The organism is Lyngbya confervoides BDU141951, assembly GCF_000817775.3.
Taxonomy (GTDB): Bacteria; Cyanobacteriota; Cyanobacteriia; order Thermosynechococcales; family Thermosynechococcaceae; genus Lyngbya; species Lyngbya confervoides.
Genome location: NZ_JTHE03000051.1, coordinates 1 through 43,552 on the forward strand (window position 1 = coordinate 1; position 43,552 = coordinate 43,552).

Sequence of the window (43,552 nt, forward strand, 5' to 3'; positions counted from 1 at the left end):
TGTTTTTTACGAGGCATAAGGGAATCTCCTTTGTTAACTGGATTCTACTTCCCTTACACAAAATTCTGATCAGTCTCGGCATCGATCTGCCAACGCATGCACAGTCGTCACTCTCTCCCTCCGAGCCTGAGATCGAGTTTATAGGACTTTGTCTGTAGCTCGTCTCCCCATACATCGCATGCCCCGGACGGGTTGGCAAGCCTGAACTTCGTTTGATGACATCAACCGCCGGTGAGGCTGGGCGGTAGTTCTTCAGTGTTCTTTACCCTCCCTAGATCGACTGTGAGGAGTTGCTTGACAAAGCAAGCAAACCTTATATCCAATCCGCAAGCGGCTGCTTGAGATCGTCCAGCACCTTGGCCCGGATTTGCCTGAGCGATCGCTGTTGCTTGCTGCCCACTGGGCATAGGCCGATCAGAGATTATCACTGCTGCTTGAAGAGGTTCGCAGGTCCTAGGCAGAGCACCGGGCACTCTTTGGCCGAAGCTTGGATTTTGAGAACGATGTGGCCTGGGATGCTTTTAATTTCCAGCGTTAAGGGCTAGGGCGATCGCGGGCCATCCCCTGCTGAGTCGGGCGGTGCGGTGGGCCACTGTGCGAGGTGCTGAAGACCCCATGGCCGAGGCGTTAAGGACTGACAAGGAGGGAAATCTGAGCAAACTGGAGTTTTACAAGGTGATTCCTGCGATCGCCCTTGCTAGATTTCTAGGAGGACTGTTACTCCAGGAACATTTGTTCAATATCGGCTTCGGTATAGATAACTCATGTCACCAATTGCTCGATCAGTTCTTCTGGCTTAGACATATAGCAAATCTCAGAAAACTCTGCGAGTTGGCTAATGTGGCCACTGCTCCATACATCCAAACTGTCGTCAAACAGGGAAATAAAGCGTAAAGGTTCGGTGTTTAGTCGGTATTGATACAAATCAAGCCAGGCAGCGACCGTATTGTTGACTTTACTATTGGCTGCGCTCCGATTGCCGGTGCTCAAAACTTCGACTAAGGTGCTGCGGCGAGGATGGCGGGTGCGAAAATCGATTTGCCAGGAACGGGCCGATCGCCCCACTAATTTGATGTCTCGCTCGTAGGGGATGTGATACTCATCCAGAAGTTCAGCAATTTCATCATTGAGAGTGGCCGCCAACCGCGTCCTATTGAGCAACCATAGGTTAGACACGGCGATCGCCGCTTGGGACAGCTGAGTAATGGCTTCTGCGAGGTTATCCTGGAATCTGATCAGAAGCATTCCATCATAGAGTTCGATGCCATAGGTGACTTGAATATCTTGGAGAAACCAGTCTTGTTTTTTGGATAGGGACTGCTTAAAGGACTGCATATCTAACCAGCGCAGGGTTTCCCCTAAATCGGTTAAGGTTTGGGTTTCTGGTTTAAGAAATAGGTCGATGACATCCCCATCAGGATAGAGGTAGGGGGTGCGAATCCGTACTAAGCCGTTCACCTCGGAGCAGGTGTAGAGTTGTCCGATGGTTTCCGCGATGATTTGGCAGGGTGCGGGGGTCATGGGAATAAACCTAGCTGCTGAGCGGGAGGTGGTTCCATAGTGCCATTATGAATGACTTTTGCCTCTTGGCAGAACTCGTCCCATACCCTTTCTGGCTGGGTGGCGGGGGCGGTGATATCTGGGGGGAGGTAGGCTTGCTTATCCCGCAGAGGTTCATACCAGCGGTGTTTGTGTTTTTCGCCGATGCGTTGGCCATCCGGGTTGCGGTGGTCTTTGCCCAGATCGAGTCCGTAAATGCGCCCAGCAGTGCCGTGGATGATGTGGTAAGACAGGGCAGTAATCATAGGGTTGTAGCTGCCTTTCAGAAAGAGAGGATAGCCTGCAGGGCTGGTGATTTCCACGCGAAACCCTAACCAGGGCGATCGCTCCCGTGCCCAGACAATATTACCTTCGATGTATTTTTCCGGGTCAGCGATCAGGTCTTCAAATTCGGATTGGCTGAGTACCACTAGCTAGCCTCCTCTAAAACAGTTTCTAAGGGTTCAGTTCCCATGAGTCCAGCATCTCGGCAGCTGTTGAGGGCGGTTTTACAGGTTTGCCGATCGACCCCAAATCATGGCCGGGAGGGTTCGTTCAATGATGAGGGGACTCTTCTCACCATTGGGTAACACAACCACTTTCGTTTTATCCTACGCGTTAGGGTGGGTCCCAGTGCCCGCTAGGACGCAATGCGCCCAGACAGGGGAGAACTCGCGCTGGCCATTGCCTGCACGGGAATTCGCCCGGCTTGATAGGCCAATCGCCCCGCCTGGGTGGCTAATCCCATCGCCTGGGCCATCTTGGCGGGCTGGTCCGCCTGGGCGATCGCTGTATTAATGAGCAGGGCATCGGCCCCCATTTCCATGGCCTGGGCAGCCTCGCTGGGGGTGCCAATGCCTGCATCCACTACCACGGGCACCTGGGCATTTTCAAGAATAATTGCGATGTTCGCGGCATTTTTAATCCCCTGTCCCGATCCAATGGGCGACCCCAGGGGCATCACCGTTGCACAGCCCATCTCCTCAAGGCGTTTTGCCAGGAGCGGATCTGCGTTAATGTAGGGCAGCACCGCAAACCCCTCCTTAACCAGCTGTTCGGCGGCCGCCAGCGTCCCCAGTGGATCCGGCAGCAGGTATTTGCCGTCGGGAATCACCTCCAGCTTGACAAAGTTATTGTCCTCCTGACCCAAAAGCTTGGCCATCTCCCGCCCCAGACGCGCCACGCGAACGGCCTCCTCCGCGGTTTGGCACCCCGCCGTGTTGGGCAGCATCCAAATTTTTTGCCAGTCGATGGCCTCGGCTAACCCTGCATGGCCCGGCGCCTGGGTTTGCACCCGGCGAACCGCGACGGTCACAATCTCACAGCCGCTCGCTGCAATACTTTGCCCCATTTGATCAAAGGTGCGGTATTTCCCGGTTCCGGTCATCAAGCGCGAGTGAAAGGTGCGCCCCGCAATGGTCAGCGGGTCAGGGTGATTGCAGAAAGCAGCGTTGATCGGATCAGCAGCAAGCATGGAATTTAGTTAGAACTTAGAACAGCGACAGCGTCTTTCATATTATCGTTTAACCCTGGGCCACAAAAAAGCAATACAGGCGCCATGGCGGGTTCCTCTGCGGAGGCGGCGGAACTTCCCTGCCTCACCTTGCGTCTGCAAGGAGTGAATGTATTATGGTCTAGTCCATCCATGACATCCAGTTATTCTGTATCTTGGTCAAGGGTCGAGGGTGTAGAACCACCAGTGCAAATGTCTGCCCACAAACTTGCCAACCGCGACTTGATCCTTCTGTGCCAATCAGGACTCCGTCCAGACAAGGCCGCCTTTTCGGAATTGCTGCGGCGCTATCAGTCCCACGTCGACCGGCTGCTGTATCATCTGGCCCCAGACTGGAGCGATCGCTCGGACTTGGCCCAAGAGGTGTGGATTCGTGTCTTTCGCAATATTAAACGGCTGCAAGAGCCTGCCAAGTTTAAAGGCTGGCTGAGCCGGATCACCACTAACTTGTTTTACGACGAGTTGCGCAAGCGCAAGCGTCACCAAACCCCCCTCTCCCTCGATGCGCCCCTCTCCTTTAGCGATGGTGAGATGAGCTGGGAACTTCCGTCGGAGGAGGCGGGTCCAGAAGATAAGCTGTCCACGCGAGAATTTTACCAGCAGCTTCACATTGCAATTGCTGATCTGCCGGAGGCATTCAGGACAACCATTGTACTGCGCGAAATTGAGGGTATGGCCTATGACGAAATTGCGGAAATTACGGGCGTGTCGCTGGGGACGGTGAAGTCCCGGATTGCCAGAGCGCGCCAACGCTTACAGGATCAACTCCAGCCCTATTTGAATGAGTCGGATCCCTAAACCGGTGCCTCAGGAAAAGCTGACGGCCTGCTCCTTCACGAGTCCAAGGGCAAGATCCCCAGGTCTGAATCTCCGTATTTTTGCTCCCCTATTTTTCAATCATTTCATCTAAAGTAAAGCTATTACAGTCACACTATGGGAATGCATTGAATCGGTAACGCCCTGAGCTCCCCGGCCCTGCACTCCCCGTCCCTGTCCAACTTTTCCCCTTCACGATTGCTTGTCCCAACTCACCCCTGGGCTATGTGAGAAATTACCATGACTGGTCTTAACAATCTCAACCCTGATGATCGCTTTGAGCTTCTGAGTGCCTATTTGGATAATGAAGTATCCGCCAGCGAACGCAAGCACGTGGAAGCCCTGATGGCCGCCGATCCAGACTTTGAGCGGCAGTACCGAACCCTGGCTCAAATTGGGCGATCGCTCCAGGCCATGCCTGTGAGTGCCTCCAATCCCGAGGAGACCCTCCACGCGGTGCTGAAGCGGGTGGAGCATCGTTCCCACCGCCTGAAGCTACTTGGGGTCGGTGCGGCAGTTGTTGCCGTGGTCGGAACCCTGGGTACCCTATTTAGCGGGTCTCACCTTTCCCCGCAAATGGCGGACAATGAGCCCGATGGCGATTCGCCCACCCTCTCCCAAAGCTCTCCGCCGATTCAACTCCCACCCGGCCCAATCGCCCAACCGCCCAACGTAGATGTGGATTCTCTGCTTCTGGCCTTGGAAGAGCCGCCCATTGATATCCCTGCACCGGGGGAGGAGTAGTCTCGGTTGAATGGCCCCGATCTCAACGCCGGGTCTTGAGGTCCACTGGGCGGGGCGACCTTAGATCCATTTTCCCCCCACCATGCCCAACAGCAGCACAAAGCCCAGGGTGACGTTTTGGCGAAAGAAGTCTGCATAGCGGTGAATCGGCAGTGGATCATGGCGCAGGGCGAGACTTTGGCGCCCCCAGTAGAAGCCACCTATGGCCAGAGTTATCCAGAACACCCAGTGGAGTTCCTCCCGCAGGCCCAGGCCGATCAGCAGCCCAAAGGTCCCCAGATAACACAGTCCCACCGCAAGGGACGCATGGGGGCCGAAAAATAGAGCGCTGGAGTTAACGCCCAACCGACGGTCATCGGACCGGTCGGGCATGGCATACACCGTATCGAATCCCAGGGTCCATAGCAGCGTTGCCCCCCAGAGCAGCCAGGTAGAAAGCGTGATCTCGTTGGCCGCGGCGCTCCAGCTAATGAGCACGGCGAATCCCCAGGCGATGGAAAGCACTAGCTGCGGGATAGGAAAAACCCGCTTGGCGAGGGGATAGAGGACAATCACCGGCACTGCGGCCACACAGAGGCCAAAACTCAAGGGAGTTAGGTAGAGAGCCAGACCCAAGGCACAAAGAAAGCACAACAGGGCCGCCCCAATGCCCACGCGAATTGTCAAGGTTTTTGCCGCCAGGGGGCGTCGCTTTGTCCGCTCCACCTGGGGATCAATGTTACGGTCCCACAGATCGTTCACCACGCATCCGGCGGCACTCGTGGCCAGGGATCCAGCCACGATGACTAGCAACAAGCCCAGGGGAGGGCGGGCTTGCGTGGCCAGACAGAGAGCCCACAGCGCCGGAATCATCAGAATCAACCGACCAGCGGGCTTGTCCCAGCGCAGGAGACGAAAAACCTCCCTGATCAGGGAGGACTGAGAATGGAGGGGAGCAGTCATGGATGGGCCTGCGGCAGAAGGATGAATGTTTGTATCCTAAGGGATTTTGCGCGCTGGGTTTGGGTTGCGATTCCATAACAAAGCTTTCGACGACTTCGGGAGAGGGCGTACAATATTGGGCAATCGATTCCGTAAAGAAATGGGTGGGGTTCTCCACCCTTTTATTTTCTTGACTTGCCCAAGGCTGCTGACGCGAACCGTCCACAGCCTCTTGGTCCACGGCCTACTTGTTGTTTATCCTCCAGGGGACTGCTGATTTCCTATGGCTCAGTTAACGCCGAACCCCAGCTTTAGTGTGACGCTGCATTTAGAAATTCCAAATCGAGCCGGAATGCTAGCCCAGGTGGTTTCCGCCATCGGCGATGTGGGCGGCAATATTGGCCTGATTGATGTCATTGAACGATCGCGGCAAACCATTGTGCGCCAAATGACGGTGGATGCCTCCAGTAAGGAACATGCCGAGCAGATTGTGGAGGCTCTGCGCCAGCATGATCAAATTAAAATCCTGCGGGTCAGTGATCGCACCATGGAGCTGCATCAGGCCGGAAAACTCAGCGTCCAGAGCAAAATGCCCCTGAGCAATCAGGACGAGTTGGCCATGGCCTATACCCCAGGGGTGGGTCGGGTGTGCATGGCCATTGCCCACCATCCGGAAAAGGTGTACGAGCTCACCATTAAGTGCAACACCGTGGCGGTGGTCACCGATGGCAGTGCGGTGCTGGGGCTGGGCAACATTGGACCCGAGGCGGCCTTGCCCGTCATGGAGGGGAAAGCCATGCTGTTTCGGGAATTTGGGGGCCTCAACGCCTTTCCCGTCTGTTTGGCCACCCAAAATGTGGATGAAATTGTGGAAACCGTGCGGCGCATTGCCCCGGTCTATGGAGGAATCAACCTGGAAGATATCAGCGCGCCGCGCTGCTTTGAGGTGGAGCGACGCCTGCGCGAGGCCCTGGATATTCCGGTGTTTCACGATGACCAGCATGGAACTGCCATTGTGGTCCTGGCAGCCCTCAGCAACGCCCTGAAGCTGGTTCGCAAAAAGATGTCCCAGGTGCGGGTGGTGATCAACGGAGCCGGGGCCGCTGGGGTGGCCATTGGTCGCCTCCTGCGAAAGGCTGGGGTAGAAACCATCCTGCTCTGCGATCGCCAGGGAATTGTCAGCCGCGATCGCCTTCAGGACCTGAGTCCCCAGAAGCTGGAGTTTGTCTTTGATGAGTCTGGAACCCTCGCCGATGCCCTGGTGGGTGCCGATGTATTTCTGGGGGTGAGTGCGCCTGGGGTCGTCACCCCAGCCATGGTGCGACAGATGGCCAGCGATCCGATTGTGTTTGCCATGGCCAATCCGATTCCAGAAATTCAGCCGGAACTGGTTCAGGACCTGGTGGCCGTGATGGCCACCGGCCGCAGCGACTATCCCAACCAAATTAATAACGTGTTGGCCTTTCCTGGGATTTTTAAAGGGGCACTGGCCTGTCGAGCCTCTGAAATTACCACCAAAATGTATTTGCAGGCGGCCTATGCCATTGCGGCCCTGGTGGGTCCCCAAGATCTCCGTCAGGACCATATCATTCCCTCGGTGTTTGACGACCGGGTGGCACCAGCGGTGGCCGCGGCGGTGGAACTGGCGGCGCGAGAAGATGGCGTTGCCCACAGCTAGTGCTCCGCAGTTCATCCAATTCAGTTCGTTGCTCCGCCAGGGAGGATCCGGTTCATGCACACCCCCACCCCCCCAACCCTGGAGACAATTTTTAAAGGTCCCGGATTTGGGTTTACATTTTTGTATTATTTTGCTCTGACGGCGCTGATTGTGGCGATCGCGGCGATGCAGATTCTCCATGAGTCCCCCACGGCCCCCATCATCTATCAAGTGGGGCTAGCCTTTGCCCTTCCCTTTGCCCTGATCAATGCTCTGCAAAAGCAAACTCAGCGCCTAGAGATTGCCATTAATGCGCCAGCGCCGTTTTTGCAGAGGCTCAATCAAGCCCTCCAGGAGTTAGGCTACGATCCAGTCCAACCGCTGCACCCTGAGGAGCCCCTCCAGCCGGAGGCGATGGGCGATGCCCCTCAGACCTGGGTGGCTCAAAGGTCAGGCTGGCAAACCCCTCTGGCGGGGAAGATCTATGTGGCCACCACCGATCACAGGGCCGTGCTGGTTAGCCGCAAATCGGTAATGCAGCAATTGAGCGCTAAACTTTGAACGCTAAACTTTGAGAGCTAAACCATAGACAACCCGTGGGGTTCTCAAGGCGTGATGATCTCAGACTCTCCATCCTTTCCCTTTCCCTGGACGATGAGCGGCGGCTGTCACTGCGGCGCGGTGCGCTTTCGGGTCACCTTCTTGAAGGCGGAGGCCATTGACTGCAACTGCTCCATTTGCCGCAAGAAAGGGTTTCTGCATGGCATTGTTCCCCCGGAACAGTTTGATCTACTGAGCGGTGCTGCGGATTTGGTGTCCTATCGGTTTAATACGGGTCAGGCGGAGCATCTGTTTTGCCGCCACTGTGGTATTCATGCCTTTTACCACCCCCGTTCTCACCCTGGATACCTGGATGTGAATTTGCACTGTTTGGACGCAGTCCAGGAAGACCCTGACTTTTTACAGCGCTTTGAGATTCAGCCCTTTGATGGCCAACATTGGGAAGCGAACCGGGCCAAACTGCGCTGACGGCCCTAGAGGCAGCGGGCCAGGGTTTCCACCACGGATTGCGCCAGGGAAGAGGCCTCGTAGCCGCCCTCTAAGCCCAGGAGCAATTTAGGGGTGAGGCTTAAGCATAGATCGGTAAAAACCCCAAAGTCAGCGGGGCTGAGGTTCATCTGGGCTAGGGGGTCTTCTCGATTGGCATCATAGCCTGCGCTCAGGATTAAAATATCCGGCTGGGCCTGCCGTAAAAACGGCAGAACGCGATGGCGCAGAAGGGGATCGTAGTCCTCCATGCCGGACTCGGCGGGCAGGGGCAGATTGAGAATATTGTTATACGGGCCGGTCTCGCAGGCCTGCCCCGTTCCCGGATAGTGGGGAAACTGATGGATGGAACAATAAAACATATCCGGGTGGGTTTCCACCACCGCCTGGGTGCCATTGCCGTGGTGCACATCCCAGTCAAAAATTGCCACCCGATTCACGTCGGGCCGCGATAGGGCATAGGTCGCGGCGATCGCCACATTGCTAAAAATGCAAAAGCCCATCCCCTGTCGGGGCAGCGCATGGTGTCCTGGCGGTCGGGCTAGAACAAAGGCAGGTCCCTGCCGATCGAGCACCTGATCCACCCCCTGGATCCAGGCATTTACCGCCAGCAGGGCTACATCATAGGTTTGGGGAGAGACCACCGTGTCCGGATCGATCGCCCCGCCGCCCCGCTGGGCAAGCTGTTCCACCGCCCGGATATAGGACTGGTCGTGCACCTGCTCCACCCAGGGCAGCGGATCTCGCTGTGCCAGGGCCGGGGGCACCTGCCAATCTAGCTGACTGGCCCAGGGAGCGGCCCGAAGGGCCTGGACAATGGCCGTTAAGCGATGGGCCTTTTCTGGATGACCATACCCGGTGTTGTGCTTTAGAAATTCATCGGAGTACAGAATGGGCAGCATGGTGGGGCCAGGAAACAATAGGGAAACTCGTAGCCTAGGATAGACGCTCCAGAGGGCTAATCTCACTTTCCCAGGGGATGTCTGCCCAGGGGTATCCCCCGCCTAGGCCGGCTTCACCAGCACCAGGTTATCCTCTGTTTTGACTTCAAAGGTTTTTAAGGGCGCCTCGGCCGGTCCGTTGGCCACGGTTCCGTCAGGATTAAACTTCGAGCCGTGACAGGGACAGGCCAGCACCTTTTCCGCGCTGTCCCATTCCGCGGTGCAGCCTTGATGGGTGCAGGTGGTGTCCAGGGCCTGAATCTGGTCATTGGCCTTCACCACCAGCACCGAAGCCAGGGCCGCATCCTGACTTTTGAGCAGGCCACTGCTTTCTAACTCCTCAACGCTACCCAGACTGATGAAGCCATCCTCGCGGGCCGGGGGCGGAGCGTCGCTGCTCGTACTCGGGGCATTGTCGGACTCTGCCGTGCAGGCGGCGATCGCAATGGGAAGGCTGCTGGCCAGAAATCCGACCCCCACCCAGGACAGAAAAGTACGACGATCCATGGAATTTCCTCTCTAGAATTAGTCCTTTAAACTCTGCCGTATTGTAGGAGAGGATTTCTGCAAGGGCTGAACAGTTCAGATCAGCTTAATTTTTCACCGCTTTGCCCCTTCAGCCATGTTCTTCCCCTCAGTCATGGCGGCCTTCCCTTATGCCAGGTGGATATAGCCCCCTTGAAAGCGATCGCGTCCTGACTCGTAGCGATCGATCAAGGTTTGAATCAGCTGGGCATCATCGGTCCAAATTCCCAATTCTCGCTCCTGACTCTGCCCCCCCGAGGTGAGAAAGTTGTGGCTACCCAACAGGGCAAAACGGCGATCGCACACCAGGTATTTTTCGTGGGTTCCCAACAGCTTCAGGGACATCAGCGGTTGAAACTCGCGCTCTAGCTGATATAGCTGCCCCAGACTGGCGTAAAATTTGCCCGTCAAGGCCTGACTGGGATGCTTTACGGCCCACCGTTGACCTGAATGGGGACAGGCGTTGCGTAGGTCCGATAGTTTTCTCCAGCCCACATCAATCCTGACCTGACGCTGCAGCGCTTGCCGCAGTAAATGCATCAGCTCATCATTAAAGCCCCATTTGGCAATCCAGGGACAGACTAAAATCAAGCGATCCTCTGCCCTTTGCAGCGCTTCAATCAGCGCAGCTCGGCTGGCCTGCCGATCGTAGATCAGTTCAGTTTTGGTGGTTGGCAAGGACTGACGCAACAGGACATTGATGGCCTGCAAATGATCCTCAAACTGCTTTTGGTTCTCTTGCCTCAGCTCAACTTGGTCGCGATTCAGCTGATGTAAAGACTCCGTCATGGATTTTTGGTGGCGACGCAACTCCTCTAGCTGCGCTGATTGTTCCCGATCCTCAAGGGCGGACTGCAGCCATTCCACCGCATCGTCCATCTGGAACAGCCGATCCCGTAACCCCTCAGTTTCCGCCTCTAGAAACGTCAGCCGATCTAAGGCCTGCACGAGGGAGTCTTGCTGTCCCGGCTGAGGTTGAGGAGCCTGGTCTAAGCGGGCAGCGAGGGAATTCGATGCCACTACCAGAGTATTTGTTTGAGCGAGTAGTCGCTGGATTTGTCGTTCTTGGCGGTGGCGTCGCCGGGAACCCAAGGCGATGGCCACGGCCATGGGCGCGACAGCGTAGAGAAACTGCTGAGTTGCGGCTGAGGCTCCAACCCCGACGACCGAGGCCCCAACGGCTGACCATTCCAAAGGTTTCATGATCCTCCCTATCGCGTTTCACAAGCTGAACCAACCCAGACTCAGGATACCCCTCACCTGGGCTTCGAGAAACGAGAAAGCTTGATATGATTGGGCTTGACCCTAGGATGAGCTTAGTTCGAACTATGAAGCCCGAAACCGACATTGTGGCCCTGAGCCGCCTGATGGCGGGAGACTTTAGTAATCAGCAGCAAGCCTTTGAAAATCCCCCCATGTTTGCCCACATTCGGGTCTGTATGCGGCCGCTTCCGGCGGATTTTTTTGACCAGGGTTTGGGGCTTTTTCTGGAGCAGGCCTACGACTTCATGCTCTCTCAGCCCTACCGAGTTCGCGTGCTGCAATTTTTGCCCCAGGCCGATCAAATCCTGCTGATTAATTGTTCGGTGTCGAACCAGGAGGACTTTTACGGCGCAGCCCGGAATCGGGATCTGCTGAGCACCTTGACCCGCGATCGCGTTGAGGCCATGCCGGGATGCGAGATGAACGTAGCCTGGACAGGCCAGAGCTATCGCGGCAAAATTGTCCCTGGCCGAGCCTGTCGCGTGTTTCGCAATAACCAGGAAACCTATCTTGAGAATGAGTTTGAAGTTTTTGATCAAAAGCTCTACAGCCTGGACCGCGGCCGCGATCTCACCACCGATGAACGCATCTGGGGATCCATTGCTGGCCCCTTTGAATTTGAGAAAACGGCAAGTTTTGCCCAGGAGGTTCAAGGGTAGCCAGAGTCTGGTAGTTTAGGGAGGACATCCTCATTACCCTGGTTGGCAGAACTAGATGCAGTCCATGCGAATTGCCCTATTTACTGAGACCTTTCTGCCCAAAGTGGACGGGATTGTGACCCGCCTGTGTCAGACCATCACGTTCCTGCAGCGGTTTGGCCATCAGGTGCTGGTCATTGCCCCGGAGGGCGGCATCACAGAATATAACGGCTCTCAGGTGTTTGGGGTATCGGGGATGCCCCTGCCCATGTATCCCGAGCTGAAGCTGGCCCTCCCCCGGCCTGCCATTGGGGAGGCCATTGAAAAATTTGCTCCTGACTTAATCCACATGGTTAACCCCGCGGTGTTGGGGATGGCGGGGTTGTTTTACGGCAAGATGTGGAAAATCCCGCTGGTGGCCTCCTACCACACCCACCTGCCCCACTACCTTAAATATTATGGGTTCAGTATGCTAGAGGGCCTGATGTGGGAGCTCATTAAGCTCACCCACAATCAGGCGCAGCTGAATCTTTGCACCTCCAGCGCCATGATTCAGGAATTGGGAGATCATGGCGTTGAGCGGCTAGATCTCTGGCAACGAGGTGTGGATATTGATCAGTTTCACCCGGATTTCTATTCCCCGGAAATGCGATCGCACCTGACCCAGGGCAACCCCGAAGATCCTCTCTTGCTCTACGTGGGACGGCTCTCTCCAGAAAAGGAAATAGAGGCCATCAAGCCCGTGCTGGAGCGAATTCCCGGCGCGCGTCTGGCCTTGGTGGGCGATGGCCCCCATCGATCCCAGCTAGAGGACTATTTTGCCGGAACGTCCACCTATTTTGCCGGCTATATGCGCGGTAGCACCCTGGCCTCTGCCTTTGCCTCTGCTGATGCTTTCATGTTTCCCTCCCGCACCGAAACCCTGGGTCTGGTTCTGTTAGAGGCCATGGCGGCGGGCTGTCCGGTGGTGGCGGCCGCGAAGGGCGGTATCACCGACATTGTGGAAGATGGGGTGAACGGCTTTCTGTTTGATCCCAGTCCCGAAGCTGGAACCGTGGCAATGCTGGCGGCTACCCAGCGCTTGCTGCACAATGCGGAGGATCGAGAGCGGGTGCGCCGGCAAGCGCGGGTGGAGGCCGAGCGCTGGGGTTGGAAAGCGGCCACTCAGCAGCTGGAGCGCTATTATCAGTCTGTTTTAACTCCAGCCAAAGTCCCGGCCCAGGTGTAGAAGTGCGTAGAAGCGCCGAGTTCTGGCAATGGCGCATCGTCCTCAAGGGCAAAGAGGCGAGAAGCCCTGATTTAAGGCAAGTCGCGAAAGGCGATCGCCCGAGAGAAAGGCTTATCGCTCTAGGGAATAGAGTTCGCTCTCCACGGGCCGCACTGGACGCACCGGCTGAGTGAGCAGATCCACCAAGATGCTGCGATAACTAGCGGTGGATTGATCCTTCGTAAAGTGATCCAATAGATAGTTCCGGGCGTTGATCCCCTCCTGTTCGACCCGCTGGGGATCTTGACTGAGACTGATTAAATAATGGGCCAGTCCCTGGGCATCTCCGTTTAAAAAGGCCTGTCCGCAGTGGGCCTGCCGGAGTAAACCCACTAGGTAGGATTGATCTTCACAAATTGCCGCCACGGGACGCCCTACCGCCATGGAGGAGTAGAGCTTACTGGGCACCACCAGACCCTCAAAGCCTTGGGCAATGCTGACCAGGGAAACATCGCATGCCGCCAGGGTGTGGGGGAGATCTTGCCAGTCCTGATAGGGCAGAAAAAGCGCATTGGTGAGCTGCGCGGCCTGAACCTTGCCCTCTAAAATCCGGCGATTGTCGCCGCTGCCAATAAAAACAAACTGAATGGGCTGATCCCGCAGCAGGCAAAGGGTGGAAAAGATTGTCTCCATATCGTGACATCGGCCCAGGTTCCCGGAATACAGCACCGTGAATTTATCAATGAGTTGATACTTCCAGGCAAACCAGTTCAGGGACTTGGGCAAGGGCTTGATCCGTTCATGATCTGCCCAATTGTGAACCACATGGGTTTTATGGGCCGCGAGGGGACAATGGTGAACCACGCGATCCCACATGGACTCATTCAGGACTATCAAGGCCTTGGCATTGCGCCAGGCATGATCGTTAATCCAGCTCCAGAGCTTGGAGATGGGCTGATCTGGGTGACTCACCCCAAGCTGGTTTGCCACATCGGGATACAGATCGTAAATCAGGCACACATAGCGGATGTTAAAGAGTTTATGGGCCAGCAGGGCCACCATGGAGAGAAAGGGCGGCGCGGTGGTGAAGACAAACATCCCCTGGCGATTGCGCGGCCTTAGGAAAAAGAGGGCGCAGCGCAGGGAAAAAAACAGGCCCTGCAGGGTTTTGCCACGGACCCGGTGGGTCCAGACCCGCACCAGGCGCGATCGCCAGATGAAGACATTATTGTAGCGTTCGTGGCGGGGGGCGGCGGCGCTGCGGTAGGCATAGGCTGGCTGACTGGTGAACACGCTCACCTGGATGCCCTCCTGGCTCAGGCTTTGGGCAATTTCGGAAATGAATTGTCCCGTGGCGGCAAAGTCTGGCGGAAAAAAATGAGTAATAAACTTAACAGAGTGGCTTGAACTCCACTCCTGCCGTAGCCTTCTGTCGAAACTCGCCAACTGCTTCGAGGATGGCCTGGAAAACGGCATCTTTAAAAATGGCATCGTTATCGGTGACCCTATTTTATAGGATAAGTCTGAATAGGATAAATTTGACCGCTTAGACCAGATGACTTAGCGCATGACCGCAAGAAATTTAACCCGTGGAAATTTATTTATACACAAAAAAATAACTATTCCTTAAAGTTATTAAAGCCTTTTCTATGTCCAAACTTTATACCACATCTTTTCAGGTTTGAGAGATAGAGGTTAAGACAGATTAAGACAGGATTCTTGTAAATATATTGGAACCTTGACCCTGCTGAGGGAAGGTTTCTATACTTAACTTTCAAGGCGAAAGTTGATCGACGAATATTATTTTAAAAAATAATATTCGTCTGATTCCAGATATCTCCAGGAGATGCTAGGATACTCATCAATCCAGTTCCAAAATTATTCTCTCTAAAAAATAAAATTTTCGAGTGACCAGGTTGCGGCTTGAGGTTATGGAATCAATTGCTCATCCGTCCGACTATTCAAAATATTGGATGTTGCTACGGCGCCGGTGGTTGCCAGCTCTGGTGGTTACGGCCTCTGTGTTTACCTTCAGCGCCCTAAGCGTCACCCGCAAGCCAGATGTGTTTCGCGCCTCTGGAACGCTCATTTATAAATCCCAAACCCAGCCTGAAGATTTGATTGGTCTAGCACCCTTGACTGGTTCTGGTGGGCAAAGTGATAAGGCTATCGCCACGGAGCTTGCTGTCCTGAAGTCCACACCCATACTCCAGCAGGTTCTCCAGGAGATTGCGACCTCTGCGCCTGTTCTACCTTCGGTAGACTCTATGAAATCCAGTTTGTCGGTGAACTCAGACAGCGGTACGGATTTAGTCAGAATTTCCTTTGACAGCGGTGATCCCCAACTGGCGAAGGAGGTGGTAAACCGATTGATGCAGCTGTTTTTGCAGCGAAATATTCGTGAAAATCGGGCCCGATCCATTGCAGCGGGAGAATTTATTGCGGGTCAGTTGCCGGAGGTGCGGCGCAATGTATTTATGGCGAGTGACGCCCTGCGTCGGTTTCAAGAAGCCAATGGCTTGCTCCTCCTCGACAACGAAATGGGGAGCGCTGCGCAATCCGATCTTGCAGCAAAGCAGTCCTTAGCTGCGGTACAGGCTGAGATTGCTGGGGTGGAGGAGCAGCTTAGCGATTTACGCCAGCAGCTAGACCTTGCCTCTGTCTCTGAGAGTTTAGCTGCTTCGGATTTAAACCAGTCTGCTGAAGCCCAGCAGGCCATTGCTGAATTTCGGCGCCTCCGCCAGGAACTGCTGTTGGCCAGAACTGATTTAACTTCCTCTCACCCTCGCCGGCTGGATTTGGAGCTGAAAAAGCAGGAATTGTCCCAAAAGTTAGCTCAGCTAGGTATTCGAGAGGTGGATTTGGAAAATCAGGAGAGTGGTCCTGAACTAGGGGAAACCCGTCAGGGTTTAGCCAATAAACTCATTGATCTAGAACTGCAGCAGAAAGGCTTGGTCGAGCAGCGCAGTAGCCTGCTTCGGCAGCAGCAGGGCTTTTCCAGTCGCGTCGCTGCTTTACCTGGGATTCAGCACCAGTTTCGGGAGCTCCAGCGCGAGCTGCAGGCTGCGGAACGCACCTACGACACCTTGCTGGGACGGTTGCAGGAGGTCCGGGTCACCGAAAATCAGGCCCTTCCCAACGTGGAAATTATTGAGCCGGCTCAGATCCCACAGGTGCCGGTGCTCCCGAACCGGACGATGGAGCTGATGCGGGGCGCCATTGCGGCTGTCTTGCTGGGCTACGTCACGGCCTATCTGTTGGAGCGTCTGGATCGACGCATTAAGACCGTGGAGGATGTGCGAGCTGTTTACCCGCTTCCGGTGCTCGGCACCATTCCAGAACTGCTCCGATCTAAGGAGGAGGGCGATCGCCACCTCTTACCGGTGCGCAACGCACCCGGATCTAGCGTGGCTGAAGCCTATCGGATGCTGCAAGCTAATCTCAAGTTTTTGCAATCGGACCATCCCTTGAAGGTAGTGGCCGTTTCCAGTGCCATTACCGGAGAAGGGAAATCCACCACAGTGGCCAATTTAGGGCTGGCCCTGGCGGAGTCTCATCGGGTGCTGCTCATTGATGCCCATTTACGGCGTCCCTCCCAGCATCAAATCTGGGAGCATCCCAATCACTATGGCCTCTCTAATCTGCTGGCGGACCTGGAACGACCCTTTTCAACCCTTCTTGGTTCCAACTTTCAGCTGAGCGAAAATATTTCCCTGCTGCCTGCGGGAGTGGTTCCCCCAAACCCGGTCACTTTGCTAGAATCCCACCGCATGCAGCATTTACTGGATTGGGCCAAGGAGAGCTTTGACTATGTGATCGTTGATTTGCCCCCGGTGAGCGTTGCTGCCGATGCCCTGTTCGTGGGTAAAATGGCCGACGGGATGTTGCTGGTGGGTCGCCCCGAAAAATTGGATCGACCGGCTGCCAAACTCAGCTTTGAGGCCATTCAGCAAGCTCAAGTTAACTTATTAGGAGTGATGGTCAATAGCGTTATTTTACGCAACGAGCCCAATAGCTATTATTACTACTATTCCTACTATAGAAATCATTATTATTCTGAATCCGAACAGAGTCCCCTTAGACCTAGAAAAGCAACCCTTTCCCACAGAATTTCGGATTGGGTCAGAAAATAGAATATTTTCAGTGAATTGACTTCAGGGTTTGAAAGATGAGTCCTTAGGAATCAGGACCCCGTGAAGATCTAGTCATCGCAGATCTGGGAGTCCGACATTGTTTGATCAGAAGTTTTTTAAAGAAAAAAGTTCTTCTGGATCTATTGCTTTAGGGCGATTTTGTGATATTTTCTTTCCAAACACAATTCAATAATTTCAATGTTGTGACGGGGCTTAGATGGTCCTTTTGGATCTCAGTCTCTCACCCCTACTCGACTCAGGAGAGGTTATGTCGGATAGATCTGTGCCAAGAAAGCTTCGAAACCGCAAGCGCTCTAAGCGCCGCGCTATTTTCTGTCCGACCCACGGAACCTATCTAGACAGCGTTAGTCAGAAGCATTCCCTTTACACCGATAAGGCCGCGCACCTTCGGGAACGGGGCGTGGGCAAACGCGCCGCCATGCTGTTGGTGGCCAATTCCCAAACGGTGCTGCTGCAGGGGGAATGGCTGGAGCAGTTCTGGTGCGATCGCTGCCAAGAAGCCTGCTGGTACCACGTGCGCAAGGTGGACAAGGAATATTTTCTGCGCCCGGCCCCCCGCTCCCTTTGGGAGCAGGCTACTGGCGTTATCCACCCCGAGGGCAATCCATCGGTGGGAGAATTTACCCGCCGCCAGTCCCGCGCCCAGGGCAAAACCCAGCGACGAGATTTTGCCGCTGTGCTTGGGCGCTAGGGAAGGAAGTCTTCTCGCTATAAGCCTTCTCGCTATAGGCCTCCTCGCTATCAGGGGAGGCCTATGAGGCGGTGCCCGGCGATGGAGCAATCTGAGGTGATTCCCCTTATTGCCTGTGAAATTAAGTCCTCGATTGACAAGGCTGGGATGTATCGCTTTGGTCGGAAGGTGGATTTTTATGCCAAGCGGAACGGGAAATGAGTCGAAAAATTGTGATCTGTTTGGGTGAGATAAATTGAAGAAGTAGTGACGCGAGTCGATCGATGGGGTCAGTGAGATGACTATTTCTGCGGATCGCCAAATTATTTATCCGGATAGTGATGGACAGCCGATGGCGGATAACACGAAGCAGTTTCGCTGGATTGTGCTGTTGAAGGAAAATTTGGAGTGTTTGTTTGCGGCTGACCCCCAGGTATTTGTGGCGGGGGATTTGCTGTGGTATCCGGTGGAAGGCCATCCCGAGATTCGGGTCGCGCCGGATGCGATGGTGGTGTTGGGTCGGCCAAAGGGAGATAGAGGTTCCTATCGGCAGTGGGAGGAAAGCGATATTGCGCCACAGGTGGTCTTTGAGGTGTTGTCGCCGGGTAATCGTTTGACGGAAATGGCGAAAAAGCTGCAATTTTATGACCGTTATGGGGTTGAGGAATACTATCTCTACGATCCCGATCGGAATGATCTGAGTGGATTTCAACGCTTGGAAGGAAAACTGACGGTTTTGGATGATATGACGGATTGGGTGAGTCCGCGATTAGGAATTCGGTTTGTGCTGATGCCAGATGATTTGCTGATTTACTATCCGGATGGCCAGCGATTTCTGACGACGGTTGAGCTGACGCAACAGATGCTACAAGAAAAGCAGCGGGCTGAGCAGGAAAAACAGCGGGCTGAGCAGGAAAAACAGCGGGCTGAGCAGGAAGCGGCGCGAGCTGATCGCTTGGCGGCGCAGTTGCGGGCGTTGGGGGTTGACCCAGATGGGGTTTAGGGGTGGGCTAGGATGAGGAAAGTCGATCAATTGAGGTGAGGGCCATGACGATTTCTACTGATCGCCCAATTGTATACCCCGACAGTGATGGTCAGCCGATGGCAGATAATACGCTGCAGTTTGAATGGATTGTCCTGCTGAAAGAAAATTTGGAGTGTTTGTTTGCGGCTGAGCCGGATGTTTTTGTGGCGGGGGATTTGTTGTGGTATCCGGTGGAAGGGCATCCAGAGATCCGGGTCGCGCCGGATGTGATGGTGGTGTTTGGTCGTCCGAAGGGGTATCGAGGCTCCTATCGGCAATGGCAGGAAAATCAGATTGTGCCGCAGGTGGTGTTTGAGGTGCTGTCGCCGGGGAATACGCTACGGGAGATGGCAAAGAAGCAACAGTTTTATGAATGCTATGGGGTGGAGGAATATTACCTTTATGACCCCGATCGCAATGATTGGCATGGGTTGCGCCGGGTGAAGGATCGGCTTGTGGGGATTGATGCGATTACGGATTGGGTGAGTCCGCGGTTGGGAGTGCGGTTTGTGCTGACGGATGAGACGTTGGCTGTGTACTACCCAGATGGGCGGCGGTTTTTAACCACGATTGAATTTTCGGCGCGGGCAGAGCAAGAGGCGGCGCGGGCAGAGCAAGAGGCGGCGCGGGCTGACCAGGTGGAATCGCAATTGGCGGCAGAAAGAGCGCGATCGTTGCGATTGTTAGAACAGCTACGATCGTTGGGGGTTGACCCGGATGCAGTTGAGGCAGAATGAGCGATGGTGTGGCTGAGGCTGAGGTTTTGTCGGATTGCGGCGATCGCATCACTCAATGCACCGGAGCGGTGGGTTGAGCCTTGGGCGATCGCGCTTCAGGGGGCGATCGTGGCGATGGATCGAGCAGCAGTTAGGGGTTGACCCAGATTTGAGTTCGGGGGCAGCGACAATTGATCAGAAAGTCCTCAGTGTTGCTTTTGCGTCGGGAGCAAACCGAGTTGGATTAAGTTGGGCTCTGGGAAGCTGAAGCGGATGGAGTGTTGTCGAGTGGGGCTAAGGTGGTAGACAGGGGCAGGCGATGGGGGTGAGTTAGAATGGGGGGAAGTCCAGTTTGAGGATAGGCTGATGACGGCGCCGATGGTTCCTAGTACTGTGGTTTCACCGGATCTGTTGGCAGTGCTGGAGCAATTGTCGCCGGAGTTGCAGCAGCTGGTGTTTGATTTTGCGGAGTTTTTGGTGCAGCGGCAGGATCAGGTCGTCGAAGTGCAATTGGTTAAGGCGGTAAAGCCGAAGCGGATTCGCGATTTGGATCGGGGTGCTGTTGTCTGGATGAGTGATGATTTTGATGACCCTTTGCCGGATGAGTTCTGGTTGGGTGAAAATGATCCTTTGATGATGACGCCTGAGCCGACTCAGTCGATTGTGCCGGTGTCGGACTAGGCATGCGGCTACTGCTTGATACACATGCGTTGATTTGGTGGATCAGTTCATCTGAGCAGTTGCCCCAGCAGGTGTTGGATTTGCTAGAGGATTCGGACAATCCCTTGTTCCTGAGTGTTGCGAGTATTTGGGAGATACAGATTAAGTGTCAGAATGGCAAGCTGGAATTGGGTAAGCCTTTAGCCCAGTTAATCAGTAACCAGCAGGCAAATAATGGTCTGGCAATTTTGTTGATTGAGCCAGCGCATGTCTATGCGCTGCAGGGTTTGCCGGATGTTCATCGTGACCCATTTGATCGGATCATGATTGCTCAGGCGATTATGGAAAATTTGGCGTTTGTGAGTGCTGATCGGGTTTTGAGTGGATATCCCGTTCGACAAGTGTGGTGACGATCGGGGATTAAAAGCATGATCGAATCAATGAGTGAAGCAGCCCAGCGAGAGCCGATGAAGCGCTGCTAAAAGCTGAACGATGGGCGGAATGGTTGCGATGTTGGAGATTGACCCAGATGCAATTGAGGCAGAATGAGCGATGGTGTGGCTGAGGCTGAGGTTTTGTCGGATTGCGGCGATCGCATCACTCAATGCACCGGAGCGGTGGGTTGAGCCTTGGGCGATCGCGCTTCAGGGGGCGATCGTGGCGATGGATCGAGCAGCAGTTAGGGGTTGACCCAGATTTGAGTTCGGGGGCAGCGACAATTGATCAGAAAGTCCTCAGTGTTGCTTTTGCGTCGGGAGCAAACCGAGTTGGATTAAGTTGGGCTCTGGGAAGCTGAAGCGGATGGAGTGTTGTCGTTGTTGGTCTGACAATACTTGAACCCTTTGGCGGTGTGGCGATGGCCGCAGGCTGGTCGAAGAGCATCGCGGGGGGCAGCCGCTGAAGCGCGATCGCCTGGGGGGAGAAGTATATCCCCTGTGGCATTCTGGACGAAGATACGGGCCAGTTACACATTAACTGCGGCATTTTAAGGAACACGGGTTATGAAAACAGCATTGATCTGCGGCATCTCTGGACAGGACGGCGCCTATTTGGCCAGACTGTTGCTGGAGAAGGGCTATCAGGTTTGGGGCACCTCTCGTGATGCCCAAATGGCCAGCTTTTCTCGGCTGGACCTGCTGGGGATTCGATCGCAGGTGAAGCTGGTGTCGATGGCGATGAATGATTTTCGGTCAGTGTTGCAGGTGCTGAGTGCGGCGAGTCCGGATGAGGTGTACAACCTGGCGGGGCAAAGTTCGGTGGGGCTGTCCTTTGATCAGCCGGTGGAGACCCTGGAGAGCATTGCCTCGGGGACGCTGAACCTTTTGGAGGCAATGCGCTTTTTGGGCCTGCCGATGAGATTTTACAATGCAGGGTCTGGTGAATGCTTTGGAAACAGTGGCGAAGAGGGCGCAGACGAGAATACGCCCTTTCGGCCCCGGAGCCCCTATGCTGTGGCCAAGGCGACTGCCTTTTGGGAGGTGGCCAACTATCGGGAGGCCTATGGGCTGTTTGCTTGCTCGGGCATTTTGTTTAACCATGAGTCGCCGCTGCGGCCGCAGCGGTTTGTGACCCAAAAGATTGTGGCGGCGGCTCAGCGAATTGCGGCGGGGAATCAAGAGATGCTGCGGCTGGGGAATATAGCGGTGAAGCGAGACTGGGGTTGGGCGCCGGAGTATGTGGAAGCGATGTATTTAATGCTGCAGCAGGACAAGCCGGAGGATTATGTGATCGCTACGGGGGAATCTCATTCCTTAGAAACCTTTGTGGACATGGTGTTTGCGGAGGTGGGGCTGGATTGGCAGGAGTATGTGGTGGTGGATGAGAGCCTGTATCGGCCTTCGGAGATTGCGGAGGGAAAGGGACGTCCCTATAAGGCGATGGCGAAGTTGGGATGGCGGGCTCAGTTGGGTCTCAACGAAGTGGTGCAGGGAATGTTAGCAGGCTGAGTTATCCGTAGGATAGACGGACTGAAGTTGAACCAGACTAAGGTCACTCAGAGGTTCTAGGAGATTTTGCGATGCATGCCACTGGTCAGACCATGATTCCGATCTTGGAAAGTGGCGATCGCCTGACTATCAGCCGCTCAAACGGGATGAAATGGGGGGCAGGGGGGCGTATGCAGGGGCTAAAGAGACTACTCAATTGGTGGTGCTGATTGGCACCGCATCTTGCTATTACGTCTCAGTCAACCCGTGCAAGGGTTGCGACCAGCACTCCTGTCTGAAAACACCTTTGATGTGATGAATTCGCCTCAGGATAGGGGTCAATACACAGGAGGCGCCCGAGGAGTTTTGGGCGCTGAAGGAGGTGTCCTTTGAGATTAAGCAGGGCGATCGCGTTGGGATTATTTTTAAGATGCTCTATTTCAAGGTTAATCGTTCTCTCAAACTCTGCCTAAGCTAATGAACCATTCTGATTCACCTCATGCAAATCGGAAGTTAGATTCTTATAAAAGAGTCGTCTATACCCCTGAAAGCCGTATTCGTCATCCACTGCAAATGATGCGGGAGATGGGGCGTGATTTGCTGGCCTCGCGGGAACTGGCCTGGCGGTTGCTGGTGCGCGACATCAGCGCCCAATATCGGCAATCTTTACTGGGGGTTTTCTGGGCCTTTGTGCCACCGGTTGTGACAGCCGTAGGGCTAGTGTTTGCCCGGAATACGGGGGTGGTGAATCTGGGTGAGACGGAGTTGCCCTATCCGGCCTATGTGATGTTTAGCATGGCGCTGTGGCAAACCTTTGTGGAGGCGCTGAATGGGCCGATCGCAGCGGTGAATGCGGCCAAGCCGATGCTGGCGAAGATTAATTTTCCCCGAGAGGCACTGCTACTGGCGAAGCTGGGGGAGGTGGCGTTTAACTTTGGTATTAAGTTGATTTTGATTGTGGGCTTGTTTATCTGGTTTCAGATGCCGGTCACCTGGGCGGTGCTGCTGGCGCCGGTGGCGCTGGTGCACCTGGTAATGTTCGGTACTGGCATCGGCTTGCTGTTGTCGCCACTGGGGGCATTGTATGGGGATGTGCAAAAGGTGCTGCCGATGATTGTGGCCCCTTGGCTACTGGTGACGCCGGTGATCTACGAGGCACCTAAGGGCGGTTTGTTTGGTAGGCTGGTGCGGCTAAATCCGGTGACGCCGTTGCTGGTAACGACACGAGAACTGGCGACAACGGGGGTGTTGACGGAAGCGAGCGGCTTTTGGTGGGCGAGCGGGCTGGCATTGGGGCTGTTACTGTTGGGCTGGATGCTGTATCGACTGGCAATGCCGTTTATCGTGGAGCGGATGAGCTCGTAAGGGGTTAGCGGGCTAAAAATAGGGAGCTGGGAGGACTTCTGGCAACCTATTCTGGGGCGAAGTCTTCTAGCTATAATGGCAGGACATGAAGCGGTGCCTAGCGATGGAGCAATCAGAGGTAATCACCCTTATTCAGCAAGAACTCCCCAGGCTAATCGCCCAAGAGCCCCTGGTGAGGGACTTTATCCTACGAACGGTTTCCGACTATTACGCCAGCAAGTCGGAAACGGAAAGCAAATTTGATCGGATTCTAGCGGAACTACAGCGGGATCGGGAGGAACAAGCCCGTAAGTGGGATGAGCAGAACCGTAAGTGGGATGAGCAGAACCGTAAGTGGGATGAGCAGAACCGTAAGTGGGATGAGCAGCTGGCTGAAATTCGTCGCCTTGATAAGCGTTTTGATAGCACCATTGGGGCCTTGGGCTCCCGTTGGGGTCTAGCTTCCGAAGCCAGCTTTCGTAATGCTTTGGCAGGGATTCTAACAGAGTCCTTTGGGGTGGAGGTACTGAATCTGACGCTCTATGACAATGATGGGGAAGTGTTTGGCCGTCCTGATCAGGTGGAGCTTGACCTGATCATCAAAAATGGCATAACCATTGCCTGTGAAATCAAGTCATCTATGGACAAGGCGGGGATGTATAGCTTTGGTCGTAAGGTAGATTTTTATGCTAAGCATGAACAACGGCAGATTAGTCGAAAAATCGTGATCTCTCCGATGGTCGATAGCCGTGCTTTACCCGTGGCAAAGGCTCTCGGCATTGAAGTCTATAGCTATGCTGATGCGGTGGAGGGACTTTGACCTAAGTGCATCCTGTCTTTTGAGATATGATTCAGCTGGCTTTCCTTGGGTTGGAGGGCGAAGAATCTTATAACGAGTCTGGGTTGCCTCGCTGATGCTGGGAGCGATTATCGTGGATACATCGGCAAGACGCGATGCTTTCGGAAATTGCACTCTAAGTTAAAACCCCTCATCGCAACCTTTTAACTTTATATCGTAACCTTCAAACCTTCTAACGTCTTATGACCCAAACTTCTCTAAACTCTACCCTGCATGCCTCATCGGACGATCGCGAAGTGTTGGTCAGGGTGGAGAATGTCTCGAAGAAGTTTTGTCGTAGCCTGAAGAAGTCGCTATGGTATGGGGTGCAAGATATTGCAGCGGAAGTCACCGGGCAGAAGACGGACCATGCGTTGCGGCCGGATGAGTTTTGGGCGGTGAAGGATGTCAGCTTTGAGTTGCGGCGGGGCGAGTGTTTGGGCCTGATTGGCCGCAATGGGGCGGGCAAGAGTACGCTGCTGCGGATGTTGAATGGGTTGATTAAGCCGGACCGGGGGCGAATTGAGCTGAATGGTCGGGTCGGTGGCTTGATTGCGTTGGGGGCGGGGTTTAACCCGACACTTACAGGCCGGGAAAATGTGTATGTGAATGGCTCTGTTTTGGGACTGAGTAAGGCAGAGATTGACGCCAAGTTTGAAGAAATTGTTGAATTTTCCGAACTAGAGGAATTTATTGATGCACCAGTTCAGTCTTACAGCTCTGGGATGAATGTAAGACTGGGATTTTCGGTAGCTGCAGTTTTACTGAAACCAGATATTTTGTTACTTGATGAAGTCCTTGCAGTAGGAGATATTAATTTTCAAATTAAGTGCGGTCGCCGTATTCGAGAGCTGGCTCCTCATTCTGCTGTAATTTTTGTTTCACACAGCATGTATAACGTTTCCTGGTTCTGTTCTCGTGTAATGGTATTAAGCAATGGAGAAATTCTTCAGGACGCGACTAATCCAGCCGATGGTATTACCAAGTATCTCTCAATAACAGAAATCAAACAGGAAACTTCGGGTACTGGCGAAGCTACTATTAGTAACTTTCAGCTAATGCAAGATTCTGGATTGCCAGTCCCGGAAAATGCGAGATTTAGTCATGGCGATAAACTATCCGTCGAGTTTGAGATTCATGTTAAAACGCCTCAAAGCGATGTAAAAATATTTCTGGTTATATTGGATGAATCGAATAATGGTGTTGTTTATTTGCCAGTTAAGGATGGGCTGGGAGATGATATTGTCTTTTCCAAGGGAGTGTTTAGGCTTAGTATTCCACTGGGTACTTTGGATTTGAATGCTGGGAGGTATAGTTTTTTGGCTGCTATTGTTGATGCAAACACTAGTGGGTCAACAAACTATGGTTCAACAATCTTGCGACAACAAGGAATTCATCCTTTTCAAGTTGCTGGAGAATGTTATAGTAGCGCAAAGATTGTCAGACCTGTGGTGGCGATAGTTAAGTGAAAGAATGAGAAAATTTGTCTTCGTTTCATCTTGCAGAGCAATAAACTGGACAGTGGTAAGTTCTCGACTCATCAATCAGTTTACTGGAGGGCACCTCGAATAATTCAAGCTTATTGAGAATGACCAACGGAAAGTTAGGTGTCCTATTAACTCTAATTTGTCAACAAGGCTATTTTTCGAGGTGCCCTGGAGTTTCAGCAACTGGGGTACACTAATGTGCTTAGTACTTAAATATTTTCACACCAAAGTTTTCAAGGATTTTGCCAGCTTGATCATGGAGAACTTCACCACTGTCCAGCAATGAGTTATGTCATTTACTTTGAGAAAAGCTGTTTTCTGAAAAATATTTTGATTAGCTTTATCCTTAGGCATAGACATGTAAAAACTTATGGAGTCTTTATCCTCAACCTAAGGCATCGCTATTGTAAAGATTGCTCTTGGGGCAAAGTATATAGAATGTCTAAAAGTGTTTCTCCCTATTTGGTTCACGCCTTTTTGAATTTGTCAAATTTGTTAAGATGCGATTACCCTGAATCTCTTGGGGTACATTCCCCGCCGCTCTGCGGCGAAATCTTAAAACCTTGTGCTGTGGGTTTCTATCCCACCAGCAAGTCCGTTTCGATACCCCGTCCGCTTGCGGCGGGGTTGTTCATTCGGGTATCAACTTAAGGCGGGACAGCTTAATCCACAAGGATTTTAGCTTCTGTCTGCCAGAGTTAGCGTTACAGCCATTTTTACTTGGCAAGACCCAGATCAAACTGTCCCGCTTTACGCTGCATCCCCTTGAATCAACAAGCAAACCTATTGGCGAACTCTTGGCTCGGAAGATAACCGGATTGAGTCTCTCTCGAAAGACTAAGTTGGCCAACCAATTTCCTGTGTCGACTCAATTAATGGCCTTCATTATCAATGCTTTATACTCTTGCATTGTCTTGACTTTAGAAATCCGTATGAAAAAACAATTTGATACCCTAGGCTTTAAAGGAAAAACGTTGCTAGTAACTGGCGGAACTGGTTCTTTCGGTAATGCGGTTGTGCGTCGGTTTATGCACTCAGATATCCGGGAGATACGTATATTTAGCCGTGATGAAAAGAAACAGGATGATATGCGGCACGAATTACGTAGTTCAAAGCTCAAGTTCTATATCGGTGATGTGCGAGACTTTAACAGCATCAATAGTGCTATGCGTGGCGTGGATTATGTGTTTAGTGCGGCAGCCCTAAAACAAGTACCTTCGTGCGAGTTTTATCCGCTAGAAGCCGTCTATACCAATGTTCTAGGCACAGAAAATACACTGAATGCCGCGATTAACAATGGGGTCAAAAAAGTCATTGTACTAAGTACTGACAAGGCTGTTCATCCTATTAATGCAATGGGAATGTCTAAGGCACTCATGGAAAAAGTCGCAGTGGCCAAGTCACGAAATCTTGCACCCGAAGAAACGACTATTTGCGTGACGCGCTATGGCAATGTAATGGCATCAAGGGGGTCGGTTATAACACTTTTTACCAATCAAATCAAAGGCGGTAAGCCAATCACAGTGACTGACCCCGACATGACACGCTTCATGATGTCTCTAGAAGATGCGGTGGAGCTAGTTCTATTCGCGTTTACTAAGGGGCAGGGCGGCGACACTTTTGTACAAAAGGCACCTGCTGCTACAATTGGTCAGCTTGCCCGAGTGTTGAGGTTTATCTTCGACTCGGATACCGAAATTAATGTCATTGGTACGCGCCACGGAGAGAAAAAACACGAAACTCTTTTGAATCTCGAAGAGATGGTCAATTCAGAAGACTTAGGTGATTATTACCGAATCCCTTCTGACACTAGAGATCTAAACTACGCTCTTTATTTTGAAAAAGGAGTTAAAAACTTATCCACTCTTGAGAGTTATACCTCTGAAAATACTGTGCGACTTACTGATGAAGACTTGAAGAAAATACTGCTTAATCTTGAATATATTCAGAAAGAGCTTGGTTTAGAAAAAGCGGTTTAACTTATGCCTGTTATTCTCATTACTGGTTCCAAAGGTTTTATTGGCCAAAATTTAAATATTGCACTCCGGCGTTGTTCCGATGTCAAGGTTTTGACTTTCGACTCCAACAATACACTTGATGAACTCGATGAGTTTACAGAAAGTGCCGATCTGGTTTTCCACTTGGCTGGCGTAAATCGCCCTAATGATGACGCTGACTTCATTGAAGGAAATGTTAAACTTACGCAGCGATTGTGTGAGAGCCTGTCCAATAAGGGAAAACCTACGCCACTTGTTCTTAGTTCCTCAACACAAGCTCAGCTAGACAATCCCTATGGTCGCAGTAAATACCAGGCTGAAAGGATAGTACAGAATTACAACCGCGATACAGGATCACCAGTCTATATTTACCGATTACCAAACGTCTTTGGCAAGTGGAGCCGCCCTAATTATAACAGTGTTGTGGCCACTTTTTGTCACAACATTACTCATGATTTGCCTGTTACAATTAGTAACCCTGCCAATATTATTCACTTTGTTTATGTTGGCGATATTATTAATTCTTTCCTCGAAATTGTAGAACGCGATCGACATGAAAGCAATCGAGCTTTTTGCGAAGTTGAGAAGATACACAGTATTAGTCTTGGTAATCTCCATGACTTAATCATGGGGTTTGAAAATAGCCGATTCCAAGGAATAGTGCCGGATTTCAGCGACTTATTGACAAAGTACCTGTACTCTGTGTATGTCTCTCACCGCAATGCTAATAATTGCGCATATCCAGTCGAGCTCAAAACTGATAATCGTGGCTGGCTGTTTGAGCTAATTAAATCTCCGCAATCTGGTCAGATTTTTGTCTCATCGACGCGACCTGGTGTTACCCGTGGTAATCATTATCACGACTCGAAGGTTGAAAAGTTTTGCGTGATTAAAGGTGACGCGATAGTGCGGTTGCGTTCTTTGCTTGGTGGCGATGTTGTTGAATACCCTGTTAATGGGACAGCAATTCAGATTATTGATATTCCGCCTGGCTATACGCACTCGATAGAAAACATTGGTAACACGGAGCTACTTACCTTGTTTTGGGCTAATGAGATTTTTGATCCCTTATGCCCTGATACATGGTCTGAAAACGTACTTCCTTAACTTTTCCGGTCAGGGTTCCTAAGTTCTAGATTCTATTTATGATTGATAAAATCAAAGTAATGACTGTTGTTGGTACACGACCGGAGATCATTCGATTATCAAGAGTCATCCCAGTGCTTGACGAAGTCACTAACCATACGCTTGTCCACACTGGGCAAAACTATGACTGGGAGTTAAACGGTATTTTTTTCGAAGATCTGGGTGTAAAACCGCCAAAGCATTATCTTGAAGCCGCTGGCAAGAATGCTGCTGAAACAATTGGAAATGTGATCATTCGAACTGATGCAGTACTCGAAGCCGAACAACCAGATGCGGTGTTAATTCTTGGGGATACCAACAGCTGTCTGGCTGCCATTCCTGCCAAACGGCGCAAAATACCCATCTTTCATATGGAGGCAGGCAACCGGTGTTTTGATATGCGGGTCCCCGAGGAAGTTAACCGCCGGATTGTTGATCATACTAGTGATATTAATCTGTGCTATAGCGAGCATGCTCGTCGCAATCTTTTGGCAGAGGGCCTGCCAACCGATCTGGTCATGAAAACCGGTTCGCCTATGAAAGAAATTATCGACTATCATAGTGCCACTATTGCTGCATCTGATGTACACCAACGGCTTGATCTGACACCGGCTGCTTATTTCACGGTTAGCATCCATCGTGAGGAAAACGTTGATAATCCTGCTCACCTGGATGCGATTGTAATTGCAATCAACGCACTCGCTGAACAATATAATTTTCCAGTAGTTTTCTCAGTGCATCCACGCACGCGTAAACGCCTCGCCCAGAGAGAAACATCTCTCCATAAACTTGTACGGGCACTACCACCTCTTGGTTTCTTTGACTATATGGCACTCCAAAAGAGCGCTTTTTGTACGATCTCCGATAGTGGGACGATTACTGAAGAGTCCTCTATTCTGGGTTTCCCTGCCATTACAGTGCGTGAGGCACACGAACGCCCAGAGGGTATGGATGAAGGTGCTATCGTCATGACTGGCCTTCGTCCAGGGCGAATTATCGAAGCGGTAGAACTGACCCGGGCGCAATTTGCGCATGTGGGTCCATGCAGGCTTCCTTTAGACTACGACGTTTCCCAAGTCTCTTGGAAGGTGGCAAAAATTATTCTTAGCTACACCGATTACGTGAATCGCAGAGTATGGAATCGACATGCTTTGCCCGCTTCATCACAATTATGATACGAATGATGAGGAGATTCAGGGACTTAATCAATCCTACGACTGAGCGAGATGCGAGTCAGGGGTGGCGGATTTATCATATGGTGCAGCCCTATTTCTTCGCGCACCATCATTTTCACTGCCGAAAAGTTAAGACACTCAGGGCTGAGGGTATGTCGGCTTGGGTGCTAGCGTTTGTCCCGGAAGCCCTTTATATAGAGCATCAGGAGCGTTACCAGGAGGTTGTGTCAGCTGGGTTAACAAAAATTGTGCGTGTGCCTAGTGAGTCTAAATTAAATAGAAGGGTACTCCTATTTTTCTTGAATGAAGCATTTTTCACTAAAGGAGTTCTGGTTCATGTCTTGAGAACTGACCCCAGTCCAGTTATAAGGTTGAAACAATGGCCTATTGTGGGTAAGAAGATACGTTATGTTCTTGAATACGAGGGGGATATGCCATCTGAGTGCGTGTATCAATCTGCCTATGTTGAAAGTCCAAGACCACCAGTTGAACCACCTTTGGAGTTAAGGCCAGTCTACGACAATCTTCTCCATTCTCAGCAGAATCATGTGCGACAAGCTGATGGTGTTGTTCTAATGTCGCAGGAACATGTAGAGCTATGGGAAAGTCGCCTAAAAAATCAACTAAAGGCTTGCTTACTGCCTACACTTGCTGATCCCAAACGCATTTATTTTGACGAGCATAAAAGAAGTGAAATACGCACCCAGTTGGGGCTCTCTGATCGCATTGTCCTTGTATACGCAGGAAATGTCATATGCAAATGGCAACGTTTGGATGCGATGTGCCGATTCATCGCTCGACTTGCTGAACAAATTCCTAATGTATGGTTTCTCGCGCTTGTTCGCCTGGATGATTTACAACTAGCGAAAGCAGCCATATCTCGGCATGGCTTAGAGCAACGCTCGACGATAAAACACGTTACGGCAGATGTTGTAGCAGATTATCTTTCATCTGCCGATTTGGCAATATTTCTACGTCACATTCACCCCATGAATCTAGTAGTGACTTCTGGTAAGTTGGGCGAGTATCTGGCTGCTGGATTGCCAGTTATAACCACCGGGGCAAATGCAGCAATCATCAACAAATTTATCCGAGAAAGTCAGGCAGGTCTTTTTATAGACGATTCGCTGCCGATTAACGAGTCGATTATTGCTGAGTTAGATGCATTACTGGACCGTAGTCAAAAACCTGGTTGGCGAGTCGAATTGAGCCTGAAAACAGCAGAGTGTTTTGGTGGTGAAAATGATCCTTTCCGTACTTATGCGCCTTTCATACGAAAGATTGCAGAACAAGGATGATTTTTGGAGAATGTGTTGCCAGTCTAAATTCACCTTTTTCACCCATGGGCACCTCGAAAAATAGCCTTGTTGACAAATTAGAGTTAATAGGACACCTAACTTTCCGTTGGTCATTCTCAATAAGCTTGAATTATTCGAGGTGCCCCCATGCTGATCGCCAAACTGAACGGTTCATGTAATGAATAATCTAAACTCTGTTGTTATTGCAGGAGATTTCTGCTTATCTGGCGAAGAAATTGAAAAGCGGCTCCTCAAAACTTCTTTAGATCCCTGGTCAGAGCTACGTCGTGCTTTTGGCGATAAAACGCCTATTATTGCCAACCTTGAATGTCCGTTTACTGATCAAGCCAATGGTCGTCCTTATAAGTGGGCAAATCTAAAAGCTTCTCCTCACCTACACTGGACGCTTGATGGTTTGGCAATGGCAGTCCTTGGCAATAACCATATTTCTGACTTTGGTGATCGAGGAGCAAGGGATACTCAAACCTTACTTGCAAGTAAGGATATTGAGTCTGTTGGCTATGGAGACTCTATCGCTGATGCGATGTGTCCGGCATTTCTGTCCCTTGGAGATAAGCGATTGGGAGTTGTCTCTCTCTGCTGCCCTACTACCAATGGCGAAAATTTAGCTACTCATCTAATGGCAGGGGTTGTCCCCCTTGGGATGCAGACTCTCAAACAGTCCATTAAAACTGCTAAACTTCAGTGCGATGCGGTCTTAGTTTATCTTCATTGGGGGCCTGAATGGGTGCATGACCCTGCACCTGACCAACTCCGTCTGGCACGGTATGCGATCGACTGTGGGGCAGATGCCGTATTAGGCTGTCACTCCCACACCATCCAAAGTTATGAACAGTATCGAGGACGGTGGATTTTCTATGGTCTGGGGAATTACTTGTTTCGGGCTGGATCGGCCCAACAGGTTCTTGATGATGGCCGCATTATTGCTGTTCCATTGAAACTTGATCCACCAAATCGTGAATCTTTGGTTGTGCAGTTTGCAATTACCGCCGATAGCGGACAGGGTTGCTTGAGCCTAAAACAGATCCAACCGATGCGATTTAATGACGATTGGATTCCACACCCAATTTCAGTCAAAGATCTGACCTTTGATCTTGCTGCCTGTAATGCTCGCTTGCGTCGTTACACAGAAACTAATATTGAGGCACTCCGCAATACTAGCGAGCCAGTATTTCGCACCCAGCTTCGCAACGGTGTTCTTGCTTACTGGTATAGCAATGAATCTATCATTTCACCACCAAAGCAGCTCCCGCGTAATCCGATTAAAAGAGTGGCGCGAAAGGTAAGCGGTTTCCCAAAAAGAGCAAAATCCAAGCTTAGTCGCACCTGGTTGACGACTAAAATTAAGACGAAGTGGCTAAATGATAAGCGCCACTTGCCACTAACGCAAGCGCACTACGAACTCTACGACATCATTCATCGTCTGTATTGGGACAAACTACATGATTTTCCAGATTTAATTAACTGCCGCGACTTCAACGATAAAATTCAATGGTTGAAATTGTTTGATCAAAGCCCCGAAATTGTTCGGTGCTCTGACAAAATTCTCGTGCGCGACTATATCCGTGAGCGCGTCGGAGAAGAACACCTAGTTAAACTTTATCAAGTTCATGATCGTTTTTCGCAGATTGATTTTGATGCATTACCGCAGTCGTTTGTCATTAAGACAAATCATGACAGTGGCTCAGTAATTTTAGTTCGCAACAAATCAAGCTTCGATTATCATTCAGCTAAATCAAGAATAGATTCAGCACTTCAGCGGCCCTATGGTTGGACAAATGGTGAATGGGCCTATAATTATGTAAAGCCAAAAGTTTTTGTCGAAGAATTTATTGAGCCAGAAAGTTTAACTCCACCGCCAGACTACAAGTTTTACTGCATTGACGGTATTGTTCGATTCGTCCACTACATCTATGATAGAGGCTTTGATACCAAGGAGCAGACCCTTGATCCAGAAGGCAATGACCTAGCAACAGAGCTATATCCCAGCTTCAAATTGGGAACGGGTTTTAGGAAGCCTGCTGTATGGAATCAAATGATTTCCGTTGCTGAGCGGTTAGGCACTGGTTTCAAATGCGTGCGAGTAGATTTATTTTGCTCTGGTGACCGTATCTACGCTGGAGAAATGACCTTCTGGCCCATGGCGGGTTGTTATAAAGGTGAAGGACAGAAAAAGTTGGGTAAATTTCTTGACTTCGATCGTACTACTTTCAAGCCTCTACTACTCCCTGAACTGGAGAAAACACAAAGTCGCTTTAATCTTTATCCTGCAGTTCAAATGATTTGAGATTATAATATGACGCTTCTGCAAGTCGTCATGTTTCTAAGGCCAGAAGTCAGAATGATCGCCCAGATACTTCCTCAAATAAGTTTCATTAGTGAATATTCTAATTACCGGTGTAGCCGGTTTCATTGGCTTTCATCTCAGCCAAAAGCTACTGCACCTTGGCCATACAGTTGTCTGCATAGGCAACCTCAACGATTACTACGACGTCACCCTGAAACACGATCGCCTTTCGCAACTGCAAGATTATCCCAACTTTGAGTTTCATCCGTTTGACCTCAGTGATTGATCGGCTACATCCGACTTATGCGCTCAGTTCAACTACGGCGATATGCGGCGCGACTTTACCTACATTGACGATATTGTCGAAGCCATCATCCAGCTTTTGCCCCGTGCACCGCAATCGAACGCCGAAGGCAGTACAGCCTGCAGTTCACCCTCGGTTCCCTGGCTCTATAATCTCGGCAATAATCAGCCGGTCCGATTACTCGATTTCATCGAGATCTTAGAAAAACATCTAGGGGTGCCAGCCAAGAAAGAATTTCTACCGATTCAACCGGGAGATGTGCCGGAGACCTATGCCGATATCGAAAATCTGGAGGCAGATACCGGATATCGGCCCACGACTGCGATCGAAGTTGGACTTTAGTATTTTGTCGATTGGTATCGTTCTTACTACAACGCTTAAATTAAGTAATATATTGGCGGAAAATTATTATGGTTGGTACTGCTACCGAAGCAAAGCATACTCAGAAGTTGCATCAGTGCGTTTATGCCTTAACCAGCAGCGGAAATGACATTTTTGCTGATATGACGCAAGTCTCAATGCTTTCGCTGCGTTTAAGCAATCCAAACATGAAAATTATACTTAGTTGCGATTCTGCCTCAAAAGCGGCGCTCGATCGCTGTAAGAATCCAGTTTTAGAAGTCTGTGATACTGTCATTGATATCTCAACACCAGAAAGTCCAGCTAGTTTCCGGAATCGCTATATCAAAACCTCTCTGCGTCAGCACCTATCCGGACCTTTCCTCTACCTTGATGCTGATACCATAATTCGAGGCGATCTTAGTGAAGTCTTTCAGACAACAGCATCCTTTGCTGCTGCACCTAATCACAGCGGAAGTGGAGATCCTGCAGAAATGCCAGGTAACGAGAAAGAGAAGTTTATATCGTTGGGATGGCAGCTGCCTGATAAGCACTATGTCAATGGCGGCGTACTGTTTTTTGCAGAACGACCAGAGGTTTACGACTTTTGTAACCTCTGGCATCAGAAATGGTTAGCCTGCAGCGAAAAAACCGGTAAACACTACGATCAGCCTTCGTTGAATAGTGCAATTCATGACAGTAGAATAAATTTTACCTGGCTGAAGCATCGCTTCAACGCCCAGGTTCATGCTAGACCTCACACAGCTTGGGGAGCTGCCATATGGCATATATATTTATCTGAACCTCACGCATCTCCAGAAACAGAGTTTGGCGAGGCTCTTATCAAATTACGACAAGAGCAATCGATTACAGCCGCTGAGGTCGCTAACCTTTGTCAACAATCTCATCCTTGGACAGTTAAAAATCCTATAGACGTATTGGCAGTTCAGTCTCTAAAACACCAGTCTACCGTCCTAAATGGAGATCGATGGGAGCGTTTATGGCTGGCTAATCAATATGGAAAAGGTGTTCGGCAATTACTCAATCAATATGGGAGAGCGGTTCGAAAATTACTTCCCTTGCGAGCCTGGGCTCGTCAGGCTAAACATTTATTAAAGAGTTCATTCACGGCTTAAATTTAAATATGTTTTCTGCTGATATCCTAATCAATGAGTCCGATTTTGACCTGCATTGGCAGATGACCAACTGCGAGCGCTTTGCTTTGCAGGATCTGCTTCGACGCCTGCAACCTTCACTCTCCATCGAAGTTGGCACCTATCAAGGAGGCTCGTTGCAGGTTTTATCTCGATTCTCTGAGAAAGTGATTTCGATTGATCTCAATCCTGACGTAGCACACAAGCTCAAGGGAAAATTCGCCAACGTTGAGTACCGCTCCGGTAACTCCACAAATCTTCTGCCTGAGCTTGTGCAACAGATGAATGAGCAAGCATCTGAACTTGAATTCATACTCATCGATGGCGATCATTCAACAATCGGTGTGCGTCGGGATATCGAGGCGCTTTTAAAACTTGAGCCTAAGCGGCGGATTGTCATCGTTCTGCACGATAGCTTTAACCCCGACTGTCGCGAAGGCATGAAAACAGCAGATTGGCATAGCTCACCCTATGTGCAATGGGTAGAACTTGACTTCATTCCTGGAGTTTACCATTACGAAGCCTATGACACTGCTGCTCCGCGCACCATGTGGGGAGGGTTTGCCTGTGCGGTTTTAGACCCGACTCCACGTCAGCAGCCATTGACTATACAAGAATCACAACGAGGTTTGTTTGAAGCGGTTTTCGCTGACTCGGCCCATGTGTGCCAACATCATAAACCTTCATTGACCAGGCGAGTTACTAGACGCGTTCGCCGGCTTCTAAAATGATTTCCTTGCAAAAAGCATCCTTAGACTATCTTCGCTCTCTGGCTCACCCCATTGCCTTTTCCCATTATGGTGCTAAACACGACATTGGTGGCGTTACCACTTGGCTAGAGCGTTTCGTCATTCGACTCCATAAAGACAGCATTCCCATCGTCGTCTACCTGCAGCACTTTGGCGCCGATCCAGAAGACTCCTGGCTGTTTCAATCCTTGAGTCAAGCCGGTGTACCCGTCGAGATAGAACCCAGAGCACGCTACTTAGAAGATGATGTCTCAGGTGTACTTCGCTTTCTCAATCGCCATCAACCCCAAGCCTTTTTCCCTCAGTGCCTTGCGTCTATGCACTACGGTGCAAAACAAGCAGCTAAGTCTGGTTTACCCTGGGCCATGACCATCCACTCCGACGATCCGGTCTATTGGGCGATCGCTGAAGCCACCCCTCCAGGAAGTAATATCGGTGTGATGGTTGGCGTTTCAGACTTTATCTGCCAAAAAGCTGTTGATCAGCGACTTACCCAGTCCCCCCAATCCATTCCCTATGGAGTGCCAATTCCCCCACATCAAGCCTCCTTTTCTGATACTCCCTTTCGGGTAGCCTTTAGCGGTCGGGTAGTTGAAGAACAAAAACGGATTTCCCTAGTTCTAGCCGCCATGGCCCAAGCCTGTCGTCAAGATTCCCGCATTCAGTGCTGGATACTGGGTCAGGGTGCTGCGCTGACCGCTGCTCAAAATTGGGTTGAGCAGCAGGGACTGTGCGATCAAATCCAATTTCTCGGTCGTTTATCCCCTGGCGATGTCCAAAATCACCTAGCTCAGTGCCAGGCGCTGTTACTCATGTCCGACTATGAGGGACTCCCCGTTGCCCTGCTAGAAGCCATGGCTATTGGTGTGGTCCCCATTGCAAGAGCCATTCCTAGCGGCATCCCAGAGCTAGTGCATGATAGGGAAACGGGTTTCTTGGTTGACCACACACCCGAGAGTGCAGCGGCAGCTATCGTCCATCTTGCCAACCATCCTGACCTCTGGTTAAAGTGCTCTGGGGCAGCAAGGGCCTTAGTGGTCGATCAATATAGCGAAGACGTCTGCTACCAACGCTGGCTCAATATCATTGCTGAACTCTGTCATCGATCCACGGTCACCTACCCCATTCCAATCCCACGGAAAATGGTATTACCCTCAATATATCCAGACTTATTAGAAGGCGATCGGCGTAGGCCCCCCCTGCTCAAGCGCCTTCTTATTCGAAGTAAGCATCACGCTAGGCCTCAGTTAAGCCGCGTTAAACGGTTTATTCTGGCTCTTCAAGCAGCTCTGAAGCACCCATGATAAGCGACAATGTCGCCAGTGCCTCTTTAGTCTGACAAGCTGGAAGTTCTAAGTTTTGACGTAAAAAAGCTTGTTCTCGAAGTTTATCGCATTTCTTATCAATCTAAACTATGGTGAAAATGACCTTTACAGGCATCATTGGATTGGGCACGTAGGGCTAGCGATCGCATTGAAAACTAAGGAATAACTGAGGCAAGCATGAAAATAGCTTTTGTAACTTTGATGGCTGGCTATTCATGGGGTGGAAGCGAGTATCTGTGGTCTGCAACAGCGGAAAGAGCCTTGATTGAAGACCACGAAGTTCTTCTTTCCATATATGATTGGTCAACCAATCATCCTGCCATTACACGAATGCAGGCGCAGGGGGCAGAACTCCATGTCCGAACTCGGTTTCCTAGACCATCACCTTTAGCTATAAGAATTAAACAGAAAATAGAGCGAGCTTTTCCTTACTTGCAGTTTAATCAACCTTCACCCTTCCATGCTGTTTATGATTGGCAACCGGATATAATCTGTATCAGTCAGGGTGGCTCCTACGATATCTCATGTTTCATTGACTTGTTAAATTTTTTGCTAACCACCTCAGTCCCGTTCTGGATTATTTGTCAATTCAATTTTGAGGTTTCTGCGCCAAGCCGAGGAACAGAGCCTCTCATAAAAGCAGTATTTTCGAAAGCAAAGGGTGTCGCGTTTGTATCTCGCCATAATCTGAACCTGGCAGAGCGCCATCTATACCAAACCTTGCCAAATGCTATTGTTGTCCAGAACCCTACTAATTTAAGTGATCGGACGAAGGTGGAGTGGCCCATTCAGCCAAAAGTCAGCTTTGCCTGTGTTGCTCGTTTGGAAGCACCGATTAAAGGACAGGATGCCTTATTCGAAGTTCTAAGTTCACAAATCTGGAGGGAACGAGACTGGGAATGCAATCTTTATGGCGCTGGACCTGATCGTGATTACTTAGAGAACCTTGCTCACCACTATGATGTTCGCGATCGGATTCACTTTAAAGGCCATATCAATGATATTCGCCTCCTTTGGGCAGAGAATCATCTCTTAGTTATGCCTTCTAGAGCAGAGGGTACCCCTTTGTCTCTTGTAGAGGCTATGTTATGCGGTCGCCCTGCCGTCGTTACTGATGTGGGTGGCAATGCGGAATGGATTACAGAAGGACGCACCGGATTTATCGCGGAGTCTGCATCACCGAAGTCGTTAAATGCTGCCTTGGAAAGAGCTTGGCTAGCTCAGGATAACTGGAAGCAGATGGGTGATACTGCTCATGAAGACGCGATCGCTAAAATTGATCCTTCTCCAGGTTCTACATTACTAAAACTTATTGGACAACTCTAACCAAACCATAAACTTCATAGGAAATAAAGGCTATCTAGGTACAACTGTAGAGCTTCTCGGAGACAATAGATTGTCAGCAGTTTATCTCAGACATCGCAGATTCTAGGCCGATTTTACTCAGTTTCTTAAAAAAACAGTTATCTTTTAGGTTCAATCTGTGACAAGGCTATGACAACTATATCTAAGTTAGAATTCACAATAGCAGTCTGCACCCATAATCCAAAACCTTCTTTGTTAGTGCGCTTGCTGTCCGCTATTCAGTCTCTTTCAGATGCCACTAAGTCAATTGAAATTATTCTGGTTGATAACAACTCGTCTACTTCTGTGAAAGAGCTTTCCTGTGTTCATCACTTCCTGGAAGTAATCCCCTTTGCCCGCTATGTAGTGGAACCTAGGCAAGGGTTGACTGCTGCTCGTTGTCGTGCTATCCACGAAACTACTGCGCCCATTGTCGTTTTCTTTGACGATGATAATGAGCCCGCTCCCAACTACCTGCAGGTCTTGCAGCGATATTTCAGAGATTACCCTAATGTAGGAGTTTGGGGTCCTGGTCAAATTACTGTCGAATACGTTGATCCTGTTGAACCCTGGTTTGAGCAGCATCCTGAAAAGTTTCAACAACGCCAACTCGACTTTGGTTATAGCTGTGTTCCCGCAACATGGGGATCCTACAGCCCCAATGGTACAGGGTTCGCTGTCCGACGGGAAATTCTTCAACGGTATGCATCTGCCATTGAGCAGGGCAAACTTCAGGCTACTGATCGCAAAGGTACAAGTCTTGCTAGTGCTGGTGATGTGCAAATTGTCTGGGAAGGCATCAAGTTAGGTTTCGCAGCAGGCATGATCCCTGAGCTGAAGTGTAATCATTTAATTCCTGCAGAAAAAGCGAACCTGAGCTATCTCCAACGTCTATATTTTGGCACGGCATCCAGTTATGCCCCCGCTTTAGTAGAGTCTTTCTCATCCCATGTGGATCAATTGGGTTTGCCTCCTACACCAGTCCAAATTTATAAGCTACTTGCTAAATTCTGGATCAAGATGCTTCTACGCCCTCACCAACGACCTGAAATCCAACTGAAGTTTGCAAGTGATTTAGGTGGATGGTACGGTCACGCCCGTGCGCTACAATCGCCCCATGCCCTTCAGCTTTTTTCTCTGGCTGAAAGACTACAACTCGTTTAGGTTTTCCAGACTGGAATTGTGAGGTGTGCCGTAACCATGCAGACTCAGTAGATCACAAACTTCCGTGTTTTAGCGAGAGAATGAGGGTTTCAGCCTCTCCATTTATCCGTCAGAGGGAGATCACAAGCAAGCAATATCTAGATATACTCACTGAGCGATTCCCATAAGCTAGTATCCAAGAAGATTTGAATGAGTGGAGCCTTCTCACTGAAATGGCTGACTGATGGGACTTCTAGAAAACTTTGTGATCTACTGAGCCTAACCAAGGCAGTTTTTTGTCGTCACCAATAGGAGGCGATCCGCCTAGATTGAATGGATACAGAGCGATTATCCTCGTTTCAATTCATCCTGATTTTCGCCCATGTCTATGGGTTAGAGGTTATCCTTTAACCATGAGAACACCCAACAGCCAGGCCATTGCAAAACAAGAACGCCGACAAAAGGGTTGGCTCGTTGCCCAGACAGCCGCCAAATTGCTGCTGGAAACCTATCCGGTTGAGAAAGTCAGTCTGTTTGGCTCTTTGCTAAACCCTCATAGTCTTCGTCGTCATTCCGATATCGACCTAGCAGTGTGGGGTCTGCCGGATAGCCAGTACTACCAAGCTGTCAACGATTTATCCAGCTTGAGTTCGGACTTTTTATTTGACTTGGTTCAATTTGAATCGGCTCAGCCCAGCTTGCAACAGACCATTGTGCAGCAGGGATTGCCCATGACAGCGGAAACCACCCTGCCCCTTAAGCCAGACCAAGTCCCTCGACGGTGTTACCCAGATTCAGCCATGAATGATCAGGCCATCCTATTGGGGCAAATTGAGCAAGAGCTGGAGGAACTCAAGACCTTAGTCCAGAAAACCCAGTCTCTTCTGAATAAACTGAGAGCCACACAGGACGAAGACTATATCGGCACAGTTGCCCTCAACCTGCATAGTTTTTACTGTGGCGTAGAGCGCATCCTAAAGCAAATTGCCCAAACCATCGATCGCTCTGTTCCCGATACAGCGGATTGGCACCGGCAACTGCTGCGACAAATGGCGGCCCCCGTCCGGCCCGTCCGACCTGCCGTTTTGAGATCAGAAACGCTGGCCATGCTGAATGATTATTGTTCCTTCCGCCATGTAGTCCGAAATATCTATAGCTTTAATCTCAACCTAGATCGAGTGGATCAGTTAGCAGCAGCATTGCCGACCTGTCTAACCGTCTTGCAAGCAGACCTAGAGCATTTCATCAGCACCCTTGAGCCACCCGCAGAACAATGATAGCGATGGCACTTTATCCGTTATCCCCCTCCTTCTATTCATCCACAAATTCCCTCAACTAAAGCCACTCCTACTGTCTATGTCTTGTTCCTCCCCAGTCGTTTTTCTGATCTTCCGGCGTCCGGATCTAACGGCTCGTGTGTTTGAAGCGATTCGACAGGCCCAGCCTGCTAAGCTACTGGTAGTGGCCGATGGCCCCCGCAATGACGCTGAAACTGAATTGTGCCAACAAGCCCGAGCCATCACCAAGCAAATCGATTGGGATTGCGAAGTCTTACGAAACTATTCTGATGTGAACCTAGGCTGCCGCAAGCGGGTGAGCAGTGGCCTCGACTGGGCGTTTGAGCAGGTAGAAGAGGCGATCGTTCTGGAAGATGACTGCTTGCCTCACCCAAGCTTTTTCAGCTATTGTGAAACGCTTTTAAAGCGTTATCGCAACGATAAACGAATATGGTGCATCAGCGGTGATAATTTTCAACATGGGAAAGGTCGGGGAAAGGCAAGTTACTATTTTTCCAATTACAACCATTGTTGGGGATGGGCCAGTTGGCGACGAGCATGGCAACAATATGATCATAACTTAACTCACTGGCCAGAGTTTCGTGACGGTCAATATTTGCAGGAAATATTGGATAGTGCAGAAGAGGTTGATTATTGGCATCAAATATTTGAGAGGCTGCATTATTTTGGAGAACCAAATACTTGGGACTATGCCTGGACTTTAACCTGTTGGCTCAATCGCGGGTTAACAGTTTTGCCGAATGTTAATCTTGTCTCTAATATCGGATTTCGGGAGGATGGCACCCATGTTTTAAGCGATTCCCCTTGGGCCGAAATGTCAACCTGCGATATTGGGGAGTTAAAGCATCCATCGTTTATTGCCCGCGATCGCGCTGCAGATATGTACACATTTGATCACCATTTTGGTGGACTAGCTAAAAGGAAAGCAAAACGCATTGATGTAAAGCTCAAAAACAAAATTTCCAGAATTATAAATTCTAATAATATCAATAGAGCTTTCTAGAGTTTTATAAATTCAGAACTCAGATATTTAAATATTGTCTATCTTAAAGTTATTTTTATGCCTGATCTTAAGACAAAAAATACTTCCACAGATGAAGTCATTAATTATTGGTTAGGAAAGCTCCGTTCAGGAGAATGCTTATTGAGTGAAACATCTCCGACATCTGAAGACACTCTTTTTATAGAAGACTTATGGAGACTCATGGATCAAGTCTGGGATGAAATGGGCTGCGATAATTTAGACTTAAATAATGACAAAATATCTTCTTATTATCAGCACCCTGTTTGGCTTCTAAATGGATACTTTATAGAAAATCACGATCTTTCCTTACAGCATCGGAATGCTATTTCTGACTGGATTGTGAAGAATAATCTTCTATCTGTCATAGATTTTGGTGGCGGTTTTGGTACTTTGGGACGACTAATCACAGAAAAATCAGATGAAACAATTGTTGATATCTACGAACCATTTCCTAGTCAAGAATCTCTATATCGGTGTCAAAATCACTCTAGAATTAAGTTTGTTTGTCAACTGAATAACCAGTATGATTGTCTGGTGTGTACAGATGTCCTTGAGCATGTCCCAGATCCTTTGTCTCTCTTGGCACAGATGGTTTCATCAGTCAATATTAATGGATATTTGCTCATTGCAAATCATTTTTATCCATGCATAAAATGTCACTTGCCAAGCACATTTCATTTTCGCTATAGCTTTGATCAATTTGCTGAAGTTTTTGGCTTACAGTCCATCGGTATATGTCTCAATAGTCATGCGACGATCTATCAAAAAACAGTAAATCAGACTCCTGACTGGAAACTTATTCGACGCATGGAAAGAATTTCTCAACAACTATTCTTCTTCAGGGAATTCAATCGGTATTATTTGTTGCCCTGGAAAAACCGTATTAAAAACTTTATCACTCATCCTATTACTACTGTTCAAAAGGCAAGAGCAAAGTTTATCAATTTTTGAGGCTATATCGTATTTTTTATCGGCATACTTTGATTACTTTTCATGGCAGTTGTTAGCCCCCAGTTAGCAATAAGACTTAACAAAAGAAAATCCTTTGGAAATTTGTAACTCAACACTGCATAGTACGATCGCTATTCCCTGGCCTGTCTATTGCAGCACTGCGGCTTTACCCAAATTCAGCAGCGCACCGCCGATGAAAGCTACATTGCGGACTGGTCTAGTTTTAACCTGGACACCGAACCCGACGGCTCCATCTATAAACCCGACTCATTCTATATTGAAGCCGTTCGACCCGATTAGACCGCTCAACCATGAAAACAGACAAACTGTTCTACCTTTAACGGATCTGAGCCCTAATTTGGCCTTGCTACGGCTGTTAGTCGTACCTG

At 50.4% G+C, this 43,552-nt stretch carries 44 protein-coding genes; 36 read left to right on the plus strand and 8 right to left on the minus strand.

Translation table 11 applies throughout. The annotated features are described in order from the left end of the window. Window positions 1-762: 762 nt before the first annotated feature. From QQ91_RS09085 to QQ91_RS09095, 3 genes are all read right to left on the minus strand, one after another. A complete protein-coding gene (locus tag QQ91_RS09085; RefSeq protein WP_166281729.1) occupies window positions 763-1,521 on the minus strand; it encodes a DUF1828 domain-containing protein in 759 nt (252 codons plus the stop codon). After that, the gene (locus QQ91_RS09090) at window positions 1,518-1,970 is read right to left on the minus strand and encodes a DUF6978 family protein (RefSeq protein WP_166281731.1); all 453 of its coding nucleotides are present in this window, start codon (window positions 1,968-1,970) and stop codon (window positions 1,518-1,520) included. Before QQ91_RS09090 ends, QQ91_RS09085 begins: the two co-directional genes overlap by 4 nt. A 209-nt stretch (window positions 1,971-2,179) precedes the next feature. Continuing rightward, a complete protein-coding gene (locus QQ91_RS09095) occupies window positions 2,180-3,013 on the minus strand; it encodes a thiazole synthase (RefSeq protein WP_166281733.1) in 834 nt (277 codons plus the stop codon). A 231-nt stretch (window positions 3,014-3,244) separates the two neighbouring features. Between QQ91_RS09095 and QQ91_RS09100 the strand changes: the two genes are divergently transcribed. Together QQ91_RS09100 and QQ91_RS09105 are read left to right on the plus strand one after the other, a co-directional pair. Continuing rightward, window positions 3,245-3,850, plus strand: a complete 606-nt coding sequence (locus QQ91_RS09100) for a sigma-70 family RNA polymerase sigma factor (RefSeq protein ID WP_236096138.1) — start codon at window positions 3,245-3,247, stop codon at window positions 3,848-3,850. A gap of 258 nt (window positions 3,851-4,108) precedes the next feature. After that, window positions 4,109-4,612 carry an anti-sigma factor family protein gene (locus tag QQ91_RS09105; RefSeq protein ID WP_166281735.1) on the plus strand — a complete coding sequence of 168 codons (504 nt, stop codon included), beginning with the start codon at window positions 4,109-4,111 and terminating at the stop codon, window positions 4,610-4,612. Window positions 4,613-4,672: 60 nt separating this feature from the next. Here QQ91_RS09105 and QQ91_RS09110 read toward each other — a convergent pair whose 3' ends face one another. Further along, entirely contained in the window at window positions 4,673-5,554 is an 882-nt protein-coding gene (locus QQ91_RS09110) for a 4-hydroxybenzoate solanesyltransferase (protein WP_166281737.1), read from the minus strand. A gap of 262 nt (window positions 5,555-5,816) precedes the next feature. On the opposite strand from QQ91_RS09110, the gene QQ91_RS09115 reads away from it, so the two are divergent. The 3 genes from QQ91_RS09115 to QQ91_RS09125 are packed head-to-tail and all read left to right on the plus strand — an operon-like array spanning window position 5,817 to window position 8,219. Continuing rightward, the gene (locus QQ91_RS09115) at window positions 5,817-7,211 is read left to right on the plus strand and encodes an NAD-dependent malic enzyme (protein ID WP_166281739.1); all 1,395 of its coding nucleotides are present in this window, start codon (window positions 5,817-5,819) and stop codon (window positions 7,209-7,211) included. 54 nt (window positions 7,212-7,265) lie between these two features. Then, window positions 7,266-7,751 (plus strand): hypothetical protein, encoded by a 486-nt coding sequence (locus QQ91_RS09120; protein WP_166281741.1) that lies wholly within the window; start codon window positions 7,266-7,268, stop codon window positions 7,749-7,751. Between the two features lie 54 nt (window positions 7,752-7,805). Beyond that, entirely contained in the window at window positions 7,806-8,219 is a 414-nt protein-coding gene (locus QQ91_RS09125; protein ID WP_236096139.1) for a GFA family protein, read from the plus strand. 5 nt (window positions 8,220-8,224) lie between these two features. On the opposite strand, the gene QQ91_RS09130 is transcribed toward QQ91_RS09125, so the two are convergent. The 3 genes from QQ91_RS09130 to QQ91_RS09140 form a co-directional block, all read right to left on the minus strand. Next, complete coding sequence (locus QQ91_RS09130; RefSeq protein WP_166281743.1) at window positions 8,225-9,139, minus strand: histone deacetylase family protein; 915 nt, start codon at window positions 9,137-9,139, stop codon at window positions 8,225-8,227. A 102-nt stretch (window positions 9,140-9,241) separates the two neighbouring features. Next, complete coding sequence (locus QQ91_RS09135; protein ID WP_166281745.1) at window positions 9,242-9,685, minus strand: QcrA and Rieske domain-containing protein; 444 nt, start codon at window positions 9,683-9,685, stop codon at window positions 9,242-9,244. A 147-nt stretch (window positions 9,686-9,832) separates the two neighbouring features. Further along, entirely contained in the window at window positions 9,833-10,906 is a 1,074-nt protein-coding gene (locus tag QQ91_RS09140; protein WP_166281747.1) for a phospholipase D-like domain-containing protein, read from the minus strand. A 125-nt stretch (window positions 10,907-11,031) separates the two neighbouring features. On the opposite strand from QQ91_RS09140, the gene QQ91_RS09145 reads away from it, so the two are divergent. Both QQ91_RS09145 and QQ91_RS09150 read left to right on the plus strand, forming a co-directional pair. Continuing rightward, window positions 11,032-11,625, plus strand: a complete 594-nt coding sequence (locus tag QQ91_RS09145; RefSeq protein ID WP_166281749.1) for a chromophore lyase CpcT/CpeT — start codon at window positions 11,032-11,034, stop codon at window positions 11,623-11,625. A gap of 64 nt (window positions 11,626-11,689) precedes the next feature. Beyond that, a complete protein-coding gene (locus tag QQ91_RS09150) occupies window positions 11,690-12,832 on the plus strand; it encodes a glycosyltransferase (RefSeq protein WP_166281751.1) in 1,143 nt (380 codons plus the stop codon). Between the two features lie 111 nt (window positions 12,833-12,943). Here QQ91_RS09150 and QQ91_RS09155 read toward each other — a convergent pair whose 3' ends face one another. Beyond that, window positions 12,944-14,302 carry a glycosyltransferase family 4 protein gene (locus QQ91_RS09155; protein WP_201277392.1) on the minus strand — a complete coding sequence of 453 codons (1,359 nt, stop codon included), beginning with the start codon at window positions 14,300-14,302 and terminating at the stop codon, window positions 12,944-12,946. Window positions 14,303-14,742: 440 nt separating this feature from the next. Between QQ91_RS09155 and QQ91_RS09160 the strand changes: the two genes are divergently transcribed. The 29 genes from QQ91_RS09160 to QQ91_RS09295 all read left to right on the plus strand — a co-directional run bounded on the left by QQ91_RS09160 (window position 14,743) and on the right by QQ91_RS09295 (window position 43,463). After that, window positions 14,743-16,944 (plus strand): GumC family protein, encoded by a 2,202-nt coding sequence (locus QQ91_RS09160; RefSeq protein WP_166281755.1) that lies wholly within the window; start codon window positions 14,743-14,745, stop codon window positions 16,942-16,944. 268 nt (window positions 16,945-17,212) lie between these two features. Continuing rightward, window positions 17,213-17,656 carry a hypothetical protein gene (locus tag QQ91_RS09165; protein WP_201277393.1) on the plus strand — a complete coding sequence of 148 codons (444 nt, stop codon included), beginning with the start codon at window positions 17,213-17,215 and terminating at the stop codon, window positions 17,654-17,656. 63 nt (window positions 17,657-17,719) lie between these two features. Further along, window positions 17,720-17,857, plus strand: coding sequence for a hypothetical protein (locus tag QQ91_RS09170; protein WP_250833310.1), 138 nt, complete (start codon window positions 17,720-17,722; stop codon window positions 17,855-17,857). Between the two features lie 76 nt (window positions 17,858-17,933). Then, complete coding sequence (locus QQ91_RS09175) at window positions 17,934-18,638, plus strand: Uma2 family endonuclease (RefSeq protein WP_166281757.1); 705 nt, start codon at window positions 17,934-17,936, stop codon at window positions 18,636-18,638. A 44-nt stretch (window positions 18,639-18,682) separates the two neighbouring features. Beyond that, window positions 18,683-19,396: a Uma2 family endonuclease gene (locus QQ91_RS09180; RefSeq protein ID WP_166281759.1), complete on the plus strand. Its 714-nt coding sequence runs from the start codon at window positions 18,683-18,685 to the stop codon at window positions 19,394-19,396. 3 nt (window positions 19,397-19,399) lie between these two features. Beyond that, window positions 19,400-19,537 (plus strand): hypothetical protein, encoded by a 138-nt coding sequence (locus tag QQ91_RS09185; RefSeq protein ID WP_166281761.1) that lies wholly within the window; start codon window positions 19,400-19,402, stop codon window positions 19,535-19,537. 204 nt (window positions 19,538-19,741) lie between these two features. Continuing rightward, window positions 19,742-20,056 carry a DUF2281 domain-containing protein gene (locus QQ91_RS09190; protein ID WP_166281763.1) on the plus strand — a complete coding sequence of 105 codons (315 nt, stop codon included), beginning with the start codon at window positions 19,742-19,744 and terminating at the stop codon, window positions 20,054-20,056. A 2-nt stretch (window positions 20,057-20,058) separates the two neighbouring features. Then, a complete protein-coding gene (locus QQ91_RS09195) occupies window positions 20,059-20,445 on the plus strand; it encodes a type II toxin-antitoxin system VapC family toxin (RefSeq protein ID WP_166281765.1) in 387 nt (128 codons plus the stop codon). A 142-nt stretch (window positions 20,446-20,587) separates the two neighbouring features. Next, the gene (locus QQ91_RS09200; protein WP_166281761.1) at window positions 20,588-20,725 is read left to right on the plus strand and encodes a hypothetical protein; all 138 of its coding nucleotides are present in this window, start codon (window positions 20,588-20,590) and stop codon (window positions 20,723-20,725) included. Window positions 20,726-21,036: 311 nt separating this feature from the next. Continuing rightward, window positions 21,037-21,981, plus strand: coding sequence for a GDP-mannose 4,6-dehydratase (locus QQ91_RS09205; protein WP_166281767.1), 945 nt, complete (start codon window positions 21,037-21,039; stop codon window positions 21,979-21,981). Window positions 21,982-22,545: 564 nt separating this feature from the next. Then, complete coding sequence (locus QQ91_RS09210) at window positions 22,546-23,325, plus strand: ABC transporter permease (protein ID WP_166281769.1); 780 nt, start codon at window positions 22,546-22,548, stop codon at window positions 23,323-23,325. An 85-nt stretch (window positions 23,326-23,410) separates the two neighbouring features. After that, complete coding sequence (locus QQ91_RS09215; protein WP_201277396.1) at window positions 23,411-24,124, plus strand: PD-(D/E)XK nuclease family protein; 714 nt, start codon at window positions 23,411-23,413, stop codon at window positions 24,122-24,124. Between the two features lie 221 nt (window positions 24,125-24,345). Next, a complete protein-coding gene (locus QQ91_RS09220; protein ID WP_166281771.1) occupies window positions 24,346-25,611 on the plus strand; it encodes an ABC transporter ATP-binding protein in 1,266 nt (421 codons plus the stop codon). An 860-nt stretch (window positions 25,612-26,471) separates the two neighbouring features. Next, complete coding sequence (locus QQ91_RS09225; RefSeq protein ID WP_284707166.1) at window positions 26,472-27,608, plus strand: polysaccharide biosynthesis protein; 1,137 nt, start codon at window positions 26,472-26,474, stop codon at window positions 27,606-27,608. Between the two features lie 3 nt (window positions 27,609-27,611). Beyond that, entirely contained in the window at window positions 27,612-28,733 is a 1,122-nt protein-coding gene (locus tag QQ91_RS09230) for a polysaccharide biosynthesis C-terminal domain-containing protein (RefSeq protein ID WP_166281773.1), read from the plus strand. A 38-nt stretch (window positions 28,734-28,771) separates the two neighbouring features. Beyond that, on the plus strand, window positions 28,772-29,926 hold the full coding sequence (wecB, locus tag QQ91_RS09235) for a non-hydrolyzing UDP-N-acetylglucosamine 2-epimerase (protein WP_201277397.1): 1,155 nt from the start codon (window positions 28,772-28,774) through the stop codon (window positions 29,924-29,926). A gap of 152 nt (window positions 29,927-30,078) precedes the next feature. Beyond that, window positions 30,079-31,224, plus strand: a complete 1,146-nt coding sequence (locus tag QQ91_RS09240) for a glycosyltransferase (protein ID WP_166281775.1) — start codon at window positions 30,079-30,081, stop codon at window positions 31,222-31,224. Between the two features lie 178 nt (window positions 31,225-31,402). Continuing rightward, window positions 31,403-33,532 carry a CapA family protein gene (locus QQ91_RS09245; protein ID WP_166281777.1) on the plus strand — a complete coding sequence of 710 codons (2,130 nt, stop codon included), beginning with the start codon at window positions 31,403-31,405 and terminating at the stop codon, window positions 33,530-33,532. A gap of 91 nt (window positions 33,533-33,623) precedes the next feature. Then, window positions 33,624-33,818 (plus strand): GDP-mannose 4,6-dehydratase, encoded by a 195-nt coding sequence (locus QQ91_RS21720; RefSeq protein ID WP_349306863.1) that lies wholly within the window; start codon window positions 33,624-33,626, stop codon window positions 33,816-33,818. Between the two features lie 42 nt (window positions 33,819-33,860). Beyond that, complete coding sequence (locus tag QQ91_RS21725) at window positions 33,861-34,178, plus strand: Rossmann-fold NAD(P)-binding domain-containing protein (RefSeq protein ID WP_236096135.1); 318 nt, start codon at window positions 33,861-33,863, stop codon at window positions 34,176-34,178. Window positions 34,179-34,246: 68 nt separating this feature from the next. Next, window positions 34,247-35,311 (plus strand): glycosyltransferase family protein, encoded by a 1,065-nt coding sequence (locus QQ91_RS09255; RefSeq protein WP_166281779.1) that lies wholly within the window; start codon window positions 34,247-34,249, stop codon window positions 35,309-35,311. Window positions 35,312-35,319: 8 nt separating this feature from the next. Beyond that, window positions 35,320-36,060 (plus strand): class I SAM-dependent methyltransferase, encoded by a 741-nt coding sequence (locus tag QQ91_RS09260; RefSeq protein WP_166281781.1) that lies wholly within the window; start codon window positions 35,320-35,322, stop codon window positions 36,058-36,060. Window positions 36,061-36,065: 5 nt separating this feature from the next. Further along, window positions 36,066-37,382: a glycosyltransferase family 4 protein gene (locus QQ91_RS09265; protein WP_166281783.1), complete on the plus strand. Its 1,317-nt coding sequence runs from the start codon at window positions 36,066-36,068 to the stop codon at window positions 37,380-37,382. A gap of 198 nt (window positions 37,383-37,580) precedes the next feature. Further along, window positions 37,581-38,729 carry a glycosyltransferase family 4 protein gene (locus QQ91_RS09270; protein ID WP_166281785.1) on the plus strand — a complete coding sequence of 383 codons (1,149 nt, stop codon included), beginning with the start codon at window positions 37,581-37,583 and terminating at the stop codon, window positions 38,727-38,729. A gap of 168 nt (window positions 38,730-38,897) precedes the next feature. Continuing rightward, window positions 38,898-39,911, plus strand: coding sequence for a glycosyltransferase (locus QQ91_RS09275; protein ID WP_166281787.1), 1,014 nt, complete (start codon window positions 38,898-38,900; stop codon window positions 39,909-39,911). A 392-nt stretch (window positions 39,912-40,303) separates the two neighbouring features. Further along, a complete protein-coding gene (locus QQ91_RS09280; protein WP_166281789.1) occupies window positions 40,304-41,167 on the plus strand; it encodes a nucleotidyltransferase domain-containing protein in 864 nt (287 codons plus the stop codon). A gap of 139 nt (window positions 41,168-41,306) precedes the next feature. Continuing rightward, window positions 41,307-42,191, plus strand: coding sequence for a glycosyltransferase family 2 protein (locus tag QQ91_RS09285; RefSeq protein ID WP_250833312.1), 885 nt, complete (start codon window positions 41,307-41,309; stop codon window positions 42,189-42,191). A 57-nt stretch (window positions 42,192-42,248) separates the two neighbouring features. After that, a complete protein-coding gene (locus QQ91_RS09290) occupies window positions 42,249-43,163 on the plus strand; it encodes a class I SAM-dependent methyltransferase (protein ID WP_236096136.1) in 915 nt (304 codons plus the stop codon). A 150-nt stretch (window positions 43,164-43,313) separates the two neighbouring features. Further along, window positions 43,314-43,463: a hypothetical protein gene (locus QQ91_RS09295; RefSeq protein WP_201277399.1), complete on the plus strand. Its 150-nt coding sequence runs from the start codon at window positions 43,314-43,316 to the stop codon at window positions 43,461-43,463. The last annotated feature ends 89 nt before the right edge of the window (window positions 43,464-43,552 follow it).

Bases quoted from the DNA above. Each gene is read 5' to 3' on its own strand.
- QQ91_RS09280 (WP_166281789.1), top strand. From the start codon at position 40,304: ATGAGAACACCCAACAGCCAGGCCATTGCAAAACAAGAACGCCGACAA.
- QQ91_RS09145 (WP_166281749.1), top strand. From the start codon at position 11,032: ATGAAGCCCGAAACCGACATTGTGGCCCTGAGCCGCCTGATGGCGGGA.
- QQ91_RS09210 (WP_166281769.1), top strand. From the start codon at position 22,546: ATGGGGCGTGATTTGCTGGCCTCGCGGGAACTGGCCTGGCGGTTGCTG.
- QQ91_RS09135 (WP_166281745.1), bottom strand. From the start codon at position 9,685: ATGGATCGTCGTACTTTTCTGTCCTGGGTGGGGGTCGGATTTCTGGCC.
- QQ91_RS09170 (WP_250833310.1), top strand. From the start codon at position 17,720: ATGAGGCGGTGCCCGGCGATGGAGCAATCTGAGGTGATTCCCCTTATT.
- QQ91_RS09215 (WP_201277396.1), top strand. From the start codon at position 23,411: ATGAAGCGGTGCCTAGCGATGGAGCAATCAGAGGTAATCACCCTTATT.
- QQ91_RS09260 (WP_166281781.1), top strand. From the start codon at position 35,320: ATGTTTTCTGCTGATATCCTAATCAATGAGTCCGATTTTGACCTGCAT.
- QQ91_RS09240 (WP_166281775.1), top strand. From the start codon at position 30,079: ATGTCGGCTTGGGTGCTAGCGTTTGTCCCGGAAGCCCTTTATATAGAG.
- QQ91_RS21725 (WP_236096135.1), top strand. From the start codon at position 33,861: ATGCGGCGCGACTTTACCTACATTGACGATATTGTCGAAGCCATCATC.
- QQ91_RS09200 (WP_166281761.1), top strand. From the start codon at position 20,588: ATGGTGTGGCTGAGGCTGAGGTTTTGTCGGATTGCGGCGATCGCATCA.
- QQ91_RS09290 (WP_236096136.1), top strand. From the start codon at position 42,249: ATGCCTGATCTTAAGACAAAAAATACTTCCACAGATGAAGTCATTAAT.
- QQ91_RS09180 (WP_166281759.1), top strand. From the start codon at position 18,683: ATGACGATTTCTACTGATCGCCCAATTGTATACCCCGACAGTGATGGT.
- QQ91_RS09085 (WP_166281729.1), bottom strand. From the start codon at position 1,521: ATGACCCCCGCACCCTGCCAAATCATCGCGGAAACCATCGGACAACTC.
- QQ91_RS09205 (WP_166281767.1), top strand. From the start codon at position 21,037: ATGAAAACAGCATTGATCTGCGGCATCTCTGGACAGGACGGCGCCTAT.
- QQ91_RS09140 (WP_166281747.1), bottom strand. From the start codon at position 10,906: ATGAAACCTTTGGAATGGTCAGCCGTTGGGGCCTCGGTCGTCGGGGTT.
- QQ91_RS09150 (WP_166281751.1), top strand. From the start codon at position 11,690: ATGCGAATTGCCCTATTTACTGAGACCTTTCTGCCCAAAGTGGACGGG.
- QQ91_RS09245 (WP_166281777.1), top strand. From the start codon at position 31,403: ATGAATAATCTAAACTCTGTTGTTATTGCAGGAGATTTCTGCTTATCT.
- QQ91_RS09275 (WP_166281787.1), top strand. From the start codon at position 38,898: ATGACAACTATATCTAAGTTAGAATTCACAATAGCAGTCTGCACCCAT.
- QQ91_RS09185 (WP_166281761.1), top strand. From the start codon at position 19,400: ATGGTGTGGCTGAGGCTGAGGTTTTGTCGGATTGCGGCGATCGCATCA.
- QQ91_RS09120 (WP_166281741.1), top strand. From the start codon at position 7,266: ATGCACACCCCCACCCCCCCAACCCTGGAGACAATTTTTAAAGGTCCC.
- wecB (WP_201277397.1), top strand. From the start codon at position 28,772: ATGATTGATAAAATCAAAGTAATGACTGTTGTTGGTACACGACCGGAG.
- QQ91_RS09195 (WP_166281765.1), top strand. From the start codon at position 20,059: ATGCGGCTACTGCTTGATACACATGCGTTGATTTGGTGGATCAGTTCA.
- QQ91_RS09175 (WP_166281757.1), top strand. From the start codon at position 17,934: ATGACTATTTCTGCGGATCGCCAAATTATTTATCCGGATAGTGATGGA.
- QQ91_RS09100 (WP_236096138.1), top strand. From the start codon at position 3,245: ATGTCTGCCCACAAACTTGCCAACCGCGACTTGATCCTTCTGTGCCAA.
- QQ91_RS09115 (WP_166281739.1), top strand. From the start codon at position 5,817: ATGGCTCAGTTAACGCCGAACCCCAGCTTTAGTGTGACGCTGCATTTA.
- QQ91_RS09125 (WP_236096139.1), top strand. From the start codon at position 7,806: ATGATCTCAGACTCTCCATCCTTTCCCTTTCCCTGGACGATGAGCGGC.
- QQ91_RS09130 (WP_166281743.1), bottom strand. From the start codon at position 9,139: ATGCTGCCCATTCTGTACTCCGATGAATTTCTAAAGCACAACACCGGG.
- QQ91_RS09165 (WP_201277393.1), top strand. From the start codon at position 17,213: ATGTCGGATAGATCTGTGCCAAGAAAGCTTCGAAACCGCAAGCGCTCT.
- QQ91_RS09230 (WP_166281773.1), top strand. From the start codon at position 27,612: ATGCCTGTTATTCTCATTACTGGTTCCAAAGGTTTTATTGGCCAAAAT.
- QQ91_RS09105 (WP_166281735.1), top strand. From the start codon at position 4,109: ATGACTGGTCTTAACAATCTCAACCCTGATGATCGCTTTGAGCTTCTG.
- QQ91_RS09155 (WP_201277392.1), bottom strand. From the start codon at position 14,302: ATGCCATTTTTAAAGATGCCGTTTTCCAGGCCATCCTCGAAGCAGTTG.
- QQ91_RS09110 (WP_166281737.1), bottom strand. From the start codon at position 5,554: ATGACTGCTCCCCTCCATTCTCAGTCCTCCCTGATCAGGGAGGTTTTT.
- QQ91_RS09190 (WP_166281763.1), top strand. From the start codon at position 19,742: ATGACGGCGCCGATGGTTCCTAGTACTGTGGTTTCACCGGATCTGTTG.
- QQ91_RS09095 (WP_166281733.1), bottom strand. From the start codon at position 3,013: ATGCTTGCTGCTGATCCGATCAACGCTGCTTTCTGCAATCACCCTGAC.
- QQ91_RS09255 (WP_166281779.1), top strand. From the start codon at position 34,247: ATGGTTGGTACTGCTACCGAAGCAAAGCATACTCAGAAGTTGCATCAG.
- QQ91_RS09160 (WP_166281755.1), top strand. From the start codon at position 14,743: ATGGAATCAATTGCTCATCCGTCCGACTATTCAAAATATTGGATGTTG.
- QQ91_RS09220 (WP_166281771.1), top strand. From the start codon at position 24,346: ATGACCCAAACTTCTCTAAACTCTACCCTGCATGCCTCATCGGACGAT.
- QQ91_RS09270 (WP_166281785.1), top strand. From the start codon at position 37,581: ATGAAAATAGCTTTTGTAACTTTGATGGCTGGCTATTCATGGGGTGGA.